A 57,671-nucleotide genomic window follows, 5' to 3' on the forward strand; every position below is an offset into this window, starting at 1 on the left:
TGATTCCTTTGGACATATCATGGGTGATAGGCTTCTTAAAAAAGTAGCAAAAATAATAAGCCTGGGATGTAGGGCTGATGATATTATTGCCAGGCTTGGAGGGGATGAGTTTGTTATTATATTACCTAGAACGGATGCTTTTGTAGCAGAAAATATTATAAAGCGAATAAAAAATTTGTCATTAGGTGAAAAGGTTGGTTTCATTGATATCTCCGTTTCTTTTGGGTATCAAACAAAGAATAGTAAAGAAGAAAAAACTGAAGAAATTTTAATAACTGCAGAAAATAATATGTACAATAATAAACTTTTTGAGGGCCCAATTATGAAAGTGAAAACAATTAAGTCGATAATAAATACATTATATGAGGAAAACAAAGAAGAAGAAAAACATTCTCACGAGGTTTCGAAGTTATGCGGAAAAATGGGAGAAGCCCTTGATTTCTCTAAATATGAGGTCAATGAGCTCAAGGAAGTTGGATTGCTCCATAATATAGGTAAAATTGCAATACATGAAAATCTACCTAATAAAACAGGCAAATTCACAAGCGATGAATGGAAGAAAATTAAGAGCCACTGTGAAATAGGTTATAGAATGCTTAATACAGTAAATGGTATGTCCAACATGGCGATATACATATTATATCACCATGAAAGATGGGATGGATTAGGATATCCAAAAGGATTAAAAGGAGCAGAGATACCAATTGCATCAAGAATTATAAATATAGCAGATGCATATGATTCAATGAGTAGAGATAGATGTTATCGAAGTGCATTATCAATGGAGAATATCATAAAAGAATTACAAAAAAACGCAGGTCATCAATTCGATCCTGAACTAGTGACTGTATTTATTAAAAAAATATTAGGAAAGTAAGTATTGGAAAGCATCTATGAAATCTTATCAGTATAAAGCAAAACTTTTGATAACCTATTACCGTTTTCATACGTGATTCTAAATACATTTACGTGGTTACCTGTCACTTTATTATAAATTTTATATTTTTTATTACTAAGACTTGCATTTGAGTACACATTAAATGTTAGATTTTCATTTTGGATACCAGATTCTATAAAAATAGGATAAGAATATGTATTCTTAAATTTATAATCAAGAAGTCCAAAAGAAACTGTAGCATCAAGACCTTTCCCTATATAGCTGCAAGGCAAACTATGATGATATCTTTCCACAGAGGCAATATTTGTTCTAAGTATTGCATTATAAAGTGTAGTTGAGACTTGGCACACTCCACCACCTAAGTCATCTACAACTTTGTCATTTACAATTCCTTTTGCTAGCTTATAGCCTTTTTTAGCAGATCTTTCACCCACTACATCATTAAAGCTAAAAAGATCACCAGGCATAACTATATGCCCGTTTATAGAATCAGAAGCTACTCGAATATTTTCTGACCGACTTTCATTTGAATTGCCAAAGTTAGTGGTAGAACTAGATATTAAAGTATTTATTCCTTCTAAATTGTTTTTTTTAATCTTAGGTTCAATATTTATTAATTTAGATTCTATTAGTAAATTTTGTTCTTGTTTTATATTTTCAACTTTGGTTTTTATTTCCTTTTTTAGACTGGCAGAATCTATACTACGACCATACTCTTCTTTAGTTACAATTAACTCTCCTAAATTATTTCTGACAATAGTGGCATCTACAGCCTTCTTATTATTATCTTTAATAATATCCTTAAGAACTGTATCTACAATATCATAGTTGTATGTATGATTAAGTGTAATATTTTTCTTGCCAGGAGAGGTTATAGCAAAATATTTTTTTAGTGAATTACCTTCTTTTCCAATATCATAAGCTTCATCAACTGCAAGAGTATAATCATATTTCATATCAAGTTTAGATAAAGCAATAGTATATTGTTTATTATTAATTTTTATTGTTATATTTTTTTTAGCAATGCTATTATTGTGTTTTTGAATGATAGCATTTTTAGCTTCCGTTTTAGTTTTTCCACCTATATTCGTATCTTCTATCCATACTTGTGGATATATTTTTAGTTTATATTTTGAAATAGCATTATGAATAAGAAGAATTTGTAGTACAAATAGAACTAGGACTACCCCCGCTATAATAGATACCCGTTTTGTTTCCTTTTTATTTTTATTTCTAGGGTTTTTAACAATATTTGAGATCATAGTAGTTGCTCCTTTTTTACAATTAATATTATATATTACATGTATAATATTAAAACTATTATGGAAATTTTACAATAGATGTAATGATTTATATTAAATTAATTATTTATTTAAATTAATATCAAAAGTACTTAGATCATTTTAAAAAAATTTACCATATATTCTAACTTATCTCTTATAGAGCATAGACTTAAATATGGTATTATTTTTAAAAATGGAGGATTGTATTGATGCTTACTAATTTTAATTTGCTTGTTCATATAAGTAATATAGGTTTTTTTACTGCATGGATTGGAACAATGATTGGAATACTACTTTGTTTTATTACTACAGATAATGGGAGAAGATTTAAAGGTACTGTTTTGGGATTTCTTGGAGGCCTTATGCTTGCTATAATTTGCTTCGATTTAATACCAGAAGCATTTGAAAATGGTAATGCATATATCGCAACAATTGGTATATTTATCGGACTTATTACTGCACTATTAATTGATAGTGGTGTTAGTTATCTTAATTTTGGAAATTCATATGGTGAAAAAAAGAGATATTTAAAAGTAGCTCTTTTTATGGCGATAGGTTCAGGCATACATAATATACCCGCTGGAATTGCATTAGGTTCACTCTTAAATATTTCATATACCAGAGGATTGCAGTTAGCAATTGCTCTACTGCTTCATGGAATACCCGAAGGACTAACTTTAGGCATGTATCTTAAGGAAGGGGAGGCTAAAATATATACAATAATATTTTTTTCGATTTTTACATCTATACCAATGGGGATAGGTGCTTTAATGGGAGGAATTTTAAATAGTGTATCACCTATAATTATTTGCATTAGCTTATCATTTGCTGCTGGCTTAATATTATATACTGTTTGCAAAGAGATAATACCTGAATCTATTGGACTTTGGCGGGGGAGATTATCTGCAAGTGGTACAGTGCTTGGAATAATAGTAGGTAAGATCTTTGTTTCAATAATGCACTAGTTACTTCTTGGTTGACATGCCTTTTATTATTATAAGAATATAAAAATATAATACAAAAAAATATAAAAACCGACAATCTTCATAATAAACACATAAGTTTTTGATATATTTATTTTGTATTTTATAAAGCATAAACAAATGAGGAGATGTAATAATGAAGACAGTCCTGAGAAGCCTTGCAGTTGTAATAATTTTTGTTTTAATTTCAAATGGAATAGTACTAGCAGCCCCAGCAAATGAGAAGTTACAACAGCAGAAAGATTCACTAACTATAATTAAGACCGAGAAAGAACAAGTTGAAATGAAAATAGAAGAGTTTGATAATGAAATTGAAAAGATTATGATTAAGACGGAAGACAATAAAAGAAAAATATCTGAAACTGAAAAGTCAATTGAAGTTGCCGCAGTGGAGGTTAAAAAGGTTGCAAAGGAGTCGCAGAAAGAACAGGGATTGTTTAATAGTAGAATGAGAGTTATGTACATAAATAGATCCGATGGATATTTGAGTATTATATTGGATTCAGAGAGTTTTGGAGATTTTATATCAAGAGTAGATAACATAAAAAGCGTTGTAGAGTTTGACAAAAAATTAATGGTTAATTTTGAAGTATCACAAAAAGAATTAAAAGAAAAACAACAAAGTTTGAATAAGACAAAGGAAGCATTACAGAGTTTACAAGTAGAAAACAAGCAGAAGATTGAAAAGATAATGGTTACCAAAGAGTCACAAAACAAATTAGTAATGCAATTAAAGAACAAGGAAATTGTTGCTAAAGAATTACAGAATAAATTGATTACTGAAAATAAAAGTAATAAGAATATTTCAGCGCAGATAATTGAACCTCAAGTGTCAGTAAATAAAAGTTTAACAAAAATAAGCAAATTAAAAAAATCAGTGCCTGCATATACGCCTTCAAGGGGTGGAGCAACAGTATCACAAGGGGCTATAGTAGCCTATGCTTCTAATTTTCTTGGAACGCCATATTTATGGGGTGGAACAACACCTTCAGGATTTGATTGCTCAGGATTCACACAATATGTATATGCACATTTTGGGATATCTGTAGGAAGAACTACATTTGATCAGATAAATGATGGTGTAGAGGTATCAAGGGATAATCTTCAGCCGGGAGATTTGGTGTTCTTTGGAAGTTTTGCTAATCCTCATCATATGGGTATGTATATTGGGGATAATAATTATATACATGCGCCTCATACAGGAGATGTAATTAAAATTTCAGCTTTGGGAAGAAATGATTATGTAACTGCTAGAAGGGTAAAATAAATTCTAAAGGTACAATTTTTTCATAAAATCAAATCTACATAAAGAAGTGGTAACATGTAATTCAGGAAAAAACATTATTAACTTAATATTTTGTGTGTGATGCCCCTCCGAATAGAGGAGGCATTATTTTTTGGTATTAAAAATAGCTATAATCTTATGTGTTAGATTCTTTAAAGAAGTTGACATATCTTTTTTTTAGTATTAATATGTAGTTATACCCCCCCACCTAGGGGGTAGGGTGTGAAAGAGGATAAATAATGAATAATGAACAAAAAGAAGCTATGAAAATTTTAAAAATATCAAAAGGACAAATTGAAGCAACTATCAAAATGATAGAAGATGAGAGGTATTGTGTAGATGTGTCAAATCAAATTATTGCTGCACAATCACTCCTAAAGAAAGCTAATTTATTGATTTTAAAACAGCACATGAATCACTGTGTTATGGAAGCCTTTGAGCATGACAAGGGCAGTGAGAAGATAGATGAAATTATAGGTCTCTTATCAAAAATAATTGGTAAATAGAATATATAGAATAAGGAGGTAAATTATATGGTAACTAAGTCATTGAAAGTAGAAGGAATGACCTGCGGGGCATGTGCGAAAGCAATTGAAAGAGTAACTAAAAAATTGCCAGGGATTTCTGAGTCAAGTGTGAATATTGCAACAGAAAAATTAAAGATAGTTTATGATGATTCTTTGATTAAATTATCTGATATACAAAATGTTGTTGATAAGGCGGGATATAAATTATTAGCCCAGACAACTAATAAAACATTAAAACTTGAGGGAATGAGTTGTGCATCTTGTGCAAAAAATATAGAAAGAATAACTAGAAAACTCAATGGAGTTATAGAATCAAATGTAAATTATGCTACTGAAAAACTAACGATTTCTTTTGAGCCATCCTTAGTTAAAACTTCAGATATAAAGAAGGCTATAGCAAAAGGCGGATACAAGGCTCTTGAGGAAGAAAATAATGTAGATCTTGATAAAGAGAAAAAAGAAAAGGATATAAAGGCATTATGGAATAGATTTTTAATATCTGCTATATTTGGAGTGCCATTATTACTAGTTGCAATGGTACCAATGATTGTTATGAAAATGGATATGATGCTACCAAGTGTTATTGATCCTATGATGCATCTTAAAGCGTATGCTGCTATACAATTAATACTTGTTATTCCCATAATGATAACAGGTAGAAGATATTTCATAGTGGGATTCAAGTCTTTAGCACGGTTAAGTCCTAATATGGATTCATTAATATCCATGGGAGCATCAGCTGCATTTTTATATAGTATATTTGCAGTTTATGAAATATTCATTGGGAATACTGGTTATGAGATGTATTTTGAATCGGCAGGTATAATATTAACTCTTATAACTCTAGGAAAGTATTTAGAGTCAGTAACAAAAGGAAAAACATCTGAGGCAATTAAAAAGCTTATGGGACTCCAACCAAAAACTGCAATTATAATTAGACTGGATAAAGAAGTTGAAATTCCAATTGATGAAGTAGAAGTTGGAGATATAGTTGTTGTAAAACCTGGAGAAAAAATGCCTGTGGATGGTGAAGTTGTTTTCGGAACTACATCTGTAGATGAGTCAATGCTTACAGGTGAGAGTATGCCGGTTGAGAAAAGCATTGGACACAAAATAATTGGAGCAAGCATAAATAAAAATGGTTCTATTAAATTTAAGGCAACTAAAGTTGGTAAAGATACAGCCCTTGCACAAATTATTACATTAGTTGAAAATGCTCAAGGATCAAAAGCACCAATAGCTAAAATGGCAGATATTATATCTGGTTATTTTGTTCCAGTGGTTATAGGACTTGCGTTAATATCGTCTTTATCTTGGCTAATAGCTGGTCAAACGGGAGTATTTTCACTAACAATATTTATTTCAGTGCTTGTAATTGCTTGTCCATGTGCACTTGGACTTGCAACACCAACGGCTATAATGGTTGGAACAGGAAAAGGCGCAGAATATGGGGTGCTTATAAAAAGTGGTACGGCCCTTGAAACAGCACATAAAATTCAAACTATTGTATTCGATAAAACTGGAACTTTAACTGAGGGGAAACCGAAAGTAACAGATATAGTTACTATAGCTGATGTTGATGAGGACTATTTATTAGTAATAGCGGCTACTGCAGAAAAAGGTTCAGAACATCCACTTGGTGAAGCAATAGTAAAAGAAGCAGAGGAAAGAAAACTAGATTTCAAAAGGACAGAGAAATTTAATGCTGTGCCAGGTAGGGGAATAGATGTAACTATAGATGGTAAAAAAATATTACTTGGAAACAAAAAACTTATGGATGAGAGCAATGTTTCTTTATTAGATTTAGAGGAAATATCGGATAAACTTGCGGTTGAAGGAAAGACGCCTATGTTTATTGCTATTGAAGGTAAATTAAGTGGCATAATTGCAGTAGCCGACACAGTTAAAGAAAACAGTAAAAAGGCTATAGAAAGGCTTCATAGTATGGGAATACAAGTTGCGATGATAACAGGTGATAATAAAAGAACAGCAGAATCAATCGCAAGGCAAGTTGGAATAGATACAATACTTGCTGAAGTATTACCAGAAGATAAGGCAAATGAAGTAAAAAAACTACAAGCAGAAGGAAAAAAGGTTGCTATGGTTGGTGATGGAATAAATGATGCACCAGCACTTGCACAAGCGGATATCGGTATTGCTATAGGATCTGGGACTGATGTTGCAATGGAGTCTGCAGATATCGTACTTATGAGAAGTGATTTAATGGACGTACCTACAGCTATTCAGTTAAGTAAGAAAACTATAACAAATATTAAGCAAAATCTATTTTGGGCTTTTGGATATAATATTCTAGGAATACCAGTTGCAATGGGAGTGTTACATTTATTTGGTGGCCCGCTTTTAAATCCAATTATCGCGGCCCTTGCAATGAGCTTTAGTTCAGTTTCAGTATTATCAAATGCATTACGCTTAAAGGGCTTTAAGCCATTAAGATAAATTTAAATTATAAAAGGTTCAAGTATTACACAAAATGTAATACTTGAACCTTTTTTATTAAATGCATTAAATTTTTAGTTATTTACAGCAAGGCATACCACTAGATGGGGTTGGAATAGAAGAATCAGGTTTTGAGGTATCAACGGTATTTATATTATCAACAACTTTAATTACCCCACGAATCATACCCATTCCACAACTGAAGCTTATATCATTATCTTTTGGTGTGAATTCAATTATATTATCGCCAGCTTGTAAATTCTTTTGAATGTTTAAGGAAGGTATAACAATTTGTCCATTACAGGAATTTAATGCTTTGCCATCAATTATCCATTTTACAGGCATATTCTTTTGGACGTATTGGCCATTTGGAGTATATCCATTATCGTCTGCTGTCATTCTAATTATTTGAACTCCATTTTCAATTACTGGTTTATTGGCCTTTGACGATGATGTTGCTGTTTTATTACCAGATAAGCTAGCGGTTAATGTAGTTGTTGAAGGAACGTTTATACCAGCGAGTGTTAGTCCACGAGTTCCCATTACAATACCTAAAACTACAACTAGTATTCCACTGAATCTTAAAAGAGTCTTTGTATATCCTTTAGTAATTAAACCTGATAATGCTCCAAAGGTCAACATTAAAGGCACTGTGCCGAGAGAAAATAGTAGCATAGACATGGCACCACTAAAAGCACTTCCAGTGCCTAGGGCATATAGTTGCATTGTTTGAAGTGGTCCACAGGGCATAAGCCCATTTAAAACACCAATTAAAAAAGGAGCCTTTGGTTTTTTCTTAATTGAACAAGTGGACCACGGCAATTTGAAGTTAAGTCTTCTAAATAAGCTAAAGCCACTCATATTAAGGCCCATTATTATCATAAACATACCTGCAAATATTTGAAGCCCAGCTTTTGCGGTTATGGATAGTGAAAGTACTGAACCTAGAGCACCAACTATCCCACCGATTATTGTATAGGATAGAACTCTTCCTGCATTGTATAGAAGGGCAGGTCTTACAGAATCAAATTTACTTTTGCTATCTTTAGTTATGCTTTGCGATAACATTATTCCACCACACATACCAACGCAATGTATTGAGGTAAGAACCCCAACAATGAATAGAACAAAATATGTAGCACCGTTTAGTTTAGATGTCATATCAAGTCCACTTGATGAATTGCCAATTAATATAATTGCCGCTACGATTATAAATATGCCTGCTATTTTAGAATGGCTCCCATCTTTTGTACTATAACCAGCTACATTTATAGCAGTTCTAATTTTTTCGAGATTGCAGAGATTAGTATCATATTCTACAGTTAGAGATTGAGTATTGAAACTCGCCATAGCATTTTTAACACCAGTGAGTTTTGTAACTGCTCTTTCCACTCTTGATTGACAGGATGTACATGTCATGCCGAAGACTTTTATTTTTTCTCTTTTAACACCCACATTTCCACCTCCTAAAATCTTTTAATATAATTTCGAGAATCTGAATCTATAATTAAAATTATACGAGATAGTTGTGTAGATTTTATAAAGATGTTATTGCTTTTAAAACAAAGATTATTCATATAATGGCTTAATGCCATAATGTAGTGATGCTATCCCAAGTGTTAGAGATTTAAACTCGGTATTGTCAAAATCGATGTGTTCAAATTCCTCTCTAAGTTGTACCTTAGGCATAAAGCCATTTACTGAATCCCTTAAATAGTAATAAGCAGCTTTATCTTGGGTACCTAAATAGCCAATAATAGGTAGCGCGAAGTTGAAATATAAATTATATATATTTCTAAAAATAGGCAGTTCAGGCTTAGATAATTCTAATTCTAAGCAAACCACTTTCCCACCTTATTGTGTTTAATCTATCATATTTAGTAGCAATTGATGAAAATACATCGTGTATATTTATAGCCGCTTGTTTCATGATTTAACCTCCTTACATCAAGGGGAATATTACGAAAATTGTTAAGTCCCAAATTGCATGGGATATAATTACTGGAAGTAAGCTTTTTTCTTTTTTATAAAGCCGTCCCCAAAATATTCCACATACTAATGCTGCTATTACAAGCATCACATTGCCTGTAATTATGTGAACACCAGCATATAAAAGAACTGAGATAAGATATCCCTTAGTCTCACCCATTTTTTTAGATAGAGTATTTTGTATAAAACCTCTCCAATATATTTCTTCTCCTGGGCCAATTATAAATAAAAGTAGTAAGCCTATCCAAATTAAATTTCCATTAGACCTATTACTGTAAACTGATAATACCTGCGAATCTTTAAAAGGAAATATGAAACCTGATATAATGTTTCCTAAATAAAATATTATATATAGTACTATAGCTGAGAAAATTCCAATTAGAATATGCCTTATATTTGGTTTACCAATTTTAAAAATATCTTTATTAAAAATAAATGACATTAACACTAATGCTGAAATTGACAGACTCATTTCTAACCAAAAATTCATTGATTTTATTACAAAAAGTAAATACCAAAGAATGATTGCTACAATTAATGTAAAAATAATATATTTAGAATTTTTTTTGTTCAAGTCTAGTCCTCCTTTTATCATAATAGAAAATTCAACAATATAGAGAATATTAGTAGAATCCCAAATTGAGCTTGAAGTTTTCCTGTAGACTTATCAAGGGTTATTAATCCGGAAACTGAGACATTTGAATTATATAATGTTTTTGAATTTGAAAATGCTATAGGTAATGTAATTAAACAAAGTAGACTAGGTAGTGGAAGGACTCCGAAGAAAATCATAATTATAAGGGATACATATGATAAAATAAGCATCCCATAATAAAGTTTCTTTGCATTATTTTTGCCAACCAACATTGATAAAGTTTTTATGCCTGCATTTTTGTCATGATGTATATCGCGAATGTCGTTTGCATGTAATATAGCTGTAGTTAAAAGGCCTACTGGAATTGAAATCAGAATGACAGCAGCACTAATACATTTCGTTTGAACATAATAAGAACCAATTACCATTAAAGGACCAAATAAGAGAAATACTAGTGGAGCTCCAAGCCCCTTATATTTTAGCATCAGAGGTTTTCCTGTATAGGAATAGCCGCCGAGGGCACCTATAAGTCCCAATATTAATATAAATACACCCTTTTCATAGGATAAAAATAATCCTATAAGACTTCCAAGTATTAAGCAAAGAATTCCACATCGAAAAATCTGTTTGGAAGATAATAAATTCTCCAGAATAACACCGCTTGAACCATAAGAATCTTTTGTATCAACTTTATTTTCATAATCATCATGATCGCTTAGTAAATTAACAGAGGTGTGTAATAACAAAATAGCAACAATAGAGAGTATAAAATACCCAAATTGAAAATTGTTATGTTTAATTGCGAGTATTGCGCCTATTGTAACTGGAATTACAGAACCAGTGAAGGAAAAAGGTCTTATAGCTCTTAACCATGTCTTGACATTGCCACTAATCATAAACATTCTCCTTTTACTATTTTAGTTGTTACATACGCATTGCCATTGGAATAGAAAATAATACTATGTTCGCTACTGCAAGCAATACCATTAGAACTGTATAAACTATAGATGTTCCTAAAAGTGTTTCTTTATTTTGACTGCTTTTTGCAATTCTATAAGCGGTGTATATTGAACCTATAGTACCAAGCACAATAATAATATATTGAAGAACTTGTATAGTTGGGCTAGAAAGTAGTGCAGTTGAAGCGCCATGGGAGGACACTTTGAAAAGCTCCATTGCAGTATAAACTACAGATTTGCCCTCTGCTAGTAAGTGAAATAGGTTATGAGCTATATGTCCTGCTAAGTCTAACGGTATAACAGCATATCCAAATCTTGAGAAATTTTCCATGACGGAAGCTTTGTTAAATTTTTTAGCAATAAGACCTGTTAAAAGTAGTAACACAACAGGAATTAACATAGCTATAAAAAAAGTTACAGTAAAAGTTATATAATAGTTAGTTGTTCCTAGTATATTTTCAAGAGAATGTAATAATTGAACCCATATGTTTAGCATGGTTATGTTTTGAACAAACACAATGCCCATAATTACGATGGCCAAAAATGCAACTTCTATTTTTGGTTTTTTAATATCCCATAATTCTTTAGTAGGTGTGCGAGGACTTATTCTAATAGAGTCGTTTGGACAATTTTTCACGCAGTTACCACATAGGTTACATTCTGCACTACTATCCATGGTTTTAGGAAACTCAAACATAGGACAGCCCGGAACTTCACTTGTTCCTTTGTAACAGGTTGATGTTTTGCAGTTTTTACATACTTCTGGGGTTCCGCGTAGTTCGATCATACCAGCCCTTGAATAATTACCAGATAACCCACCAAGAAAACATAAGTATCTGCACCAAGTCCTTCTCTCAAAGAGGGCACCGGAAAATATTACTGCGGTAGTTATCATTAAAAGCAATATTCCTGAACCACGAGGGTTCTCAACTACGCCCCAAACATGATCACTCCAGGTAATCATAAGAAAAGTTGCATCAATAATCCAAATTCCGTATTTTCGTAAAAATTTTGGTACAGGTTTGTTATTGCCTACAAATTTCTGAACAACATCATTTAGGAGTCCAAAAGGGCATACAATGCACCAAAATCTACCGAAAAGCAGTAGAAGGATTGGGAGTAGCGGCCACCATAGTACCCAAGTTCCTGCAGTACCAAAGTTATCGTGAGCGTCGGTTGGCCCAGCGATTAATTCGTATACCATAAAGGCAAAAACTAGAGCTACTGGCCACTGAAATATACCTGGGTACCATTTACTTCTGATAAATTTCTTAAAAGCTTTATTTTTTAAAAAGTCCTTTTGTTTTTTTATATCTGACATTAGTATCAGTCCTCATCTCTATGATTTAATAGATTTTTTCTTATTTATAGCAGCTATAACTAAAATAAGCACAACTACTCCTGAAAATACACCAATTATAAGAAAGTTAGGGCCTGATTTTTGAACATTAGCATTAAAATCAACGTTTTTTGCATTTTCTTGAAGTCCGAAAGTAGAGGTAACAATCCATTTGCCCGTACTTTTAAAGTCTATCATACCTGTATATTCGCCTTTTTTAGAACCTTCTTTTAAAGCAATTATCATGGGCGTATTTTCCGCTGTCATACCACTCATGCCCTTCATATCAGTAGAGTTGTCCATGGCTACAGTGATTTTTAAATTAGCGTTGGTTAAAGGTTTCTCGTTTTTATCAAGTAAGGAGAATGTAAATTCATTCTTTCCTAGTTTCAATTTTTCATTTTTAAAGGTTAAGGAAGCTTTTACACCATCAACCACTTTATCTGTTTGGGTACCAGTTGTAGATGCAAATGCCAAGGGTGAAACTGATAAGACTAATATTAATGTAAATACAAAGTTTTTTAATGTTTTTAATTTCATGTTTATTGAACCCCTTTCGTTCCAAAAATTATTTTATGATGAGATTAGATCAGAATTTGATTTTTTGTTAAAGACTTTTTTAATAATGGGTAATATAAAGTGGTCAAGCCCAATAGTATAGGCATTAACTCCAACAAATAAGAGTATGAATGCTGATGTATACATATTTGGATTTGTACTAGTAGTGCCAGCTAACATATAATTTAGGTTCATAAGTGCACCAGCGATAAGACCGACAACTGTAAGTGCACCTAGGATTAAGCTAATACCAACAAGAAGCTCACCGAATGCAACTAGATAACTAAATGTTACAGCATTTGGCAGTGCTATATTTTTTATAAAGTCCGCATACCATGACTGAACTGCGGGGTGAGCACCTGTTGCTTTAACTAACGCAGCTTTTAAAAATCCGGTTATACCAGCGCCTGCAGTGCTGCCAATCCATCCACCTCCAGTAACCTTTTCAAGGCCTGCAGAAATCCATTGGTAACCTAACCATATACGGAGTGCTGTCCATATGATGTTAAAGTATTTATGTTTAAGTAGTTTCATTTTAAAATCTCCTTCAATTTATATTTATTGTACTAGTTTAGAAAATTTAAAATTCTCATTATATTGGTTTCTCTTTTTAGTGAGAAAGATTAAGAATATAGTTCACAAGATTTATTAAACTTATTTTATAGGTCGAGTCCTCAAATATCTTAAGACACGATATTGCTTTATTTCCATACAATTTTGCATCTTTTGCGGAAATGTTTAGATTAGTATAAATATCTTTATCCATACAGTCATCCATCATCTGGTATGCCATTCCTAAATTTAATCCGTATTCTTCTAACCCAATTATTTGTTCTTTTGTTGCGCCAGAGAGTGATGCTGCAATTTTGCAACTAACAGACATAAATAATGCCGTTTTACCTTTAATAATATTCAAATAAATTTCACGAGTTGGTAACTCATTTTCTGCTTGAATCATTTCAGCTGCACACATGTTTTCAGTTAATTCGATTATAATTTGCTCATATTCTTTTGGTAGGGAATTAGCAATAGTAGAGAATGCTAAAGAATAAACAACATCACCTGCAAGTACTGCTATTTTATTACCATAAAGTTTATTTAGAGTTTTTTGACCACGCCTTAGAGTGTCGTTATCAAGGACATCATCATGTATTAAGCTAGCACTATGCATGAGCTCAAGGCCGGTAGCAAATTTAATTAACTGATTATTAGTATTTTGTGGTAGATTATTATCTATAAGACCTGACGAGAGTAAAGCTAGGATAGGACGAAGCCTTTTTCCAGGAATTTTAAAAAAATAACCTATAATTTCTGTTAAATAATTTGTACTTAGATTTTTACAGATTTTTTTTAGTTCTTCTTCAACAAGAATTAGATCTTTACCTACTGGATTATAAATATCATTAAACTGCAAATTTTTCATCACCCTCCTATATTTAGTAATTTATTAATATATCATTTTGAAGTGGCTGTTTTTTTAAAATTTTGTAAGTGCAATATGTAGTATATGAAAATGGTATGAAGATATTATGTAGAAAATATATTAAACTTGTTTTGTATAAAGCAAAAAGAGAAGCATTATGCTCCTCTTCTAACTTAATTATGGTTATAATTCAAGTGACTTTGATGTTTAAGATCCTTTGAATGTTTGGTTAATAATCACAAAACTCGATTAAAATATAAAATAAACACGCTGCCTTTTCCTTCTGCACTTTTTACTTCGATGTCTGCATTGTGGAGAGTCAATATATTTCGTACAATTGTAAGTCCTATCCCAGAGCCTTCTATTTCATGTCTACTTTTATCTCCTCGATAGAGTCTTTCAAATATATAAGGTAAATCCCCTTTTTTAATGCCAATACCTGTATCTTGAATTTTTAATATCACTTTTTTATCTGTTGTTTTTAAAGTAATGTTAATTTCGCCTTTAGAAGGTGTAAATTTAATCGCGTTTGAAAATAAATTAATAATTACTTGTTTTATTTTATCGGTGTCTCCCAAAATATTGCATTGGTTATTGATATTGCATTTTAATGTCATTTTGATATTTTTATTTTCTGATATTAGTTCGAATTCCTTTTCGACTAAAGTGAGGATATCTTTTAAAGAGATTATTTCCATATTTAAGGCTGCTTCTTCTCCTTCAATTTGTTTCAAGGTATTCAAATTGTCTATAAGCTTTCCAAATCTAATAACCTCATCGTTAAGATAGGTTAATCTTTCATTGTCTACTGGAAAAATACCATCAATCATAGCTTCAAAGTTGTTTTGAAGAATATTAAGGGGGGTTCTTACTTCATGAGATATATCTGATATTAATCTTTTTCTAATAGCGTCTTGATTTTGAAGGTTTTCTCCAAGTGTATTTATACTATTTCTTAAATTTTCAAGTTCTAAAATGCTACTTTTGTCATTGGACCGTGCACGATAGTTCCCATTTGAGAGATCAACTGAAATTTTAGAAACTTGCCTAAGAGGATTAGAAAATTGTTTTGAAATAAGCAAACTAATTAGTATTGTTATCAAAAGTGAGAGTATAATACTTAAAATAATACCCTTGTTTATTGATGTCTTGAAAGTGATATCATCACTGGTTAATAATACTGGACCATTTTGTCCTATGTCCACATACCCTATAATTTTATCTTTATATTTTATTTGGAGGGTTCTTAAAGTATATACGCCGTTACTTTTATGGGTCATAGTAGTATTAGTGTTATTAATTATGTCATTTGCATTCATTCCCCAAACAACTTTTTTATTTATATCCTTAAGAGTGAGGCAGTAATTATTCATATAGGCTTCATGCGCAATTTCTATTCCAGAAGTTTTTGACCACTTAGCATTCTTTTCATATACCGTTTCTAAATATTTTACTATTCCAGTGTCCCTCTTAGTTTGAATTTCAACTAAATACTTGTTAAAAGTTTTTGATATTGCTATATTTACAAAAAGTGTAGCTAAAAAGAGTGCTAATACGGATGTACATACTAGTATAATACTTAATCTTTTTCTTATGCTTTGCATAAATTAATCACCACCAAATTTATAACCGATTCTAGTAACTGTTATTATATATTTAGGATTTCTGCTATCCAATTCTATCTTTTTACGTAAATTTTTAATGTGTACATCTATGGTTCTATCAAAACCTTGAAAATCAATTCCCATAATTCTTTCAATGAGATGTTCTCTTGTAAATACTTTGCCACCGTTAGATGAAAGAATCTGTAATATGTCGAATTCATTTGGAGTAAGTGATATTTCTTCCCCTCGCACAAAAACTACCCTTTTGTCATAATTAATTTCTAAATCTCCATTGTCATAAACCATTGTTTCAGATTTATTTATATTAATCCTTCTAAATAAAGCATTTACTCTTGCGGTTAATTCTCTTGGACTAAACGGCTTAACCAAGTATTCATCTGCCCCAAGGTTTAATCCTTCTATCCTATCCTCTAAGGTGCTTTTGGCAGTGAGCATAAATATGTGTACCTCTGAAATATTTCTTAAAATGCTGCAGACCTCTTCTCCAGATATGTCTGGTAACATCAGGTCTAATATAACTAAATTAAATTCAATTCTCTCGAAAAGTTTTATTGCATCTAAACCCTTTGTAGTGGTATATATGCTATAGCCTTCTTTTTCAAGATATGCTTTTAGTATTTCTGAGATCTTTTCCTCGTCTTCAATAATCAATATATTATTCAAGTTTATACACTCCTTGTATAATGTAGTTGTAATAATTACTAATGCCATAATAACTATTAATATCATCAGGCTTAGTATTATAATTATCTTATTTATAATACATTAAACTCTTCAAGTCAATGCAATATGTTCGATATAAACTATATTTTATAATTAAATGGGTAAACTATATAATGCACGCTATGCATATAGTGTAGTTTTATATATGAAGGGAGAATATTTATGGGTGAAAAAGATTTAGAAAAAGCAGAAAAAAATAAAAATACTATTGAAATTACAATCCCTTTTAACGGTAATATTTCAGGCGCTAATGTAGGTTCAAACTCTTCAGATGATGATACTTCGAAAAAGAAACAAAAGAGTGATCAATCAGATGATGATAATCCCAAAGAAGGACAGATGAGTAGTAAGGCAGATTCAGGCGATTTTTCTAATGTGGATTCTTCACAAAAGGGAAAAAAGAGTAATAAATCAGAAGAAAGTAATATTTCTGTTGACGCTACTTCAAAAAAAGGACAAATGATAATTAATATATCAGAAAAGTAATAGTTTCAAAAGAATAATCATAGTTTATATTTCATGTAAAAAATGCATATGAGAAATCATATGTATTTTTTACATGTTATTTATTTTATTAATATAATAGTATTAATAAGAATGAGCATATATGAAATACTCATAAACATGGCTAAGACTAGGAAGATAGTGTATATTAGTAGTATATGGAATCTATTTTATTACTAGATTATCGTAAAAGGAAGGTGCTATTTTGAAGGATTTTAGAATTCTTTTAGTGGAAGATGAAAGGCTAATGTCAACATTTATTGAAATGGAATTGAGTCATGAAGGATATAAGGTTGATGTTGCTTATGATGGACAAGAAGGTTTAACTATATCTGAGGAAAATGAGTATAATTTAATACTTCTCGATGTTATGTTGCCAGGGCTTAATGGAATTGAGGTTTGTAGAAGAATAAGACAGGTGTCAATCGTACCTGTAATTATGCTTACTGCAAAGAGTGATATATCAGATAAGGTTTTAGGATTAGATGTAGGTGCAAATGATTATCTTACAAAACCATTTGCAATAGAAGAACTATTAGCAAGAATTAGGGTGTATCAAAGAGATACATCTATAGGGAATAAGAGCGATGAGATTAAAGTGAAAGATATAGTTATGGACAATAAAGCGCATAATGTTAAGAGGGGCAGCAAAGAAATTGAACTTACAAAAAAAGAGTTTGACCTTTTAGAAACGCTTTTAATAAACAAAAATGTTGTACTTACAAGAGTACAATTAATTGAGAAGGTATGGGGTTATGACTATATAGGGGATACTAATGTTGTAGATGTATTTATAAGATATTTACGATGTAAAATTGATGATGGCTTTGAGGATAAACTTATAACCACTGTAAGAGGGGTAGGATATGTTGTTAAAGGTGAGTAACCATGGATTTTAAAATTATGGGTTCTAAAATTATGAATTTGAAAATGATCAAAAGTGCAAAAATATCTTTGAAATTAACGGTGATTTATGCTGTAATGTTCTCATTAATATTACTTATTTTAAATGCTTCTATTCTATATGGTATAAAGTACTACTTGTACGGCCAGGCAAATAAACAAATAGAAGATGTCAAAACAAAAGTATTAAATAATATCGTATCTCGGAATGAACATGGAGATTTGTCAAATAAAGAACTTGTTTCAGATGTTACTTCAGAACAAAATATATCAATAAGAATACTAAGGCAAGATGGCAAAATACTAAATAAATCAAAAGAATTTAATTATAATATTATAAGCAAAGAACCTTTTGATAAAATAAGAAAAAGTAAAGAAGATGATAAACACCTAGTATATAAAATTTTAAAAATTGAAACCCAAAAATATGGAGTCATTTATATTCAAATAGTTAAGTGGATGTGTAATGAATATGACTTTATGCAAATTCTATTTATTTTAATGGCGATAGCTGATTTTATAGGGATGATTGCTTCAATTATATTAGGGTACATCATAAGTAAAAAGATGTTAGAACCTATTGATCAAATAACTAAAGCTGCTGATAATATTAGTATTAATAATTTATTGGGAAGAATAGAGGTTACAGGTCCTGATGATGAACTTAAAAGATTGGGTATAACTTTTAATAAAATGATAGATAGGCTTCAAGAATCTTTTAATAGGCAAATTCAGTTTGTGTCTGATGCATCGCATGAACTTAGAACTCCTATTGCAGTTATACAAGGGTATGCAAACCTAATCGATAGATGGGGTAAAGATGACAGAGAAGCCTTGGAAAAATCTATTCACGCTATAAAACTAGAAACTAGTAATATGGCAAATTTAGTTGAGAAATTATTGTTTATCGCTAAAGGGAGCAGCGGAAATCAAAGAATTGAGAAAGGAGATTTCTTGCTTAATGATCTTATTTGTGAAGTGATTAGGGAAACTAAACTTATAGATCATAGTCATATAATATCAAGTTACAAAAATGATTCTATTAGTATATTTGCAGATTATAAAATGATGAAGCAGATGCTTAGGATATTAATTGATAATAGTATTAAATTCACCCCAGAAAAAGGCACAATAGATATAAGTTCAGAAATCCATTGTGATACAGTAAAAATTACCGTTAGTGATAGTGGCATGGGAATACCAGAAGATGAAATACAAAATATATTTGAAAGATTTTATACTGTTGATAAATCTAGATCTAAAGAAAAAGGTGGTACTGGTCTTGGACTATCTATTGCAAAATTAATAGTGGATGTACATAAAGGAACTATAAGTGCAGAAAGCACGGAAGGTTTTGGAACAAAGATAATTGTAATATTAAACATTAATTATTAAGTTAAATCTAATATTGCACCTACGAAGGAGATAATTTAATGTGATTTTAATCTTGCAAATATACTATATAAGATATGGGGGACATTACGGAATCTCCTAGCAATCAAAGGAGGAAGGGTGATGAGATACTGAAAAATGTATTTAAACGTTTGCGACCATCGGACACTATGCCAACAATGAACCATTTAATAGCGAGGCCATTATCTTATTCATTTCCATCAGGGCACTCTATGTCGTCATTTGCAGTTGCGGGCGTGCTTGCGAAATATTTTAAAAAGTATGGTATTGAAATTATAAGTTTAGCATCTTTGATAGCTTTTTCTAGGGTATATTTATATGTACATTATCCTACAGATGTTTTAGTAGGTGCAATTTTAGGGCTTGTATGTAGTGCTTTAGTAATTTATATATTTAATAATATAAAGAATAATTCCAAGGCTAGTATATAAGAAGTTTGTGATTTTTAAAATGGGGGCGAAATTTTACATTCTGTAATATTATTATGATATTAGCTTAAAGGGTGATATTTTTTAATCAAATTTTAATCTTATAGATATATAATACTAGCATCAAGACATCTACATAAGTATTAATAACGAGGAGAGAAAATATGGATATTTTAATCAACTTTATAAACGTAATAATGCATATTGATAAGTATTTAACTTTAATGGTTCAACAGTATGGTATGTTAACATACGGAGTCCTTTTTTTAATTATATTTATTGAAACGGGTTTAGTAATTACACCATTTTTGCCAGGTGATTCAATGTTATTCGCGGCAGGAGCACTAGCAGGAATTGGATCAATGAATATATTTACCCTCCTAATAATAACATATCTTGCGGCTATACTTGGAGATACTGCTAATTATTTTATTGGCAAAAAGATTGGTAAAAAGATACTCGCAAAAGAAAAAGTAAGGTTTATAAATAAGGAGTATTTAATAAGGGCTCAGGAATTTTATGAAAAACATGGCTCAATGACAATAGTAATTGCAAGATTTATTCCTATAATTAGAACTTTCGCACCTTTTGTAGCTGGTATTGGCAAAATGAATTATTCTAAGTTTGTACCATATAATATTGTTGGCGGAGGACTTTGGGTAAGTTTATTTTTAGGTGGAGGGTATTTCTTTGGTAATCTATCATTTGTAAAAACTCATTTTTCTTATATGTTAGTAGCTATAATAATAATTTCATTATTGCCTGGAGTTATAGTGTTTATAAAAGAAAAGAGGAAAAAAAATGAAGACAATGAAGATGAGGTTCAGAGCACTGAAATTTAATAACATTAGTATTAAGAATAATATTATAGCTTACATGCATGAAAATAGTATTTGAAGCTTTATAGTGAATTATAATACATAGGCTCACATATAGAAGAAAGAGGCGTTAAGATGTATATGAAAATTGGCAACGAAATATAAAAAATTGATGATTATATTCTATTTTTTATTAAAAAGTATGGACAAAATAGATATTTAGATATTATAATGCCTATAGTTACATTTATGGGGAATATGGGGTTATTTGGTTTATAATATCTATTGCTTTAATATTAGATAAGCCATATAGGATAATTGGGAATTGAGTAATTCTAACATTAATTATAAGTACTATTGTTGGTGAAGGGATAATGAAACACATAGTACGACGAGTTAGGCCTTGCAATAAGCGGGATTATGTTAGGAATATTATGTTCGAAAATAATTTTTATTATTTTGCAACAAGGATATAACAGTTCAATTCAACAGATACTTATAAATGTAAAATAAAGTGTGACATTTTAGTTATTGTAATGGGCTGCTGCGGAGCATTACAAGTTATAAAGGGAATGTTTTTTTCGCAGGTAGGTAAGGCTAATAGAAAATAGTTGTTATATTTTTGGTTAGGCTTGTTTGATTATAGGTGAAGGTGGTTTATTATGTCTATTTTAGTTTTTTTAACAGTTATTTCTCCTTATACGACAATACTACCAATGATATATATGCTATATATGGTATTATTTAAAAAAGTAAGCATACACAAAAATCATTGGAATATAGGACTTTGTTTACTTTTTATTTGGTCTTTAATAGTAGGAGTTATAAATTATAGTTTTTCATCAATTGTTGTATCTTTTGCTCTTTTTATGTATTTATGTGTTAGCATTTTTTTACAAAATTATTGTAAAAATGAAAGTATAGTGGAAAAGATATATATGCATTTAGTATCATTTTCACTGATTTCAGTTATTTTTGGAATTATTGAGAAAGTTATATATGTTTATTTTAATATTAATATTTGGTCGAGATTTCTTCAAATTACATCTCAGCCAGTAGTTAATGATAGGATATACAGTACCTTTGGAAATCCCAATGTAGCCGGTAATTGGTTTGCCATAATGATTATTGTAGGTCTTCATTTTTGTAGTATTAAATCTAAAACAACAAAATTATTTTATAGAGTAGCAACACTCTTGTTTGTTATTGCATTGTATTTAACGGGATCGCGTGGTGCTTTTATTGGTCTATTATGCGGACTTTTTATTTTTTATCTACTTAAAGGCAGTAAAAAGGATATGTGGCTGTTTATAACAATATTCATAATTACAGCGGCAGTTACTTTTATGCCATCGGAGATTTCAAAAAACGTAACGGCACATGGGTTTGATGATTCATTTATTAGTCGTCTTGGAATATGGAAAGGATGTTTAAAAATGATAAGGATTAAGCCCTTTACGGGTTGGGGGCTTATGGGGATTACAGAGCATGGGGCAGACTTTATGAAAGGTTATTTTTATGCAACGTTATACCATGGTCATAATATCTGGATTACGATTATGACAACACTAGGAGGCGTTGGGCTTTTAATATATGCTTATTTGAAAATCAATTTATTTAGAAATTTGAAGATACTTTATGCACAAAAGTGTAGGATAGTTCCAATGCTAGCAGGCATTCAAGCGATAATAATCGGGCATGGATTGGTTGATTTCACAATGATTGCGCCTCAAACTGGGTTATTATTTATAGCTAGTTCAGCTATAATAAGTTCTCTTGTAAAGCAAAATAATAGTTCATCGCTTTATGATGATTCGAATGATTCTAATCATGAAAAATCATCGAAAATTAGTTAGGTATATTTACAAAAGCATCCAGATAACAGCTTAGTCTGTTATCTGGATGCTTTTTATTATAGGAAATTATATTAGTCTATATAAAAAATAACATGCATGTAACCTATAAAACAAATCATATAATATATAGAGTTATAGTTCCCTATTTCGAATCTTTGAAATTATAGAATAAGGTATTACATAAAAGGAAGGGGAGTATGAAAACAATAAATAAAAAAGAAAAAGGTAAAATGAGTAAAAGCAGATTAGTTCTATTATTTATTATATTTCAAATTGTTTTCACAATAATCACAGGGCCATTTATGATTTATTATGGCCCGTTTAAAAATGTAAGATCCACGGTTGTAGGTTCTGCAATGACTACTTATACCTTACAATGGCTAGTGACATCATTTTTATCTGATGATAAAATAAACAAAATTATGAGGCAGCAGAAGGTGGATATTATAATTCAAGATAATTCACATGGAATAGGAACAGGCGTAAAGGTAAAAAATAAAAATGATAAAAGTGTTACAAGGTATGAAATAGTGGGGACTAAATTTAAGGGATATCTGCTAGTAATTAATGATCCAACCAGAGTGAAAGTGGGATATAGTAGCATGATCGGCAAGGAAGGGGAATTAACTAGTGATATTGCAAGAAGTAATAATGCCATTGCAGCCATTAATGGTGGAGGGTTTACAGATAAAAGCGCGGGATCACTTTGGACAGGGACTGGGGCAAATCCAGCTGGAGTTATAATGTCTGGTGGGAAGATTATTTATAATGGTATAAATAATGACAATGAAAAAATAGAAATTATAGCGTTAACTAAATTGGGAAAGTTATTAGTTGGTACTTATACAATAAAAGAAATGATGAAATTTGGGGTGAGTGAGGCAGTGTCCTTTGGCCCTGCCATGATAGTTAATGGATTTAAGACAATAAACCATGGGAATGGTGGTTGGGGAATTGCACCTAGAACATGTATAGCACAAAGAAAGGATGGAGCAATATTATTTCTAGTTATTGACGGTAGACAGATACGTAGTTTAGGGGCTACTCTAAGAGAGGCACAAGACGTATTATATGATCATGGAGCTTATAATGCCGCTAATTTAGATGGAGGCTCATCCTCTACATTATTTTATGATGATGAAGTTATAAACAATCCTTGTGATAGTTTGGGAGAAAGATCTGTACCTTCAATTATATATGTAGAAAATAGGAAATAGGAAATATATAAGGCAATCTAAATAGAGGTTGCCTTATAAATATTATCTAGTGTTATCATTTACGTATTCTTCATCAACCTCGTAAAAAAGATCTTCATTTATAGTTCTGTATCTGTTATAGAGTTCGCTAGCTTCTATATTGTACATTGAGCCATGATTATCATTGTACTCATTATTTTGAGGAAGGGTGTAGTTATCGCTATGAACATCACTGTACTCATCATTAAAAGGAACATTTAACTCAGCATTGTAAAAAGCGTTGCAACGGGTGTTACATTCATCTTCATATGAAAACATTACAGGTGCTACTGGCACTAAATAGTAAGTAGGATAGTAAATTATCATATTCACCCCTCCTATTTGTAGTCTTCGCAATAGATTTTAAAGTAAGCTCTTGGAAACTTACATAGTGGACAAAAGGCAGGTGCTTCTTTTCCAATATGAATATATCCACAATTCATACATTGCCATTTTACATCAGTGTTTCTTTTAAATATCATGCCTGCTTCAAGATTTTCATATATTTTCATAAACCTCATCTCATGATTTCCTTCTACTTCTTGTAATTCCTTATAGAAATTTGCAATTTCAGTAAAACCTTCTGCACGGGCTTCTTTTTCAAATTGTTTATATAGGTTATTACTTTCATGAGCTTCTCCCTCGGCCGAATCTTTTAAATTATCTGCTGTATTTTTATTCATCTTAAGAAATCTATTAAAAACTTCTCTTGCATGAGCCTTTTCGTTGTTCGCAGTAGCTTCAAAAATAGAGGCTATATATTCATACCCTTCATTTTCTGCCTTTTCAGCATAAGATGTATATTTATTTCGTGCTCTTGACTCTCCGGCAAAAGTACTGAGAAGATTTCTTTCAGTCTTGCTACCATTTAATTGCATTAATATTCCTCCATTAAGTAATTTCTCTTCTTTATTATATTATTCGTTATGGGGTTAAAGGTTACCTTAAAAAAAGTAACACTAAAGAAAGAATTGCATTTGATCATAGAGAATAATTAGAAAAGTAAGTAAACGAGAGGTTTATGTATAAAAGAAAATATGATTACCGTTTACTAAGCTAAAATTTTAGATAGTTCGTTTTTGACCTCTAGCTAAAAAAATGTTATACCTATATAATAGGTTGTTATTTTTTGTAATAGAATAACAAATTAATGGTACACTTTATTTAGTATTTGTTATTTTTAAAACTATATAAACAATTAATAAAGGAGTGATATATTTTGATTACAGATAAATTATTTTATAAAACTTTATTAAAAAGCATGTTTTCAGATCCATTTGAAATTAGGTTTTGGGATGGTGATGAGGAAAAGTACGGTGAAGGTGAGAGCAAATTTAAAATCATTCTTAATGAGCCGATACCAAAAGGTGATATTATAAATAATCCTTCAATAGCTCTCGGAGAAGGGTATATGACTAAAAAATTAGAGGTAGTAGGTAGTGTACAGTCTGTGATTGAATCTTTATATAATAATAAGGAAAGTTTTTTAAAAAAGAGTGCGAAATATCAACATTTAATAAAAAAGATAAAAAATAGTATAAAAAGAAGTAAAGACAATATAGAATTTCATTATGATATCGGTAATGATTTTTATAAACTATGGTTGGATGATACTATGAGCTATTCTTGCGGATACTTTAAAAATGATACTGATTCCTTATATCAGGCTCAAATTAATAAAATAAATCATATTTTGAAAAAATTAAATTTAAAAGAAGGACAAACTCTACTTGATATAGGTTGTGGCTGGGGAGAACTAATAATAACAGCTGCGAAACAATATAAGGTGAAAGCTATTGGTATTACTTTAAGTGAAGAGCAGTTTGAAAAGGTAAATGAAAGAATAAAAGCAGAAGGACTAGAAGATTTAGTTGAAGTAAAACTTGAAGATTACAGGGAGTTAAAAAATTTAAAGTTTGATAGAATTGTCAGTATAGGAATGCTAGAGCATGTAGGACTAGATAACTTATCTGAATATTTTCACGTAGTGAATAGTTTATTGAATGATAAAGGTCTGTCTTTAGTCCATTGTATAACAGGAATAAATGAAGGTGGTACAAATACATGGATAGACAAATATATTTTTCCAGGTGGACATGTGCCAGCAATTAAAACTATTATTTCAGATATAGCAGAGCAAGAATTTGAATTAATTGATATAGAAAGTCTTAGAAGACATTATGGTAAGACACTCGAACATTGGGCTGAAAACTTTGAAAATGCTCTTCCTATAATATCGAAGAGTAAGGATGAAACATTTATAAGAATGTGGAGATTGTACTTGAATTCTTGCGCTGCATCATTTAATTGTGGTAATATTAATCTTCATCAGATATTATTCGCCAAAGGAGTAAATAATGATTTACCTTTGACAAGAGAATACTTATATAAATAAAAAAACATATAAATGAGTTATCGATTTTCGTGTATTACAATATTTCATAATGAGTAGGTGAAAGAATGAGGTATTTAAGACAATTAATGATTGTTTTAATTCCATATGTTTTAGGAACTGTATTACAACTAACATTAAAATTACCAATTCCAGGATCTGTTATTGGACTTATTTTATTGTTTTTAGGATTACAAATAGGAATAGTTAAAATTGAAATGATAGAAGAGCTTTGCGAGTTTCTTTTATCAAATATGTCATTTTTATTTATTCCTGCTGGGGTAGGGCTAATGACTGCATTTGGTGTATTAAAGGGTAAATGGATACCATTTATGGTTATAGTTATTTTTTCCACATGTGTAGTGTGGATTGTAACAGCACTCGTAGTTAAAATTTTAAGGAAAGGACGTTTACATGAATGATTTAATTACTTCACCAGTTTTTGGTGTAATAACATCTCTTATTGCTTATGAAATTGGACTTTATATAAAGAAAAAAGGCAGACTTTCAATTTTTAATCCACTTATGATAGCCGTTATTATATTAATATTATTTCTTACAAAGTTTCATATCAAATATGAGGATTATAACAAGGGAGGACAAATAATTTCGTTTTTTTTATTCCCCGCAACAGTTGCGTTAGCCTTGCCAATGTATAAAAAGTTTGTATTATTTAAAGAAAATGCTACACCAATACTTATAGGAATTTTTAGTGGAGCCGTTTCGGGTTTTATAAGTGTAGTATTACTTTCAAAATTATTTGGATTAACAGATGTACTTATTAAATCTTTAATGCCTAAATCTATAACAACACCTATAGGAATAGCTTTGTCAAAGCAGTTGGGTGGACTTCAATCAATTACAGTTGTAGCGATAATTATTACAGGTATTATAGGTTCAATTGGAGGACCATTCTTATATAAAATTTTCAAAATTAATGATAAAGTTGCCCTAGGAATTGCTATGGGGTCATCAGCTCATGCACTCGGAACAGCGAGAGCTATGGAAATAGGGGAAGTTGAGGGAGCGATGAGTGGGTTAACTATGGCTATTTCAGGAGTAGTGACTGTTCTATTGTACCCTATTTTATGGAATATATTTTTGAAGTTATTCTAAGAGTTTCGAAGAAGATAACTTGTAGCTTCGAAGAAGATAACTAGGAGGGATTATAGTTATGAAAAAGGTTGAAGAAAAAGGACCACTAAATAAATTATTTAATTCGATAGACAACTTATTATCAGATGAGAAAGAGCAAAACTTAAGAAGTAAGCTCGGAAAAGAAATACGAAAATGTATTTTTACTGATGACATAGTAGAGAAACTTAATGAGAATGATTTTTCAGGAATGGTTGAGGAAGAAGGAGAATCCATAGTACTTTTTTCTATGATATTCCCTATTTTCGTTGAGAAAAATGGTGTTATTTTTAGGTTGTATAAGCATAAAGTTGAAGTAGATTTATCAGATGAAATGAGTGATAGATATATTTATATATTCTCAGATGGAAGACTTACATCAGGTCTATTTCAATGTTTTAAACTTTATGACGACGAATATATGTATGGAGTGAAAAAAATAATAGATATTATTCCAAGTTTTAAGGATACCATAAAAGAGGCACTTGTAACTTTAAATAATAATGAAGTGTTCACTAAAGAGGAAATGGGAACATTTAAGGAAAGAGAAACAATTGCTAAAAATAATTTTAAAGAATTATTTGAGAGCTTAAATGAGTTTAAGTAAGTGTATGTATATTATGGAAATAACAAAGGAGGAGCCTAGGCTTCTCCTTTGTTATTTTTATTAAAAATTTAGCACATAACAATAATTTTATAGGGAATTGTTTGTGCTGGTATACTCCTTGTGGTAGCTCCATAAACAACAATTAGATTCCGGTTTGTTGGGCTTTTGGTAAATGATTGCCCGTTTTCTAGCACTATCTGCGTCCAAGGGGCAATGTTTAAATTTAAATTATTATCGCTACTTACAAGATTATTGTTAAAATAGTCTACTTTTACATTTTGATAAAGTGAATCCTTTGCAATAACGATTGCTCTAAATTGTGGCGGAAAAATGAGAACAATAGGTGCATTTGCATCATAAAAGCCAGTTACAATATCACCGAGTCTCACCATTACGTGGTCCACAAAGTAAGTTGCTGGTTCAACTACGAAATTCACTAAATTTCCATATCCATCTTCTACAGACATTAATTTATAACAACCTGCATTTTTTCCAGTTTCATCTATCCAGAAATCATTAATCATTGTAATTACTCCGTGAAAAGGTTGAAAGTTCTTCATACTAACTCCTCAATTCTTTAATTACTAATTTAAAAACATTGGAAACTACTAATTTCCCTAAGATCCATTCCAAAATATCTCCAAGTATTTCTATACCAGCGAAAACCAGATACAGATCTAGGACCAACAAATGTAAGCCATGCCCAGAATCCTCTGCCTCTTTTTGGCCATATATATACAAATCTACGAAGGCAAGGCCTAATTGCACCTTGATCTATAAGGGGAGTAGCACCAAATTGTTGAACCTTAGGTTCAGGCGGTGTAAAGTTTGGAGCTGAAGAGGGTGGTCTGCCTGAAGATGGACCTCCTTGGGGACCGCTTTGAGGACCTCCTTGGGGAAATGGTGGAAAGGGATTCATTTGCCTATAGGGACATGATAATGGAAAATATTGAGATTCTTGTTCATAAGTATTGTTTAAACTAAATGATTTGATAGCATCTTCATCGATATACATTAAATTAACTCCTTAAAGTATTTACAATACAATATATGGTTAAAGTGATGATTTTGTTATTTAAATTTTAAATTTTTTTAAGTATACAGTTTAGGATATATGTATATTTTTTAGACAGTCTTATGATATTGATTGTATAAAATTATAGGGATTAGATTTATATTATATATATGGCAAGCTAATAACTTGATATATGTAAATTTAAAGTAGTTTTATGGGAGAGTACATGATTTTAAAAATGGAGGGTGTTAAAATGAAATTCAATTTTGATCAAACTATTGATGTAGAAAAAACAAATGCTTATATGGTTGGTGCTGGACTTGCATCAATGGCAGCTGCGATATATTTAATCAGAGATGGACATGTTCCAGGAAAAAATATTCATATATATGAAGAATTAGACATAACAGGTGGAAGTATGGACGGAAATGGTAATGCAAAGGATGGTTATGTAATCCGTGGTGGAAGAATGTTTGATAGAGAAGCTTATGCTTGTACGTTTGGAATAATGGAAAGTATTCCTTCATTAACTGATCCTAAAGTTTCAATAATGGATGAATTTAATGCTTTTAATAAAGAGATTCATACTCATGCAAAAGCTAGGTTAATAGATAATGATGCTAATATATTAGATGTATCGACTTTAGGATTTAATCGCGAAGATAGAATGGCATTAATGGATATAATGATTAACTCTGAAGATTCTTTAGGAACAAAAACTATTAAAGAGTGTTTCCCAGAAGCATTCTTTAAGACAAATTTCTGGCTTCAGTGGACTACACTCTTTGCATTTGAGACTTGGCATAGTGCTGTAGAACTTAAGAGATATCTTCATAGATTTATTCAAGAATTACCACGACTTAAAGATTTATCTGGAATACGTCGTACACCATACAATCAATATGATTCAATGTTATTACCTATGACAAAATGGTTAAGATCACAAGGGGTTAATTTCGAATTAAACTGCAGAGTAACTGATTTAGAATTTAAACCATCGGATACTGAAACTACAGTTACGGCCTTTAAATGTCTTAAAAATGGAAAAGAAACTAGAATAGAGGTCGGCGCTTGCGATTTAGCATTTGTTACTATTGGTTCATTAACAGCGGGTACTAGCCTTGGATCAATGACTAAACCAGCAATAATTAATGACAAGCATGTAGGTGGAGCATGGGATCTTTGGGAGAAAATTGCAGATGGTCGTCCTGAGTTTGGTAATCCAAAGGTTTTTGATGAACGAGTTGAGGAATCAATGTGGGAGTCTTTCACAGTTACGCTTAAGGATCCAACAATGTATAAGAAAATAATAGAATTCTCAGGTAATCAGCCAGGAACTGGTGCCCATATGACATTTAGAGATTCTGCATGGCTCATGACAATAGTTTTGCATAATCAACCACATTTTATTGGTCAAGCTGATGAAATACAAATTATTTGGGGTTATTCTTTATTCCCATACGCAAAAGGTGATTTTATAAAGAAGAGAATGGTAGATTGTAGCGGCGAGGAAATATTAGCTGAGGTATTATATCACTTAAACTTTAAAGATGATATGAAGAAAATTATAGAAACATCTATTTGTATACCATGTATATTACCGTTTACAACAGCACAATTTTTAACTAGGGCAAAGGGTGATAGACCTCAAAATATTCCAGAAGGTTCAACTAATTTAGCATTGCTTGGACAATTTTGTGAAATAAAAGATGACGTAGTATTTACAATGGATTATTCAGTAAGAGGTGCACAAATTGCTGTTTATAAATTCTTAAATCTAAATAAGAGACTTACTCCTATTTATAAAGGACAACATGATGTACGTGTAATGCTTAATTCTGTACTTGAAATGATGAAAGATGATAATTTAAGTAAGGAATTACTTGCAATAAAATCTTTGTTAAAATAATTTAAATAATGGAAGGAAGTCATAAGCTCTTAATTTAAAAGCTTATGGCTTCCTTTTTATGTGTTTTATTTTGATGTGGGTATAAAAATGTAAGCTTAATGTTTATTTATTACAATTCAATAGCTTTTAAGTTGTATGTACTTATGTTTAATGGTAACATTGTATTTATAAAAAAGGGCAGTACTAAAGAAAGTGATAAAAGTAATTTATTCAAAATAATTATGAATATTGAATAGGAGTAATTTCATGAATGAGGGTTATATAAGGAGAGAAATTAAGGCACTTTTAGAAAAAGCTAATTCACTAAAAAATACTGATTCTCAGCGGGCGATAGAATTATCAAATGATGCATTACTCCTATCTGAAAAGATAGAATATACACTTGGTGTAAAAGTCGCCAAGTTATATATGGCTTATTCTTACTATAGCATTGGGAATGATGAAAAAGCATTAGAATTAATATTTGTTTCACTACATTATTTTATTGAAAAAGGATTTTGCGATCTCATATGGTGGGAATATAATTTATTAGGCATTATATTTAGTGAGTTAGGTGATATTGAAAAAAGTATGACTTTTTATGATAAAGCACAAATAGTCGCAATAGAAATTGATTTAGGTAAAAGATATGATAATAAGGCTACTTCGAAAAAATCGATAATGCTTACTTTAAATAATATTGCAGAAAATTATAAACTACTTAATGAATACAAAGAAGCATTAAGTTATAGTGAAAGAGCATATGACATAGATTCTTTATCGGATTATAGTTTATCTAGTGGAGTAACTATCCTTAGCTTAGGTGAGATTTATTACTTATTAGAGGATTATGAAAAGGCGAATATTCTCTCATACAAAGCTTTAAAGTACATGAAACGGTACAATTATACTATAGCGGATGCTGATATCTATAAATTATTAGCTCAGACTTCATGGAAAAAGAGAAACTACGCAAAGGCTGATGAATATTTTTATATTGCTATAAATTTGAATGAAAAACAAGCAATACCTAGTTATAAAATTGATTCATTACTTAGTTATTATGAATATATGATGGACCGAAAAAAAATAAAAAAAGCAATTGTTATATTAATAGATGCCTGTAATGTATCAATAAAATATAAACAACATGAAAAGGTATCTGAGATATCGATGATGTTATCAATATTATATGAAAAGTCAGGAGAATATGAATCCTCTTTTAGATATATGAAATTGCACTATAAGTACGAAAAAAAACATATAGAAGATTATAAAAAAAATATTATTCAAAGTTTAAATATGAAAAAGAAGATGTTAGAAATTGAGAAAGAGAATAATAGAATTATAGAGAAAAATGTAAACTTAAAAATAGAATCACAATCGCTACAAATGCTTGTTGAAAAAATATCTATTATTAGTGAACTAGGACAGAAAATAACTTCAACTTTAAATGAACATTCGATATTAGATATACTTTATTCAAGTATTAAGGATTTCATGGATTTGTCTTATTTTTGTATTGGTCTTTATGATGAGAATAACTCTATGATAAATTATTTAGATGCTATTATTAATGGTAAAAAGGAAAATATACCTGCTCTTTCACTTTTAAGTAAACCAAGTTTTACTGAAAAATGTATTGAGAGTGGTGAGTTGATTATAATTAATAATGTTAGTAAAGAGTTTCCAAGATATATTAACGAGGGCGCATTTAACAATCAACTAAAATTGAATTATAATTCAGAACTAAATTCACTTATGTTTTGTCCTCTTATAGTAAATGCGAAGATTATAGGAGTAATGTCAATACAAAGTAAAGGTAAAAATGCTTTTACACCATACCATATTGAAATGGTTAAAGCGCTATCATCTTATGCTGCTATAGCAATTAATAATTCAATAAAATCAATGGAACTAGAAATGGAAGTTATAAAAACAAAAGAAATTCAAATTGAATTAGAAAAAGTGAATGAAATATTATTATCTTTGTCTGAAAACGATAGTTTAACGGGGATTCCTAATAGGAGAAAGTTTGATATCTACATAAATGATGTTTGGGAGGGTAGTATAAGAGAAAGAAATAGTTTATCTCTACTAATCATTGATATAGATTATTTTAAAGAGTATAATGATAACTTTGGTCATTTAGAGGGGGATAATTGCTTAGCTAGGGTTGCTAGTATATTGGCAAACTTGAATAATGGACCATATTTTGTTGCAAGGTTTGGAGGTGATGAATTTGTGGTTTTATTGCCAGAAAGTTCAATTGATTACGCAATTAAATTTGGGGAAAATTTAAGAATTAAATTGAAGACGTTGAATATTAGACATAAATTCTCGGAAATTTCAGATAGAATTACTTTATCAATTGGAATATCTTCTGTTTTTCCTAATGAAAATATAACAATAAATGAATTTATAAGAAAAGTTGATAATGAACTTTATATTGCTAAGAGAAATGGAAGAAATAGAATATCAGCTGACGTATACTGAAAAAAAATATTTTTTTATAAAACGACAAATGCTTTATTCTACAACGTATTAACAGAAGAAAACATCACTTTAATGATTATTTATTACAATTTTGTCGCTTTTGATTGTATATAATTGTGCAATATGGTAATATTGTACTTGTGATAAAGGGGATGTTTAGCAAATGAATGAAAATGAGTTACATGAACAACATGCTGAAAGTAAAATATTTACTATTTTAGCAATAATATTTTTCGTAATAGGGGCAATAATATCAATAGTAGAGATTTTAGTTCAGAGGAGTGTTTATTTAAAAACAGCTAATATAAGTAGCCAACTGGGATATATAATTGGAAGAATAATCGCAGTTATTCTTATAGCATATATAGTTAGATTAATTTTTAAAAAGAAAAAAGGCTGTGCTCTAATGATTTTTTCAATAATTTTCATGCTTGCGTCAACTGTAACAACAGCTAATGCAATCAACAAAAGAACTGAGGAGATTAGTTTTAACAAGGTTGCTATGCACAAATTAATAAGTATGAGTAGTGATTATGCAGCTGGAAAAGAATTAAGTTCTGATAAATTAGAAAATTCTAAATATGGTAATATGGCACCTCTTTTAGATTTATGTAATCAATATTTTATTTCTTATCAAAAATTGAGTGCTAATATGAAAACAGATGTATCTAAAGCTCATGTTGAGACTTTATTATCAGCCGATACATTTAGTACTCCAGCTAAGACTAAAGATACTCAGGAAAGATTAAAAACCTTAACTAATGGATTTGCTCAATTTGAAACAGATGCTAATAAAATTACTAAAACAATGAATACAGATGTAAATAACGTAGATATTCCGAAAATCTATAAAGAAGATGTAGCGGCCGGGTTTGAAAAAGGACAACTTCAATCAAGCGCTATGATAAAGAAATATATAGCATTTGAAACAAGTTTTATTAAAAAGATAAATGATAGTGTAACCTTTATGGTAAGTGAAAAGGGAAATTATGAAGTAAAGAACAACATGGTATATTTTAAATCACCTGCTACATTAGCTAAATTTAATAAAAACATGAGTGATATACAAAAATTAGCAATTGAAGAAACTACTCTTATAAATGATATGAAGAAAACAGCAGAGAAACAACTTGATTATATGAAAACTTTAGATAAGTAATTGTATGGAATAAGATTGTAAAAAAGTAGAGGTAGTAGATAAATGTTTATCTGATATCTCTCTTTTTGAATTCCATTTTATTGCTCCATTTGCCACACCTATCTCCAAAGCAGCCTACAGTCTTTTCACCATCTTTTATTGCAATTACTTCACAATTATTACCACAACCATTGCACTCAATATTTCTAGGTACAAAATTATTAAAGGCTATTTCAAACCCTTTAAAATTTGTTTTACCTATCTTCATGGTTTTTTCCTTTGAAAGTATTGCAGCCCCTATAGCGCCCATTACATTATAATGAACTGGGACATAGACCTCAGTATTTAAGGCTTTCTCAAAAGCTGCTTTAATACCAATATTCGCTGCAACACCTCCTTGAAAAAATATTTTTGAACGGATTTGTTTACCTTTTCCCACATTGCTTAAATAATTTCTTACCATTGCTTCGCAAAGCCCACCTATTATGTCCTCTTCATTATATCCGAGCTGTTGCTTATGTATCATGTCAGATTCTGCAAAAACAGCACATCTTCCAGCTATTCTAACAGGTGATTTTGATTTTAATGCATAGTGTCCAAAATCTTCAATAGGTATCTCTAGCCTTTCTGCTTGCCTATCAAGAAAAGACCCTGTACCTGCTGCACATACTGTATTCATTGCAAAATCTGTTACAATACCATTTTCTAATAATATTATCTTTGAATCTTGACCTCCTATTTCCAATATGGTTTTTACTTCTTTGTCAATTTCAAGGGATGCAACTGCATGAGCAGTAATTTCATTTTTTACAATGTCTGCACCTATTAAAAAGGATGCCATTTGTCTTCCACTTCCAGTAGTTCCAACAGATTTTATTTGCTTAGTATCATATTTCTTGTTTAATACTTTTAATCCGTCTTGAATTGCTTTTATAGGTTTACCTTTTGTTCTTAAATATAATTTTTCTATAACATTTAATGAATTATCTAATAGTACAATGTTAGTACTTACAGATCCTACATCAACTCCCATATAGTACATTGTTTTTTCTCCTCTCTAACATATCTACAAATGCTTCTATCCTAGTAATATAGCCGGCTTCTCCAGTCATTTCGTCTACTATTAAAGTCATTATCGGAAAATTCTTATCACTTGAAATTTTAGTTAGAATTGCTTTTGATACAATTTCAGGCATACATCCCATAGGGAAAATTTGAATTGCCCCATCAAAACTTTCTTTTTCTGCAAGAAGTGCTTCTCCTACACATTCTCTAGCGTGGCCACCAATATAATATGGAAGATATTCTTTAGAGGCTTTTCTTATGTCAATTGAGTTTAGTTTAAATGGGCTAAGTAATGTATTTTTAATCCACCAAGTAGGGGTAAGTTTTCTTTTAGTGGATACTCCATAGTCCATAAGTTTATCTTCTATATATAGGTTAGCAAAGGGCTCAATTACAGTATAAATTTCACCAATAATTGCAATTTTAATTGGGGACTTATCTTTATTAATAGGAATATTATCTATTTTATTATTATATTCTTTTAAAATGCTCACCATCTGTGGGGGCGAAAGTGCCTTGGAGGCATTAGTGGTACATTCTTTTAAAAGGTTTTTAAATTGACCTTTGTTAACTTCAAGTCCCGTTAAATAATGTACTTTACTTTCAATTGTATCGATAAGTTCATTTACCTTGTAGGCTACTTTTAATGCTTTGATTTTTTGTAATTTACCTTCCTTACTATTATTTGATATCTTGGATAGGCGATTTAAAAATTCATTTTTGCCAATGTCAAAAGGACTATCAACTACAATAAAAGTTAAGTTGTGACCCATTTTTTTAAGAGCATTTATTTGTAATTCGCAATACTCACCAAATCTACAAGGACCACAGCTTCCGGGAAGGAGTATGGTATCGGCTCCAAGTTTTATACTCTGCAAATAATTACCCATCATAATTTTATAAGGTAAGCACATTTCTTCAGGAGAAAACGTGGAGCCTAGCTCCAACGCTTCACTACTACTAAATGGTGCAATTATACATTCTATACCGAGTCCATCAAATAATGCTTTAGCTGCAAGGTGTGTGTTGCCGAAATGTGGAAATGTTATCTTCATTTTTATTTTTCCTTTCAATCATATCGATAAAGGCCTCAATTCTTGTATCTATACCACCTTCACCAGTATGTTCATCAACTTTTAAGACTAAAAGAGGGAAATCACAAAGTTTATCTTTAATAAGTTCAATTACAACAGAGTCTATTCCGCAAGCAAAGGATGATATATATATAGCACCATCTATTTCTTTGTTTTTAGCTATACTAGTTGTAAAGCCATAAGAATTTGATGCAAAAGTCCAAAAGGGACGTTTAAAAAGAGTATTTACCTCTGATTTGATTTGTTCTTCACTCACGTATTCCTCTGTTATGACCCCGACCCCTAATTTGTTTAATTTCTTCACTATATCCATATTAATAAAGGTATCGTATAGATTGTATGGATGCCCAACTAGAGCGATAGTTATTTTATAGCCTTCATCTTTGATACCAAATTTAGTCTTTCTTTGTTCCTCTAGAGCATTGTTAAATGCAACTTTTGTTTTGTGTTTGTCTTTCGTAATCATGTTAGCTAAATTTTTACACCAAGCATATAATTCCTTCTCGCTTGTTGCATATATAGGTTCTGTCATTACTTTTGGCATATTAGGTATGCTACATAGGATCATTTCTGGAAGACCGCAAAACTTTGGGCATATAAATTCGCGCTGGCGTACCCTCATAAATCTTGGTATTATTAATAAATCACATTTATCTTTTATATTTAAGATATGTCCGTGGAATATCTTTATAGGCAGACAGGCCTCGTCTACGCAATATTTAATTCCTTCATTTAAAATGTTTTTATTCGTATCTGTAGATGTAATTATTTCTACACCTAGTTCACTTAAAAATCTTTTTATAAATGGATAGTATTTATAATATAATAAACCTTTAGGAATTCCAACTTTCATAACTTACTCCTTCCATGTGCATAGATCACTCTTTTTTATTCTGAACTATTTATAGGAAAAGTATTCTTATTTAGAATATAATTTTATAGAAGAGCATGCTATATATTTGTTATTGCATAAAAAAGTCTGCGCCCATAATATCATTAGAATATTATGGGCACAGACTTATGGTAAATATTTTGTTTGTTAGATATCAAATCATTTACAATTCAATAATATCTAAATCATCAGGAACAATAATATTTCCTGAGAAGAATTTCTTGCCTTCATCGGTATATAGTTTTCTTCTATTTAATATATTTTTGTCCTCAGTATGAAATAGAACTATATTTTTTACGTTTAGCTTAGATGCATTTTCACAAGCATCTTTTACAGTAGCATGATGTTTTTCATAAGGTTTAAAGATATCCTTTTGTGAATATAAACAAAAGGCCTCATGAAAAAGATAATCTACATTATTAGCATATTCAAATAACTCTTCATTGTAAGGCTCATCACCAAAAAAAGCCAAACTTTTTCCGTTTTTAAGTGTTGTATTAAAGCCAAACTGAAGCTCTTTAGTACTTCTAATATCAAAAAAATTTATACTTAAGTCTAGTATAGAAACCGTACATTTATCATAAATCTCATTAAATAGTATTCTAGTTCCAATAAACTTTGTAAATTTTTTATCTAAAAGCAAGCTGCTTATTGTGTTTATTATATCAATATTATTTTTGTGGCAATAAATTGTTAGATTGCCGTCATAATTTCCATTCATAATTTGCTGAGCTACAGCCCTAATTATCCAAACAATGCCGGAAATATGATCGTTATGTCTATGAGATATAAAAACATTGTGGATATTGCTTATATCTATGTTTAATTTTTCTAGGTTTGAGAGTATGGTATTTCCACCTCCTGTATCTACTAAAAAATGCTCTTTACCGCTAGAAATGGTAAAACAAGTGTTATAACATTTTGTAACCATAGCACTCCCTGTACCTAAAATATTAACTGATTCCATATATTTTCCCCCAATATTAGTTTGATTTAAATAGAAATTTTATTCTAATTTATATTTTAAATTACTTCTATTAATTATTACAGTAAAAAACATAATTATCAATAGATTATCCTATTAACATTGTTTATTTTTTTAAGATTAAAATTAAAATTAAGTATACTTTAAAAAAGACAATTTGTAGTTAGGATTATCTTTATAAATAACAATTAGTAGTATTGATAATCATCTTTAAAGCTAATTGTTGTTGTGCTTAATATATAAGTTTCTTCACGCCTCATAGCTAAAGCATAACTCCAAGCACTGCAGCATCTTCCATAGATTCTAAACTCGCAGTTACAATTTTGGTTACATTTTTCGGAAGTTTGTATTTCTTGTTTAGATATGTTATTGTCTGAGTGTTTTGTTTTATATTAGAAGTAGATGCACTTTCAGTTGCTGTTTTTTGTGAGTCTTTTTTTGAATTGTTAAAAACTATAAGGCCAACACAAATTACAATTACTAACCCAATTAAAAAAAATTTTTGCTTCATTTTTTTAACTCTCCTTTTTATACTACTTAAATAAAAGTAATATTTCTAAATAATTTTTCAACATATAATTATACATAAGTTGTGGATATTATATTCCTTAGCGGTAAAACTAGTAGGGTTACGCCAGATTATGATTATCATTTTTAATAGAAAATGATAATCAATGATAATACAAAGTATATAGTGGTTAATATATTTTTGCAAGGTAAAAATTGGATACATATTATGATATAGCGATTTTTTTATAAATTATAAAAAATCAGACATAAAAATATAAAATTGATTTATATAAATAAATAGTGGGTAACATAATAAAATCGAAATAGAAAAAGAGGCGAATTTGGGTGGGTGTTTTGCTTAAGAAGATTAACTTGATAATTAATAATAAAGAAATTATTTGTTTAAAAAAAGTGGAGTCTAAACCACGATATAATACAGTTATAATTCTTACTGGGGCAGCCACCTATGCATCAAATTATGCTATATTTGCAAAGCAGTTTAGGGAAACTGAAGTTATTATAATCAATACACCGGGACATGGATTTGGAAAATCATTAACTAAGGGAGAACCTTTAACCGATGGAAATGATTTGATTGATTTTCAAGTTAATGTTATAAAACATTTAATCAAAAAAAATTACTGCAGTGCGAAAGTTACATTGCTTGGTTATTCAATTGGTGGAATGACACTTCTAAATATTGTTAACAGAAAGCTATTAGAAAAGAATATAGAACTTTGCATTTTATTTGCTAGCGCTAGATTCACAAGGTACGATAAAACGGTTACTAAAGGATTATATAATAAAGAAACTAAAACATTTAATGCAAAGTCGCTAATTGAGAAGAGCTTCACAGGTAAGATGCCTTGGTATATTAAATATCTAAATCCTAATTTAATATGTACTTTGTCAGCTACTTGCCATGCAGATTTTCTGGAGTGTGATAATATGAATGAAATTTCTAAAAATGAATTAATGATAGATAATAACATGTCTGTTATTGCATTTTTAGGGAAAGATGATTGCTTTTTTAGTGAAGAAGAGTTACTTAAAACAATAAAAAGGTTTAAATACAGTACTTTTATATCACTAAAGGAATATGGACATTTATTTATATTAGAAAGGCCTATTAAGGCAGGAAAACTTGTATTTAAGGCTATAAAAGAAGCTACTTTAAAAGGGTAGTTATTTTATAGCCTTAATTTGTTTAGTGGAGTTTTAGAATTGTGCTTACTTGGATTAAACTAAAAGAGTATACTATAATTATAATTATAAAAAAATAAGTAGTTATTTACGGATGCATATCCGTAAATTATTTATTTTAAGATTAAATGGAGGGAATACATATGGAAGAGAAAAAATTAAAAACAAAAGTTATAAGACCTAAATTTGATACAGATTTAGACATTATAGAGTTATCTAAGGAGAATATTGAGGATGAGAGTATATTCTCTTTTGGAACAGTTAGTGATTGCTGCTTAGAAAACCATGAAGCTGATAGAGTAAATTTTAAACAAGTAATATTTACAAAAGTTATCTTTAATAAAATAACTTTTAGACGAATAGAGATGACAGATGTGAGGTTTGAAAATTGTGATTTATCAAATGTAGATTTTAACGAGGCGTCATTACATAGAGTTGAATTTGTGAATTGTAAAATTATTGGCATTAATTTAAGTGAGACAACTTTTAGAGATGTAATTTTTGAAAATTGTAATGGCGAATTTGCTTTCTTTAATTATTCTGATTGTAAGCAAGTTGCGTTTCTTGAGTGTCAATTACGCTCTTCAGATTTTCAAAATTCAAAGCTTTTAAAAGTTGAATTTAGGGAGTCTAATTTGCTTGGGGCTCAAATGAACTACACAAGTCTTAAAGGAATAGACTTTACTAGTTGTAACATTGAAGGTATGGGAGTAAATATTGTTGATGTTAAAGGGGCAAGAGTTACAACAACTCAAGCAATCTCATTATCGAGCATACTTGGTCTTATTATTAAATAATTTGTATGGTTTTAAGAAAAAATAATGAATGTAACTTTATAAAGTTACATTCAAAATGGTTGGTAATAGGATTATTTTTTACCATTTAATTGTTCTGCAATGATTCTTGATAAATACATTCCAGTATTCTTTACTTCGGTAATAGTATTATTATTATTTCCGACCTCAATTAACATAGCGTTATTACTTCTGTCTTGGCTATAGAAATCTATGCCCCTATTATAAAGATAAACTTGCCTGTAGTCCATAAGACCTGGATATAATTTATCTGATATTCCTATCATGGAACTTACTAATTTTTTCTGTGCTGCATACCTAGGGTTTCCTTTTGTCATTACAAACATAACCTTAGCAACATTTACTCCATTTATTTTAGTTTTTTCGTTTTTATGATTTAACGGAACACCATCTCTATGTAAATCAATAATTATATCAAAATCTCCATATTCCTTTAAATATTTATCTAAAGTAATTCTAGACTTTTTGTAGGATGCTTGATAATCTACTACATTATGAATAGTATCATCATTTATAGCAGCAATTCCATAATTTTTTTCTAAATCCTTGGCTATTACATCTCCTACTTCACAGACTCCTTGTGCTAGGTTCGTATTAAAAGTATTTGTAGATGTATCATCGTCAGAGGCAAGATAAGATTCGGTGGTATGAGAATGGTAAATAAGCACTCGTGGGTTAGCCTTGTTTAGGATTTGTTTCAATTTGGGATTATATATGCCTGCAATTGAATTAGAGGTGTCAACTTTACCTTTAAATTTACTTACCTGATTATCATCTAAGTTAAAGGGGTTAAGAACAAGTGTCTCTCTTTTTTCTACACCATTGCTCTCATTATCTGAACCCTCATTGTTTTGAAAATATGAAATTTCTTTTGATACTATTGATATAGGATTGGAAATATCTATTCCTAAAAATGATAAAACTGAATGTTTAATTTCACTGTTGGTATTTTGTTCCCCATTGCTTGGAGAATTAAATAAAGCTACTGTATTAGTAATTGCCTTAATAAAAAAGTAATTTTGAGATTTATCTTCATTAGTCGCATTAGCACTCTTAGGCAAAACTAAACATAATAAAAAAATAAAAAGTAATGTTAAAACACTTAAAAGTATTTTGCTCTTATTATTTTTTTTAATAGCATTGCGCCCCATATTAATCCTCCCCACATTTCCGTTTAATAAGTTGATTTAGTATATCTTTTAAGTCTTTTATATCTAATTTAGATAACTCGTCTGATTGGGCGAAGGTCAAAAGCATGGATTTAATAGAACCATTAAATACTCTATTAACAAAGGAAAAACTTTCTAATTTTATACAATCATCTTCTGAGACTAAAGGATAATATAAATATTCATAACCTAATTTATTAAATCCAATAATATTTTTATTTAATAATCTATTAATCAAACTTTTAACTGTAGCTGGTTTCCACTCAGATTTATCCTTTAATTCTTTTATAATGTTGATTGATGAAATTTCAGAATTATTCCATATTATTTTCATTATCTCCCATTCAGCATTAGATATTTTGGACATTTTATACATTAATATATCACCCCATTTAAATTACAACTGTAATTATAAGCTTTAGTTTACAATTGTAATTTGTGTTATTTATAATATATTCTATGAAATATTAATTATTACATTTATTAAAATAAAGCTGAATGGTAGATTGATGTTTTACGGAGTGAATTTATGCTATGCAATATGGATTCATTGATAAACAGTGAATCTATATTGTAAAAAGAAAATTAATGTGATAATATTATTTTAAAGTTTATATAAGCATATATGAGTATATATGAATTATGGAGGAAATTTTTATGAAGTATTATGGAAAAACTTCTTTATCATCTTTATTAAAATTAATGTTAGATGTTTTAATCATCACAGGTTTTATTGTATATTTATTTATACTGAGAAAGGCCTTGATAATTGATCAAACAAATTTATTTAATCCTAAAAATATTGTTACATGTACTCTATTTGTTCTAGGTGGTTTTGCATTGCTTTGTATAATGTATTATCTTAGATGTATTATTAATTCATTGGTTAAAATGACGCCTTTCGTATGGAAAAATGTTAAAAGTTTGAGAAATGTTGCTATATCGTGTTTTACAGTTTCAGGCTGTTATGTGGTCAATTTTTTTATTAACAATCAATTTTTAAATTTTAAGTTAATAGAAATAGATGCTAGTGGGATACACACAGATATTGAGTTTATAATTTTTTTCTTTGCAGGTTGTTTTACATTAATTCTTTCTAAGGTTTTTAAGCAGGCGATTGAAGTTAAAGAAGAAAATGACTTAACTATATAGATATTTACGATATATAAATAAATTGAGGTGAAATACATGGCAATAATAGTGAATCTAGATGTAATGATGGCAAAAAGGAAGATTAATTTATCGGATCTTGCAATTAGAGTAGGAATTACAAATTCAAATTTATCAATATTAAAAACCAATAAGGCAAAGGCAATAAGATTCTCAACCCTTGAGGCTATATGTAGCGAGCTTAAGTGTCAGCCAGGGGATATTTTAGAATTCAAAGGCGATGAGCTGATTCCAAATAAATAAAGTACCCAGTAGAGTTTTACACTTCTTTTAAAAGTGTCTATTCTATAGGTACTAAGATATTAATATCTGTCTGCTAATATTTCCTTACTTACTGTGCGTAGTCTTCCTTTAATTGGTGTATCTTGTAGAGCTGTAAACACTAATTCACCTTTATTATTTAATATTTCTACAAAAGTAGATATATCAATTATATTGATGATTCCTATATCATCTTTAGTCATTCCTTCGATACTGCAAAGGGTACCTACGATATCCATTGCTCTCATCTTAGTCTTTTTACCTGCATTAATATGTAATTTCATAATTTCTTTGCTGAGTTCTGCTCCTTTTGATTCTTTAAGAATAGGTCTTGTATCCATTTTATTAATAAATTCCTCTTTGGCATTATTTACGACTTCAGATTCAGGTCTTTCCTTCAAAGGAATTTCTTTACCAATATACTGCTCTATATCATACAAAAACCTATTATCACGATTTGTTACAAAAGTCATAGCACGGCCCATCTTACCTATACGACCAGTTCTTCCTATCCTATGAACATAACTTTCTTTGTCCTCTGGAATATCATAATTAATTACAAGTGTAATGTTATCTATGTCTATACCACGAGCTGCAACATCGGTAGCTACAAGGTATCTAAAATAACCCTTCTTAAAATCATTCATTACCCTTAATCTATCACTTTGTTCCATTCCACCATGTATTTTCTTGCAAGTATACTCGAGGTCTATTAGGTCGTTAAAAACTGAATCTACCTTAACTTTTGTATTGCAAAATATTATGCAACTATCTGGATTTTCAACAATGGTTAAATCTCTTAAAAGATCTATTTTATCAAATTCATGTACATTATATTGTTCTTGAAGTATATTATCAGATGCTTTATTTTCATCCTCTATTTCAATATATATAGGATCTTTCATATATCTGTTACATAAACTATGTATGTCTTTTGGCATTGTAGCTGACAATAACATTGTTACACGGTCTTTTGATAAGCCACTTAAGATTGATTCTATTTGATCTACGAATCCCATATTAAGCATTTCGTCTGCTTCATCTATTACAAGATATTTTATATTTGATGTATCAAATGTACCTTTTTCTATATGATCCATAATGCGACCAGGGGTTCCAACCACTACATGTGTTTTTTGCTTAAGTTCTTTTTTTTGATCGGTGAAAGGAGACTTTCCATAAATAGCAGATACTTTAAGTCTTTTAAACCTACCTATATTAAAAATATCTTCTTTTACTTGGATTGCAAGTTCTCTTGTTGGTGTAATTATTAATGCCTGAGGTTTATTTTCCTCCCAATCAACTAATTGACAAATAGGAATGCCATATGCTGCTGTTTTTCCACTTCCAGTTTTGGATTTTACTACTACATCCTTTTGTGCTAGAACTGCAGGTATAACCTGTTTTTGAACCTTTGTAAAATCCTTAAAATTTAACAAACTAATTGCTTTTAATAACTCACTACTTAAATTATAATCGTTAATGTTTTCTTTTATCATTAAATCATCTCCTAATATATATACTAACCTTTTTATTATATCATACACATGAAATTAACATAAATAAACCTAAGTCTAGAGTCATTCAAATTAAGAAAAGAGAAAACACAGATTTTATTTATCTGCATTTTCTCTTTTATTAATAGTGGTATTTGTGCTATTATTTCATTGTAAATAGCCGAGGTTCTTGTAAGTAATCTTGAACGATTCTAAGAGATTCACCAAATCTTTGATAATGAACAATTTCTCTTTCACGTAGAAACTTTAAAGGTTCTAATACATCAGGATCGTCAGCCATATTTATTAGATATTCATAAGTTGCTCTAGCTTTTTGCTCAGCAGCTAAGTTTTCAGTAAGATCTACAATTGGGTCACCTTTTGATTGAAGATATGCAGCAGTAAAGGGAACTCCAGAAGCACTTACGGGATATACTCCTCTGCCATGGTCTACATAATAACCAGCCATGCCACCTTTTTCAATTTCTTCAAGACTGGCACCTTTCATTAGTTGCCTAACCATAGCACCAACCATTTCTAAATGAGCCAATTCCTCAGTTCCAATATCATTACATGTTGATATTGCTTGAGGAGTAATCATAGAGAATCGCTGACTTAGATATCTTAATGAGGCACCTAATTCACCATCTGGTCCACCATATTGAGTAATAATTATTTTTGCCATTTCAGGATTTGGAGTTTTAATTTTAACTGGATATTGTAAGAACTTATCGTATGTCCACATAAATTATTTATCATCCTTTCCAAGACTAAAATTTGCTTCAGGCTCCCAAGGCCATGGATTACTTGACCATCGCCATGGGTAAGGGCTGAGAGAGTCATGTTCAGATAACATTCCATAATTCATCTCATAGTGATCTTTTAATCCTTTTGTCTCCACCACATAAAAATTATATTTTGCAAGAGCCTCTTGATCCATTGGATGAGTATTAAGGTACAAAGCTAGGTCTTCTTTCATAAATTCGCCGGCAACTATTTGTTTTAAAAGTTCCATTTTACTCTCCATAAATTCTCTCCTTGTTACTTGATTTTAAATTAGAAGACATTTTATCTTCTCCATCGTATGGACTATAAAGCTCTGGAAAAGCAGTTCCTCTTTTAAGTGCTTCTAATGGCGAAAAAAGTGTGCAAAGTTTCTGGTAAGGAACATAAGCTGCAGCTAATCTAACATGTTTTATTATAGTTTCTTGTGGTACACAATTATTTGATGCTGAAGATTTAGTTAGTTTATTTCTATTTTGATACTCCATTTTTATCCTCCATATAACATAGTACATAATACTATATTCAATAATATTTGATTAGGTTCTAAAGAAATAGTAATAAATTAAGTAGATTTACTAATAATTTATGGTGAATACAGTGCTAAGGTGCATTATGATTGATGTTGACATTATAAAAGTATAGTGCTAACATACTAGCTATACAAACTAAAGTAATTTAAAATAAAGGAAAATTTATTATGAAAATTGAACTATTAGAGAAAAAATCTTATGAGACTATAAAAAATTATACTTATCGAGTACTAAGAAGTAATATTATTGATCTTAATCTTAAACCGGGAGAAAGTATTTCTGAAAATGAAATTGCAAATAATCTTAATGTGAGCAGAACGCCAGTTAGGGAAGCTTTTTCATTATTAGTTTCTGAGCAATTGTTAGAAATTTATCCTCAGAAGGGTACTCAAGTTTCTTATATTGATTTAAAACGTGTTGAAGATGCTCGATTTATGAGGTTAAAACTTGAACAAGCAGTTATTGAATTGGCTTGTAAGGATTTTCAAGAGAGTTATTTGTTTGATTTAGAATCTAATATTAATCAACAGCAATTTTGTGTACTTAAAAAGAACTATACCGCTGCATTTAATTTAGACAATTCATTTCATGAACTTATTTTTAAAGGATGTAAGAAGGAACGGATTTTCAATGCCATTCATTTTATGAATGGCGATTTTGATCGTATAAGGGCACTTAATTTAATATCTAGTATGAACATGGATCTTGTTGTTGCACAACATAAAGGCATTATTGATGCAATAAAGGCTAAAGATAGTGAGCTAGGTATAAGAATAGTTGGTGAGCACTTATCAAAAGTAAATGACGACAAAATGATATTGCTAAGAGAATATCCTGAGTACTTTAAAGAGTAATAGAAAATAAACAGCCCCCTGTCCATTTTAAATAAAATGGACAGGAGGCTGTTTTTTGTTTTTTTTAAAACTAAATATTTTTATTCTTAGCATAAAATTCAGAGTAGCTTTTAAGTTCTCTTTTTAAAAGATTTGGAGTATCAAGCTTATAAGGACAGTGGTTTTTACAGTGTCCACAGTTTATGCAATTATTTATAAGTTCCATCTTTTCTTTAAAGCTATCATCTAAGAAGCCTTGATATGGAGCTCTTTTAAGAAGAAGTGATATTCGAGCAGAAGTAGGAATTTCAATTCCAGCTGGGCATGGAAGACAATAACCACAACCACGACAGAAATCGCCTGAAAGCTCACTGCGATCCTTGTTAATAATTGACCACATGATATCATCTAATAATGGTGGATTTTTCTCAAGGGTTATAAATTCATCTAATTCAGTTTCTCTTTGTATTCCCCATATTGGTACAACATTGTCAAATTGCCTTAGAAAAGCAAAGGCTGAGGATGCATCAGTTATTAGACCTCCTGAGAGAGCCTTCATTGCAATTAGTCCTATATTTCTTTTTTTACATTCTTTTATTAATAATAAATCATCATCTGAAGATAAAGAGCATAAAGGAAATTGTATAGTGTCATATAGTCCTGAAGCTGCTGCTTCCATTGCATTTTTCAATTTATGATTTGTAATTCCTATAAAACGAATAAGTCCCTTTTTCTTAGCCTCCAAAAGTCCCGCATAAAGACCTTCTGGGTCTTTTGGATCAGGAAGTACATCAGGGTTATGTAATTGATATATATCTATATAATCTGTTTTTAAATTTATTAGACTTGTCTGCAAATGTTCAAGTAAAGTTTTTCTATCCTTAGCGTGGGTTTTAGTTGCAATTATAATGTTTTCTCTAACATCTGATAGGGAATAACCTATTTTTTCTTCACTATCAGAATATGCTCTTGCTGTATCAAAGAAGTTTATTCCATTATCATATGCTTTTCGTAGAATATTCTTTGCTTCATCAAAAGACACCCGCTGAACTGGTAATGCTCCAAAACCACTTCTAGTAACCATTAAATTTGTTCTTCCGAGTTTTATTTTATCCATTTATACACCTCCATAAATTCGTACATAAAAACTTTTATATATAAGTATTCAATATTATTCTATTAAATCCTTTTTAAATTAATATACTTAATATAAAGTGTTTTTTATAAATGTAATCTAAAAAAGTCACACACTAGTGGTATAATACCACAGTATATGACTTTTGCAAAAAAGCAAAAAGACCAGTAAATAGTTTCCTATTTACTGGTCTAATATTACTACTAAAGAACAGTAATATTTTCTGCTTGTGGGCCTTTAGGTCCTTTAACTATGTCAAAAGAAACTTTTTGACCTTCATCAAGTGATTTGTAACCATCTGAATTTATTTGAGAGAAATGTGCGAAAACATCTACTCCGTCTTCTCCTGTAATAAAACCAAATCCTTTTTCACCATTAAACCATTTAACTGTACCATTCATATAATGTATACCTCCGAAATTTTATTTCTTAAACTACTTGAAATAACAAACCAATAAAATTTTGATAACAAAATACTATATTTTAAAAATTATATTTGAAATATATCTGCGCTTCATTATTCACTATTCATTTAAGTACTCCTTAATACTACCACAGGTTATTACAAAAAGCAAGTTATATTGCATATTAATCTAATTAAGTCCGTAAAGCATATATAATAAGCATTACTATTAGTAGATTAGAAGCTTATAAATTTAATTTATTTTTTAAAATAACTATTTGTTTGCTAATATTTGTTCTATACGTTCTAATTCATCTGCACTAAAATCTAAATTATTTAATGCGCCTACGTTATCTTCGATTTGACTTACCTTACTTGCACCTATTAGTGCAGAGGTAACATGTCCACCCCTTAATACCCAGGCTAAGGCTAGTTGGGGTAAAGTTTGCGAACGTTCCATTGCCAAAACATTTAATTTAGAAACTTTTTCTAATTGCTCTTTTGTAATATCTCCAGAATGTAAGAAAGCTGAGTTGCCAGCAGCTCTTGAATCTTTAGGAATTCCTTTTAAATATTTGGTAGTCAGTAAACCTTGTTGTAGGGGTTTAAAGGCTATAGAACCGATGCCTTCCTGATCTAGAACATCTTGAAGACCATCCTCTATCCATCTGTTAAACATTGAATAAGAGGGCTGGTGAATTAAACAAGGTGTGCCTAATTGTTTTAGTATAGCCGAAGCCCTTTTGGTTTCAGCTGGTTTATAGTTGGATAAACCCACATAAAGAGCTTTACCTTGTTTTACTATTAAATCTAAAGCAGACATAGTTTCTTCTAAAGGGGTATTAGGATCAGGTCTATGATGATAAAAAATATCAACATAATCGAGTCCAGTTCGTTTTAGACTTTGGTCAATACTTGAGACTAAATATTTTTTTGAACCCCAATCACCATAAGGACCGGGCCACATTGTATAACCTGCCTTCGTAGAGATAACAAGTTCATCTCTATAACCAGAAAGATCCTGTTTTAAAATTTTGCCGAAGGTCTCTTCTGCAGAGCCAGGAGGAGGACCGTAGTTATTTGCAAGGTCGAAATGTGTAATTCCAAGGTCGAAAGCCTTATGAATTAGAGCTCTTGAGTTTTCAAAGGAATCTGAATAACCAAAATTATGCCATAAACCAAGAGATATTGCAGAGAGTTTTAAGCCACTATTACCGCATTTATTATATTTCATTGTTAAGTATTTGTTACTATTAGATACATATGACATTTTATCACCTTCTTATATTAATATTATCATATATGATAGATATGTAAACCATTTAACTCAAATAAAGTATGATCTCATGTACTTATAAAATTAATACTATAACGTATATTATCTATAAAGTTTACAAAAATTAGAAAGTAAATTATATTAACATACCATCTTTATATTATTATGGTATAATATGACGATATTCCAAATAAAATAGCGAAAATTTGATTTTGGAGTAAAACTGTATAAATTTATATGCCGATACCATAATTAGCAAATTGAACTGGAAGGCATTAGGAGGACACTTAAAATGAATAAATTTAAAAATATTAAATCTATTTTCTTAGCATCAGCATTAACAATTGGTTTTGCAACAAGTACATCACAAAATGTACTTGCAACTTCACTAACAACTAAAACATATATTGTGAAAAGTGGGGATTGTTTATCTGTAATAGCGAAAAAATGTGGACAATCATTAAATGACTTAAGGAAAACTAATAATAAATGGAATGATACTATTTTCCCAGGACAAATTATTAAGGTTCCAGTAACAACTAGTTCTGCTACATCGCAAGTTAAATTAAAAGCTCAAGATAAAACGGTAGCGAAAGTAGACAAGATAGCAATAAAATATACAGAAAGTGATTTGAACTTATTATCAAGACTAATAACTGCAGAGGCACAAGGAGAATCTTATAGTGCTCAAGTTGCTGTAGGCGCAGTTGTTGTAAATAGAGTTAAGAGTGGATATTTTCCAAATTCAATTAGTGATGTTATAAATGAACGCACAAAAGGAGGTTATCAATTTACACCAGTATTAAATGGTAATATCAATAGACCAGCACAGGCAAGCGCGCTTAAGGCTGCGAGTGAAGCTCTTAGCGGGTCCGATCCAACAAATAATGCATTGTTTTTTTATGATGGCGGTGTTCCTAAAGGACTAACTGAACCACAACCAATATCTAAAGTAATAGGTAATTTGACATTTGTTTACTTAATAAAATAATGGTTATATCAAAAAATTAAAATTAAGGGCTAGAACATAATTGTTCAGCCCTTAATTTTTAGTTCCTAATTTTTGAATTTCTTATATATAGTCTAAAAATAAGCTCTTCTAGAAAGTTGAACACACTTGTGGTGATTAAGTATATTCCAACTGCGATTGGAGCTGCTTTAGCAACAAATAGACCAACTACTGCCATTATTATTATATTACTCTTGCTAAGTGTTGACTGACCTTCAATTTTAAGTAAGGTTACATATGAAAGCAGACTTGGTGTTAGCGATATAAGCACATATATTAGTGGAACTATAAAATAACTGTCTGAGACCTTAATACTAGACACCCATGGTATAAGAAATGTACTAGCGCTCACAGGAAGCTTATTAAATACACTCCACAGGGTCATTATTATAGGCAGTTGTAACAACGTTACTAAGCAACCTAGCATACTTTTGGCACTCTCTGCAGATTGTTTTTTAACTTCGACGTCAAGTCTGTCTTTGTTATCTTTATATTTTTCCTTTATTTCTTGCATTTTTATACCGAATTTTTGCTGCTGGTGCATGGATTTTTTTTGTTTGAAAGACATTGGAGAAAGTACTAATCTTACACTTATGGTAAGAAAAACTATTGCGAGGCCCCAGTCCCCGGTAAAATTAAAAATTGAATCTAATAAACTACTTAAAAAATTAAAAATGATGTTCATATTTATCCTCCCTCGAATAATTTTGGCTAAAACATCATTTCAATTTTTAATCGTTCTACATATATCCATATAACATATTTTTCATAAATAATATAATCTTCCGCAAGTACTTTTTTTATAAATCCAAGCCACTGAATTAAAACACTTCTTGTTATATTTTCTTTGGTTTTATGTTTGAAACTTTTATAGGTATATAAAGTATATGATAGTATGCCAGTAAAACATATCACTAAAAACATTAATTGTATTAAATTTATTAAGTCATAATTCAACTGCATACCTCCTCATATATTAGTTTTGAATATTATAAGATATATTATCAATATTGTTGAATTCTAAAAATAAAGATAGATATCATCGATGTTTATTATACATTCTTTTATAAATTTCAATAAATCCAATTATTAAAAGTATTAGTAGTATATATGGAATAGATGAATGTAGAGTTATTGTATAACTAAAGACGTTAGTAGAAAGAGTCTCTCCAAGAATAAATCTTATTAATAAAATAGCAAATATCACAAATATAAAACCATTAAATCCAGATTCAGTAATTCCGCTATTTATTGCGTAATATTTTTTATTCCAAAAGTTTAATGAGGGACTTTCTTGACTACTTTTTCTTGTTGCTGGAATTAAAATAAATGAAATAGCACTTAGTGTTATAAGCATATCTACAGTTATTCCTAGGGTAAATGAAGAATTTTTTAATCCAATCACTATCCACAAAAAAACTGAACTTGTTATCGAGTAAAATAGACCCTTTTGTATATAATCTAATAATCTGTAGTTTTTGCTTTTGTCACTACTATATTCTTCAATAATCGACTTGCAAAATTCCTGATAGTCATTCCCGATAATTAATTCCATTGGCTTTTTTTCTATTTGTGCTTGCAACATCATATCTATGACTTGTTGAAGAATTTCTTCCTTTTCAATTCCTCTCAATTCGCTGTGCTGTATATATGAAGTTATGCTTCTATATAAATATAAGTTACTCCCATTTAAATTTTTTTGCTCTTTAAATCTAAGCTTTTTAAGTCTCCATTCGAGCAGCATTAACTATCCCTCCAATACATTATCAATGTTCTTTTTAATTTTATCCCAAGATGATATGAAATCTTCTAATTCAGTATTTCCTTCTTTAGTTAGATAATAATATTTTCTCATTGGTCCGAAAGGGGACTTAATCATATTAGAGTAAAGTAGCTTTTTCTTTTCCAGTCTTATAAGAATGGGATAGACACTACCTTCAGAAACTTCTTGAAATCCATACACTGTTAGTTGTTCACATATTTCATAACCATAAGTTTCATGAGTACTTACAATTTTTAAAATACATCCTTCCAGTAAACCTTTCAATATTTGAGTTGAATTAGCCAAATAATCACCTACTTTGTATTACTTAATAGCATAGATAAAATATACACCCACTACTCTATAATGTCAAGTAGGTGTATGAGATGGATTTTTTAATAAATCACATTTATAACAAGCAAAGCCAACCTAGGTATAAATCTAGATTGGCTTTGTTTATTATTGGGGAATTACAATCATTCGCCTACTGTTTCAACTTTTAGTATATTGGTTGTTCCAACTTTTCCTACTGGTCCACCGGCAGTTATTACAATAATATCTCCATTTTTAACTAACTTAATATCTAAAGCTGTTTTAACACCAATTTCAAACATTTCTTCAACGTTTGTTGCAGCTTTAACTAGTAATGGAGTCACTCCCCAAGAAATAGCTAACTGTCTTTGAACTCTTGGATTCCATGTAGTTGCTATTATTGGACAAGATGCCCTAAATCTAGAAATCATTCTAGCAGTTTGTCCAGATTGGGTTGCACAAATTATTGATACTGCATTTAACTGTAGGGCAATTGTGCAAGTTGCATAACTTATAGCATTTGTGATATTTTCCATTGTATCAAATTTCATTGCAGCTAGTTTACTGCCATAATCTATAGACTCGTCTGCCATTTGAGCTATTCTTACCATAGTTTTTACACTTTCAATTGGGTATTTACCCATGGCACTTTCGCCAGAAAGCATAATTGCACTAGTTCCATCATAAACGGCATTTGCAACATCACTAGATTCTGCTCTAGTTGGTCTTGGATTTACAATCATTGAATCTAGCATTTGAGTTGCAGTTATTACTGGTTTACCATAGTTATAGCATTTCTTAATTATCATTTTTTGAACAAGAGGAACTTCTTCTGTAGGTATCTCTACGCCTAGATCGCCTCTAGCTACCATAATTCCATCAGAAACCTTTAATATTTCATCGAAATTATTTACGCCTTCTCTATTTTCAATTTTTGAAATTATCCTTATATCTTGTCCACCATATTTCTTTAATATTTTTCTAACTTCATTTACGTCTGTTGCTTTTCGTACAAAAGAACAAGCAATAAAATCAAACTCATTTTCTATAGCAAATTTTATATCTTCAATGTCCTGATTTGTTATTGCAGGTAAATGGGTATCTGTTTCGGGAATATTGACTCCTTTGTTATTACTTATGTCACCGCCATTTAGTATTATGCAATGTATGTCCTTGTCTACAACCTTTTGTACTTCTATGGCTACTAGTCCATCATTTATTAATATTTTAGTTCCGACTTTAACATCTTTATATAACTCTTTGTGGGAGATAGTTGATTTTTCCTCTGTTCCTAAAATATCTTCATTTACAAGTATGAAGATATTATTCTCTTTTAATGTTACTTTGCCCATTTGAAATTTACCTAATCTAATTTCAGGTCCTTTGGTATCAAGCAATAACGGAACTGGAATATTTAATTTTTCTCTAACTCTTTTTACTCTATCAACTCTAACCTTTTGCTCGGCGTGAGTACCATGAGAAAAATTTAATCTTGCTACATCCATACCTCCGAGTATTAATTCTTTTAATAAAACATCATTATCTACAGCAGGTCCTAAAGTACATATTATTTTTGTCATTCTCATTGTTTATTATCTCCTCTCATTTGTGTTTAAGTATGTATCCATTAAGATAAGTTATATGTTTGTTTTTAATAATATTACAGCTAAAGCCAACTTCGGTAAAGAACTTAAACCGTTTTATAATGAATATTTTAGGAGGGGTTAATTGCTATTAAGTGATATAAGTGGAATTATTAAATCATCAACAATATGTTCCACATATTTCATTTCAATTGGTTTTCCTGTGGTTATAAGCTTATAACATAATAATGCTGGTCCTACATCAGCGAGAAGTTTCAACTGGTGTTCATCTATTTTTTTATTTATGTTACATGTTATGGCCTCGCGAAATATATATGTTTGGTTTGTTATGCAATCTAGATGAATAGCTTCAGATAATGATTTATCTCTGCTTATGGCTGTTGAGATGGAGAGCATTACCTTTTGCCTAACCTCGTCGTCTACCCCGAAATATGTGCTTAGTAATTCACATAAATAATTTCTAAAGTTTTCGCCGCAACGCGCAGGATCAACCTTTTGCACGCGAGGCATGATAAATCTTATAGCTTCTGCAATGAGATATGGTTTAGACTTCCATCTGCGGTATAAGGTAGCTTTTCCTGCATGGGCACGCAGGGCTATGGCATCCATGGTCACAGAATCGTATCCTTGCTCTGCTACGAGCTCTAAGGCTGCTGTAAGAATAGCGAGATCACGTAGCTTATCAATAGGTCTTCCAAGTTTTACTGGAATTTTTTTTTTGATATTTTCAACAAAATCGGATTTGTTTATTATATCCATACTTTTGCCACCCCGTTCTCGATTTTCTATAAATATAACACAATGAAAATTTTATTTCAACATAACTGAACAAAGTAGTTTTGAAACTGTTGTGTTTTGATAATAGCTATGATATACTCTCATTTATAAACATAGTATATGGGGGTGGAAAGGTTAAAATAATGGGATAAATAAAAAAAAATTAAAAAAATTAAACTTTATTTTGAACTTATGGCAATTAAGGATATAATGTATAAGGTACTATGAAATCAATAGAATTTTTTTATATGGTTAAGTATACAATAAGTTAAGAACTAAAAACATAAGAGGTTAAGTAATATATTGAGAAAGAGAGGTGTTCTCTGATGAAAAAAAGATCAGGTATTGCTGTATGGACTATAGTTTTCGTTATGGTCGCAGTATTTATGTTTTCTAAAACAGATCAGAAATCAACTATTATTAATTTTAATCAATTTCAAAGCAATTGGACAAATAATACTATAAAAAGTTTTGTGGTTGAAACAGATCAAATGTCGGTTTCGGGAACATTAAAAAATGGATCTACATATAAAACAATTGTTCCATCTGCCAGACTATTTCAATTTATTAAAGATCACCCAAAGAGTGCAAGTGTTGAGGAAACATATGTAAAACCACCAACTATACCAATGTGGTTACAGTACTTGCCTAATGTATTATTGATTTTAATGCTTGTAGGTTTTGGATTTATATTTATGAAACAGTCAAAAGGCGCCGGCGGAAGCGGTGGTGTGATGAAATTTGGTAAAAGTAAAGCAAAACTTGCTGATCCTAATAAGAAAAAAGTAAGTTTTGATGATGTTGCAGGAGCGGATGAAGAGAAAGCTGAACTTGCGGAGATAGTTGATTTCTTAAAGCAACCTAAAAGATATATGGAAATGGGAGCTCGTATACCAAAGGGAGTCTTATTAATAGGACCTCCAGGAACTGGTAAAACACTCCTTGCAAGAGCAATATCTGGAGAGGCTGGAGTACCATTTTTTAGCATCTCAGGTTCTGACTTTGTAGAAATGTTCGTAGGTGTTGGAGCTTCTAGAGTAAGAGATTTATTTGAACAGGCAAAAAAGAATTCACCTTGTATAATTTTTATAGATGAAATTGATGCGGTAGGAAGACAAAGAGGTGCAGGTGTTGGTGGTGGAAACGATGAAAGAGAACAGACATTAAACCAACTTCTAGTTGAGATGGATGGGTTTGGAGAAAATGAAGGAATAATAATGATTGCAGCTACCAATAGAGCGGATGTACTTGATCCAGCACTTCTAAGACCAGGTAGATTTGATAGACAAATTCTTGTTGGGGTACCTGATAGAAAAGGTAGAGAGGCAATACTCGCAGTTCATTCTAAAAATAAGCATCTTGAAGCTGAAGTTAAGCTTAGCGTACTTGCTAAAAGAACGCCTGGATTTACAGGTGCAGATATTGAAAACTTAATGAATGAATCAGCACTGTTAACTGTGCGAAGAGATAAAAAACTAATTGGAATGGAAGAACTCGAAGAAGCGGCTACAAGAATAATGGCTGGACCTGAAAAGAAAAGTAGAGTTATTAGTGAAGTTGATAGAAAACTTACAGCATACCATGAAGCAGGCCATGCAATTGTAATGAATTTACTTCCAAATTCTGATCCTGTTCATCAGATAAGTATAGTTCCAAGAGGAAGGGCTGGTGGATATACTATGCGTCTTCCAGAAGAAGATAGATCATATATGTCTAGGTCAAGACTTGAAGAAGAAATTGTGGGGTTACTCGGTGGTAGAGTTGCAGAAAAACTAGTTATTGGTGATATAAGTACTGGGGCTAGTAATGATATCGAAAGAGCCACAGGAATCGCGAGACAAATGGTAATGGACTATGGAATGAGTGACACCCTTGGAACAATAGCATTTGGTTCAGGTAGTGATGAGGTATTCCTTGGAAGAGATATGGGTAAAGATAGAAAATACAGCGAAGAAACAGCATATAAAATAGATATAGAAATAAAGAAACTTATAGATGTAGCATATACAAAAGCGTTGACGCTTTTAACTGATAATAGAAGCAAACTTAACGCAGTTGCAGAAGAACTTCTAATAAAAGAGAAGCTTGAAGGTGTTGAATTTCAAGAGATATT

General features: G+C 30.5%; 61 protein-coding genes and 1 pseudogene (2 of these 62 cut by a window edge). 27 read left to right on the forward strand and 35 right to left on the reverse strand.

Going from position 1 to position 57,671, the window contains the following annotated elements; genetic code table 11:
• Positions 1-877, forward strand: partial view of an HD domain-containing phosphohydrolase gene (locus A7L45_RS02500; protein WP_071611307.1) — the 3' portion only. It extends 560 nt beyond the left edge of the window; 877 of the gene's 1,437 nt are visible here — the last part of the coding sequence; its start codon lies off the left edge, out of view; its stop codon occupies positions 875-877.
• Between the two features lie 14 nt (positions 878-891).
• Here the strand turns inward: A7L45_RS02500 and A7L45_RS02505 are convergent, their stop codons facing one another.
• A complete protein-coding gene (locus tag A7L45_RS02505; protein ID WP_071611308.1) occupies positions 892-2,160 on the reverse strand; it encodes a VanW family protein in 1,269 nt (422 codons plus the stop codon).
• Positions 2,161-2,390: 230 nt separating this feature from the next.
• Here A7L45_RS02505 and A7L45_RS02510 point away from each other — a divergent pair, with 230 nt between their 5' ends.
• The 4 genes from A7L45_RS02510 to A7L45_RS02525 all read left to right on the forward strand — a co-directional run bounded on the left by A7L45_RS02510 (position 2,391) and on the right by A7L45_RS02525 (position 7,433).
• On the forward strand, positions 2,391-3,146 hold the full coding sequence (locus A7L45_RS02510) for a ZIP family metal transporter (RefSeq protein WP_071611309.1): 756 nt from the start codon (positions 2,391-2,393) through the stop codon (positions 3,144-3,146).
• A gap of 154 nt (positions 3,147-3,300) precedes the next feature.
• A complete protein-coding gene (locus A7L45_RS02515; protein ID WP_071611310.1) occupies positions 3,301-4,431 on the forward strand; it encodes a C40 family peptidase in 1,131 nt (376 codons plus the stop codon).
• A 257-nt stretch (positions 4,432-4,688) separates the two neighbouring features.
• Positions 4,689-4,955 (forward strand): metal-sensing transcriptional repressor, encoded by a 267-nt coding sequence (locus A7L45_RS02520; RefSeq protein ID WP_071611311.1) that lies wholly within the window; start codon positions 4,689-4,691, stop codon positions 4,953-4,955.
• A gap of 27 nt (positions 4,956-4,982) precedes the next feature.
• A complete protein-coding gene (locus A7L45_RS02525; RefSeq protein WP_071611312.1) occupies positions 4,983-7,433 on the forward strand; it encodes a heavy metal translocating P-type ATPase in 2,451 nt (816 codons plus the stop codon).
• Positions 7,434-7,517: 84 nt separating this feature from the next.
• Here A7L45_RS02525 and A7L45_RS02530 read toward each other — a convergent pair.
• From A7L45_RS02530 to A7L45_RS02575, 10 genes and pseudogenes are all read right to left on the reverse strand, one after another.
• Positions 7,518-8,888, reverse strand: a pseudogene (locus tag A7L45_RS02530) (urease accessory protein UreH domain-containing protein); the annotation flags it as partial.
• Positions 8,889-9,002: 114 nt separating this feature from the next.
• A complete protein-coding gene (locus A7L45_RS02535) occupies positions 9,003-9,278 on the reverse strand; it encodes a class I SAM-dependent methyltransferase (protein WP_071611314.1) in 276 nt (91 codons plus the stop codon).
• 97 nt (positions 9,279-9,375) lie between these two features.
• A complete protein-coding gene (locus A7L45_RS02540) occupies positions 9,376-9,996 on the reverse strand; it encodes a CPBP family intramembrane glutamic endopeptidase (RefSeq protein WP_224616798.1) in 621 nt (206 codons plus the stop codon).
• 17 nt (positions 9,997-10,013) lie between these two features.
• Positions 10,014-10,913 carry a 1,4-dihydroxy-2-naphthoate octaprenyltransferase gene (menA, locus tag A7L45_RS02545; RefSeq protein ID WP_071611316.1) on the reverse strand — a complete coding sequence of 300 codons (900 nt, stop codon included), beginning with the start codon at positions 10,911-10,913 and terminating at the stop codon, positions 10,014-10,016.
• A 28-nt stretch (positions 10,914-10,941) separates the two neighbouring features.
• The gene (locus A7L45_RS02550; RefSeq protein ID WP_071611317.1) at positions 10,942-12,297 is read right to left on the reverse strand and encodes a 4Fe-4S binding protein; all 1,356 of its coding nucleotides are present in this window, start codon (positions 12,295-12,297) and stop codon (positions 10,942-10,944) included.
• Between the two features lie 18 nt (positions 12,298-12,315).
• Positions 12,316-12,855 (reverse strand): FixH family protein, encoded by a 540-nt coding sequence (locus A7L45_RS02555; RefSeq protein ID WP_071611318.1) that lies wholly within the window; start codon positions 12,853-12,855, stop codon positions 12,316-12,318.
• 33 nt (positions 12,856-12,888) lie between these two features.
• Positions 12,889-13,407: a DoxX family membrane protein gene (locus A7L45_RS02560; RefSeq protein ID WP_071611319.1), complete on the reverse strand. Its 519-nt coding sequence runs from the start codon at positions 13,405-13,407 to the stop codon at positions 12,889-12,891.
• Between the two features lie 76 nt (positions 13,408-13,483).
• On the reverse strand, positions 13,484-14,296 hold the full coding sequence (locus tag A7L45_RS02565; protein ID WP_071611320.1) for a polyprenyl synthetase family protein: 813 nt from the start codon (positions 14,294-14,296) through the stop codon (positions 13,484-13,486).
• Positions 14,297-14,532: 236 nt separating this feature from the next.
• Positions 14,533-15,900, reverse strand: coding sequence for a sensor histidine kinase (locus tag A7L45_RS02570; protein ID WP_071611321.1), 1,368 nt, complete (start codon positions 15,898-15,900; stop codon positions 14,533-14,535).
• Positions 15,901-15,903: 3 nt separating this feature from the next.
• A complete protein-coding gene (locus A7L45_RS02575) occupies positions 15,904-16,584 on the reverse strand; it encodes a response regulator transcription factor (protein ID WP_071611322.1) in 681 nt (226 codons plus the stop codon).
• Positions 16,585-16,806: 222 nt separating this feature from the next.
• Between A7L45_RS02575 and A7L45_RS02580 the strand changes: the two genes are divergently transcribed.
• The 7 genes from A7L45_RS02580 to A7L45_RS02610 all read left to right on the forward strand — a co-directional run bounded on the left by A7L45_RS02580 (position 16,807) and on the right by A7L45_RS02610 (position 23,783).
• Entirely contained in the window at positions 16,807-17,130 is a 324-nt protein-coding gene (locus A7L45_RS02580) for a hypothetical protein (protein ID WP_071611323.1), read from the forward strand.
• Positions 17,131-17,353: 223 nt separating this feature from the next.
• The gene (locus tag A7L45_RS02585) at positions 17,354-18,034 is read left to right on the forward strand and encodes a response regulator transcription factor (RefSeq protein WP_071611324.1); all 681 of its coding nucleotides are present in this window, start codon (positions 17,354-17,356) and stop codon (positions 18,032-18,034) included.
• A gap of 2 nt (positions 18,035-18,036) precedes the next feature.
• A complete protein-coding gene (locus A7L45_RS02590) occupies positions 18,037-19,446 on the forward strand; it encodes a sensor histidine kinase (protein WP_224616796.1) in 1,410 nt (469 codons plus the stop codon).
• 74 nt (positions 19,447-19,520) lie between these two features.
• Complete coding sequence (locus A7L45_RS02595; protein WP_071611325.1) at positions 19,521-19,895, forward strand: phosphatase PAP2 family protein; 375 nt, start codon at positions 19,521-19,523, stop codon at positions 19,893-19,895.
• Between the two features lie 161 nt (positions 19,896-20,056).
• Entirely contained in the window at positions 20,057-20,734 is a 678-nt protein-coding gene (locus A7L45_RS02600) for a DedA family protein (protein WP_071611326.1), read from the forward strand.
• 638 nt (positions 20,735-21,372) lie between these two features.
• A complete protein-coding gene (locus A7L45_RS02605) occupies positions 21,373-22,566 on the forward strand; it encodes an O-antigen ligase family protein (RefSeq protein ID WP_071611327.1) in 1,194 nt (397 codons plus the stop codon).
• 197 nt (positions 22,567-22,763) lie between these two features.
• Entirely contained in the window at positions 22,764-23,783 is a 1,020-nt protein-coding gene (locus A7L45_RS02610) for a phosphodiester glycosidase family protein (RefSeq protein ID WP_071611328.1), read from the forward strand.
• Between the two features lie 42 nt (positions 23,784-23,825).
• Here the strand turns inward: A7L45_RS02610 and A7L45_RS02615 are convergent, their stop codons facing one another.
• Together A7L45_RS02615 and rbr are read right to left on the reverse strand one after the other, a co-directional pair.
• The gene (locus tag A7L45_RS02615; protein WP_071611329.1) at positions 23,826-24,128 is read right to left on the reverse strand and encodes a hypothetical protein; all 303 of its coding nucleotides are present in this window, start codon (positions 24,126-24,128) and stop codon (positions 23,826-23,828) included.
• A gap of 11 nt (positions 24,129-24,139) precedes the next feature.
• Positions 24,140-24,679 (reverse strand): rubrerythrin, encoded by a 540-nt coding sequence (rbr, locus tag A7L45_RS02620; RefSeq protein ID WP_071611330.1) that lies wholly within the window; start codon positions 24,677-24,679, stop codon positions 24,140-24,142.
• Positions 24,680-25,020: 341 nt separating this feature from the next.
• Here rbr and A7L45_RS02625 point away from each other — a divergent pair, with 341 nt between their 5' ends.
• The 4 genes from A7L45_RS02625 (at position 25,021) to A7L45_RS02640 (ending at position 27,934) form a co-directional block, all read left to right on the forward strand.
• The gene (locus A7L45_RS02625) at positions 25,021-26,196 is read left to right on the forward strand and encodes an SAM-dependent methyltransferase (protein WP_071611331.1); all 1,176 of its coding nucleotides are present in this window, start codon (positions 25,021-25,023) and stop codon (positions 26,194-26,196) included.
• Positions 26,197-26,261: 65 nt separating this feature from the next.
• The gene (locus tag A7L45_RS02630; RefSeq protein ID WP_071611332.1) at positions 26,262-26,615 is read left to right on the forward strand and encodes a CidA/LrgA family protein; all 354 of its coding nucleotides are present in this window, start codon (positions 26,262-26,264) and stop codon (positions 26,613-26,615) included.
• Complete coding sequence (locus A7L45_RS02635; protein WP_071611333.1) at positions 26,608-27,309, forward strand: LrgB family protein; 702 nt, start codon at positions 26,608-26,610, stop codon at positions 27,307-27,309. Before A7L45_RS02630 ends, A7L45_RS02635 begins: the two co-directional genes overlap by 8 nt.
• Positions 27,310-27,367: 58 nt before the next feature.
• Positions 27,368-27,934 (forward strand): hypothetical protein, encoded by a 567-nt coding sequence (locus A7L45_RS02640; RefSeq protein ID WP_071611334.1) that lies wholly within the window; start codon positions 27,368-27,370, stop codon positions 27,932-27,934.
• Between the two features lie 68 nt (positions 27,935-28,002).
• On the opposite strand, the gene A7L45_RS02645 is transcribed toward A7L45_RS02640, so the two are convergent.
• Complete coding sequence (locus A7L45_RS02645; protein WP_071611335.1) at positions 28,003-28,494, reverse strand: hypothetical protein; 492 nt, start codon at positions 28,492-28,494, stop codon at positions 28,003-28,005.
• A 29-nt stretch (positions 28,495-28,523) separates the two neighbouring features.
• The gene (locus A7L45_RS23660) at positions 28,524-28,949 is read right to left on the reverse strand and encodes a hypothetical protein (RefSeq protein WP_071611336.1); all 426 of its coding nucleotides are present in this window, start codon (positions 28,947-28,949) and stop codon (positions 28,524-28,526) included.
• Positions 28,950-29,202: 253 nt separating this feature from the next.
• On the opposite strand from A7L45_RS23660, the gene A7L45_RS02655 reads away from it, so the two are divergent.
• The 4 genes from A7L45_RS02655 (at position 29,203) to A7L45_RS02665 (ending at position 34,492) form a co-directional block, all read left to right on the forward strand.
• The gene (locus A7L45_RS02655; protein ID WP_071614830.1) at positions 29,203-30,858 is read left to right on the forward strand and encodes an oleate hydratase; all 1,656 of its coding nucleotides are present in this window, start codon (positions 29,203-29,205) and stop codon (positions 30,856-30,858) included.
• Positions 30,859-30,956: 98 nt separating this feature from the next.
• Positions 30,957-31,094, forward strand: a complete 138-nt coding sequence (locus A7L45_RS23430) for a hypothetical protein (protein WP_207647754.1) — start codon at positions 30,957-30,959, stop codon at positions 31,092-31,094.
• Positions 31,095-31,104: 10 nt separating this feature from the next.
• Positions 31,105-33,333, forward strand: a complete 2,229-nt coding sequence (locus tag A7L45_RS02660) for a sensor domain-containing diguanylate cyclase (RefSeq protein ID WP_071611337.1) — start codon at positions 31,105-31,107, stop codon at positions 33,331-33,333.
• Between the two features lie 163 nt (positions 33,334-33,496).
• Positions 33,497-34,492, forward strand: coding sequence for a FeoB-associated Cys-rich membrane protein (locus A7L45_RS02665; protein WP_071611338.1), 996 nt, complete (start codon positions 33,497-33,499; stop codon positions 34,490-34,492).
• Positions 34,493-34,538: 46 nt separating this feature from the next.
• Here A7L45_RS02665 and A7L45_RS02670 read toward each other — a convergent pair whose 3' ends face one another.
• From A7L45_RS02670 to A7L45_RS02690, 5 genes are all read right to left on the reverse strand, one after another.
• A complete protein-coding gene (locus tag A7L45_RS02670; RefSeq protein ID WP_071611339.1) occupies positions 34,539-35,513 on the reverse strand; it encodes an acyl-CoA dehydratase activase in 975 nt (324 codons plus the stop codon).
• Positions 35,494-36,591 (reverse strand): acyl-CoA dehydratase activase-related protein, encoded by a 1,098-nt coding sequence (locus A7L45_RS02675; protein ID WP_071611340.1) that lies wholly within the window; start codon positions 36,589-36,591, stop codon positions 35,494-35,496. The genes A7L45_RS02670 and A7L45_RS02675 overlap by 20 nt, the downstream gene beginning before the upstream one ends.
• Positions 36,545-37,483, reverse strand: a complete 939-nt coding sequence (locus A7L45_RS02680) for an acyl-CoA dehydratase activase-related protein (RefSeq protein WP_071611341.1) — start codon at positions 37,481-37,483, stop codon at positions 36,545-36,547. The genes A7L45_RS02675 and A7L45_RS02680 overlap by 47 nt, the downstream gene beginning before the upstream one ends.
• Positions 37,484-37,685: 202 nt before the next feature.
• Positions 37,686-38,489: an MBL fold metallo-hydrolase gene (locus A7L45_RS02685; RefSeq protein ID WP_071611342.1), complete on the reverse strand. Its 804-nt coding sequence runs from the start codon at positions 38,487-38,489 to the stop codon at positions 37,686-37,688.
• Positions 38,490-38,769: 280 nt separating this feature from the next.
• Positions 38,770-39,018, reverse strand: a complete 249-nt coding sequence (locus A7L45_RS02690) for a hypothetical protein (protein WP_071611343.1) — start codon at positions 39,016-39,018, stop codon at positions 38,770-38,772.
• 353 nt (positions 39,019-39,371) lie between these two features.
• On the opposite strand from A7L45_RS02690, the gene A7L45_RS02695 reads away from it, so the two are divergent.
• Positions 39,372-40,202 carry a serine aminopeptidase domain-containing protein gene (locus A7L45_RS02695; protein ID WP_169829552.1) on the forward strand — a complete coding sequence of 277 codons (831 nt, stop codon included), beginning with the start codon at positions 39,372-39,374 and terminating at the stop codon, positions 40,200-40,202.
• A gap of 161 nt (positions 40,203-40,363) precedes the next feature.
• Entirely contained in the window at positions 40,364-41,017 is a 654-nt protein-coding gene (locus A7L45_RS02700; protein WP_071611345.1) for a pentapeptide repeat-containing protein, read from the forward strand.
• A 71-nt stretch (positions 41,018-41,088) separates the two neighbouring features.
• Here the strand turns inward: A7L45_RS02700 and A7L45_RS02705 are convergent, their stop codons facing one another.
• Both A7L45_RS02705 and A7L45_RS02710 read right to left on the reverse strand, forming a co-directional pair.
• A complete protein-coding gene (locus tag A7L45_RS02705; RefSeq protein ID WP_071611346.1) occupies positions 41,089-42,186 on the reverse strand; it encodes a stage II sporulation protein P in 1,098 nt (365 codons plus the stop codon).
• A 1-nt stretch (position 42,187) separates the two neighbouring features.
• Positions 42,188-42,580 carry a BlaI/MecI/CopY family transcriptional regulator gene (locus A7L45_RS02710; protein ID WP_071611347.1) on the reverse strand — a complete coding sequence of 131 codons (393 nt, stop codon included), beginning with the start codon at positions 42,578-42,580 and terminating at the stop codon, positions 42,188-42,190.
• A 281-nt stretch (positions 42,581-42,861) separates the two neighbouring features.
• Between A7L45_RS02710 and A7L45_RS02715 the strand changes: the two genes are divergently transcribed.
• Together A7L45_RS02715 and A7L45_RS02720 are read left to right on the forward strand one after the other, a co-directional pair.
• Positions 42,862-43,356 carry a DUF2975 domain-containing protein gene (locus A7L45_RS02715; RefSeq protein WP_071611348.1) on the forward strand — a complete coding sequence of 165 codons (495 nt, stop codon included), beginning with the start codon at positions 42,862-42,864 and terminating at the stop codon, positions 43,354-43,356.
• A gap of 36 nt (positions 43,357-43,392) precedes the next feature.
• Positions 43,393-43,617, forward strand: coding sequence for a helix-turn-helix domain-containing protein (locus A7L45_RS02720; protein ID WP_071611349.1), 225 nt, complete (start codon positions 43,393-43,395; stop codon positions 43,615-43,617).
• A gap of 59 nt (positions 43,618-43,676) precedes the next feature.
• On the opposite strand, the gene A7L45_RS02725 is transcribed toward A7L45_RS02720, so the two are convergent.
• The 4 genes from A7L45_RS02725 to A7L45_RS02740 all read right to left on the reverse strand — a co-directional run bounded on the left by A7L45_RS02725 (position 43,677) and on the right by A7L45_RS02740 (position 46,402).
• Complete coding sequence (locus A7L45_RS02725) at positions 43,677-45,134, reverse strand: DEAD/DEAH box helicase (protein WP_071611350.1); 1,458 nt, start codon at positions 45,132-45,134, stop codon at positions 43,677-43,679.
• A gap of 160 nt (positions 45,135-45,294) precedes the next feature.
• Complete coding sequence (locus tag A7L45_RS02730; RefSeq protein WP_071611351.1) at positions 45,295-45,876, reverse strand: manganese catalase family protein; 582 nt, start codon at positions 45,874-45,876, stop codon at positions 45,295-45,297.
• Positions 45,877-45,879: 3 nt separating this feature from the next.
• On the reverse strand, positions 45,880-46,158 hold the full coding sequence (locus A7L45_RS02735; RefSeq protein WP_071611352.1) for a spore coat protein CotJB: 279 nt from the start codon (positions 46,156-46,158) through the stop codon (positions 45,880-45,882).
• The gene (locus tag A7L45_RS02740; RefSeq protein ID WP_084647325.1) at positions 46,148-46,402 is read right to left on the reverse strand and encodes a spore coat associated protein CotJA; all 255 of its coding nucleotides are present in this window, start codon (positions 46,400-46,402) and stop codon (positions 46,148-46,150) included. The genes A7L45_RS02735 and A7L45_RS02740 overlap by 11 nt, the downstream gene beginning before the upstream one ends.
• Positions 46,403-46,614: 212 nt before the next feature.
• Here A7L45_RS02740 and A7L45_RS02745 point away from each other — a divergent pair, with 212 nt between their 5' ends.
• On the forward strand, positions 46,615-47,301 hold the full coding sequence (locus A7L45_RS02745) for a GntR family transcriptional regulator (protein ID WP_071611353.1): 687 nt from the start codon (positions 46,615-46,617) through the stop codon (positions 47,299-47,301).
• Between the two features lie 70 nt (positions 47,302-47,371).
• On the opposite strand, the gene A7L45_RS02750 is transcribed toward A7L45_RS02745, so the two are convergent.
• The 3 genes from A7L45_RS02750 to mgrA form a co-directional block, all read right to left on the reverse strand.
• A complete protein-coding gene (locus A7L45_RS02750) occupies positions 47,372-48,397 on the reverse strand; it encodes an aldo/keto reductase (RefSeq protein ID WP_071611354.1) in 1,026 nt (341 codons plus the stop codon).
• Positions 48,398-48,618: 221 nt separating this feature from the next.
• A complete protein-coding gene (locus tag A7L45_RS02755; protein WP_071611355.1) occupies positions 48,619-48,816 on the reverse strand; it encodes a cold shock domain-containing protein in 198 nt (65 codons plus the stop codon).
• Positions 48,817-49,092: 276 nt separating this feature from the next.
• Positions 49,093-50,088: an L-glyceraldehyde 3-phosphate reductase gene (mgrA, locus tag A7L45_RS02760; protein WP_071611356.1), complete on the reverse strand. Its 996-nt coding sequence runs from the start codon at positions 50,086-50,088 to the stop codon at positions 49,093-49,095.
• 298 nt (positions 50,089-50,386) lie between these two features.
• Between mgrA and A7L45_RS02765 the strand changes: the two genes are divergently transcribed.
• Positions 50,387-51,085 (forward strand): cell wall hydrolase, encoded by a 699-nt coding sequence (locus tag A7L45_RS02765; protein WP_071611357.1) that lies wholly within the window; start codon positions 50,387-50,389, stop codon positions 51,083-51,085.
• 58 nt (positions 51,086-51,143) lie between these two features.
• Here A7L45_RS02765 and A7L45_RS02770 read toward each other — a convergent pair whose 3' ends face one another.
• The 6 genes from A7L45_RS02770 to A7L45_RS02795 form a co-directional block, all read right to left on the reverse strand.
• A complete protein-coding gene (locus tag A7L45_RS02770) occupies positions 51,144-51,788 on the reverse strand; it encodes a YidC/Oxa1 family membrane protein insertase (RefSeq protein WP_071611358.1) in 645 nt (214 codons plus the stop codon).
• A gap of 26 nt (positions 51,789-51,814) precedes the next feature.
• On the reverse strand, positions 51,815-52,060 hold the full coding sequence (locus A7L45_RS02775) for a hypothetical protein (protein WP_071611359.1): 246 nt from the start codon (positions 52,058-52,060) through the stop codon (positions 51,815-51,817).
• A gap of 82 nt (positions 52,061-52,142) precedes the next feature.
• Positions 52,143-52,847 (reverse strand): DUF1048 domain-containing protein, encoded by a 705-nt coding sequence (locus A7L45_RS02780; protein ID WP_071611360.1) that lies wholly within the window; start codon positions 52,845-52,847, stop codon positions 52,143-52,145.
• 3 nt (positions 52,848-52,850) lie between these two features.
• Positions 52,851-53,171 (reverse strand): PadR family transcriptional regulator, encoded by a 321-nt coding sequence (locus A7L45_RS02785; RefSeq protein WP_071611361.1) that lies wholly within the window; start codon positions 53,169-53,171, stop codon positions 52,851-52,853.
• Positions 53,172-53,341: 170 nt separating this feature from the next.
• Positions 53,342-54,763 carry a pyruvate kinase gene (gene pyk, locus A7L45_RS02790; RefSeq protein ID WP_071611362.1) on the reverse strand — a complete coding sequence of 474 codons (1,422 nt, stop codon included), beginning with the start codon at positions 54,761-54,763 and terminating at the stop codon, positions 53,342-53,344.
• 138 nt (positions 54,764-54,901) lie between these two features.
• Positions 54,902-55,540, reverse strand: coding sequence for a TetR/AcrR family transcriptional regulator (locus A7L45_RS02795; RefSeq protein ID WP_071611363.1), 639 nt, complete (start codon positions 55,538-55,540; stop codon positions 54,902-54,904).
• A gap of 344 nt (positions 55,541-55,884) precedes the next feature.
• Here A7L45_RS02795 and ftsH point away from each other — a divergent pair, with 344 nt between their 5' ends.
• Positions 55,885-57,671 carry the 5' portion of an ATP-dependent zinc metalloprotease FtsH gene (ftsH, locus tag A7L45_RS02800; protein ID WP_071611364.1) on the forward strand. The gene runs 13 nt beyond the window's last position, so 1,787 of the gene's 1,800 nt are visible here — the first part of the coding sequence; the start codon lies at positions 55,885-55,887; the stop codon falls past the right edge of the window.

Origin of the sequence: Clostridium estertheticum subsp. estertheticum (assembly GCF_001877035.1) — a bacterium.
Lineage (GTDB): Bacteria > Bacillota > Clostridia > Clostridiales > Clostridiaceae > Clostridium_AD > Clostridium_AD estertheticum.

Bases quoted from the DNA above. Each gene is read 5' to 3' on its own strand.
- A7L45_RS02505 (WP_071611308.1), bottom strand. From the start codon at position 2,160: ATGATCTCAAATATTGTTAAAAACCCTAGAAATAAAAATAAAAAGGAA.
- A7L45_RS02510 (WP_071611309.1), top strand. From the start codon at position 2,391: ATGCTTACTAATTTTAATTTGCTTGTTCATATAAGTAATATAGGTTTT.
- A7L45_RS02515 (WP_071611310.1), top strand. From the start codon at position 3,301: ATGAAGACAGTCCTGAGAAGCCTTGCAGTTGTAATAATTTTTGTTTTA.
- A7L45_RS02520 (WP_071611311.1), top strand. From the start codon at position 4,689: ATGAATAATGAACAAAAAGAAGCTATGAAAATTTTAAAAATATCAAAA.
- A7L45_RS02525 (WP_071611312.1), top strand. From the start codon at position 4,983: ATGGTAACTAAGTCATTGAAAGTAGAAGGAATGACCTGCGGGGCATGT.
- menA (WP_071611316.1), bottom strand. From the start codon at position 10,913: ATGATTAGTGGCAATGTCAAGACATGGTTAAGAGCTATAAGACCTTTT.
- A7L45_RS02550 (WP_071611317.1), bottom strand. From the start codon at position 12,297: ATGTCAGATATAAAAAAACAAAAGGACTTTTTAAAAAATAAAGCTTTT.
- A7L45_RS02555 (WP_071611318.1), bottom strand. From the start codon at position 12,855: ATGAAATTAAAAACATTAAAAAACTTTGTATTTACATTAATATTAGTC.
- A7L45_RS02560 (WP_071611319.1), bottom strand. From the start codon at position 13,407: ATGAAACTACTTAAACATAAATACTTTAACATCATATGGACAGCACTC.
- A7L45_RS02565 (WP_071611320.1), bottom strand. From the start codon at position 14,296: ATGAAAAATTTGCAGTTTAATGATATTTATAATCCAGTAGGTAAAGAT.
- A7L45_RS02570 (WP_071611321.1), bottom strand. From the start codon at position 15,900: ATGCAAAGCATAAGAAAAAGATTAAGTATTATACTAGTATGTACATCC.
- A7L45_RS02580 (WP_071611323.1), top strand. From the start codon at position 16,807: ATGGGTGAAAAAGATTTAGAAAAAGCAGAAAAAAATAAAAATACTATT.
- A7L45_RS02590 (WP_224616796.1), top strand. From the start codon at position 18,037: ATGGATTTTAAAATTATGGGTTCTAAAATTATGAATTTGAAAATGATC.
- A7L45_RS02595 (WP_071611325.1), top strand. From the start codon at position 19,521: ATGGGGGACATTACGGAATCTCCTAGCAATCAAAGGAGGAAGGGTGAT.
- A7L45_RS02600 (WP_071611326.1), top strand. From the start codon at position 20,057: ATGGATATTTTAATCAACTTTATAAACGTAATAATGCATATTGATAAG.
- A7L45_RS02605 (WP_071611327.1), top strand. From the start codon at position 21,373: ATGTCTATTTTAGTTTTTTTAACAGTTATTTCTCCTTATACGACAATA.
- A7L45_RS02610 (WP_071611328.1), top strand. From the start codon at position 22,764: ATGAAAACAATAAATAAAAAAGAAAAAGGTAAAATGAGTAAAAGCAGA.
- A7L45_RS02615 (WP_071611329.1), bottom strand. From the start codon at position 24,128: ATGATAATTTACTATCCTACTTACTATTTAGTGCCAGTAGCACCTGTA.
- rbr (WP_071611330.1), bottom strand. From the start codon at position 24,679: ATGCAATTAAATGGTAGCAAGACTGAAAGAAATCTTCTCAGTACTTTT.
- A7L45_RS02630 (WP_071611332.1), top strand. From the start codon at position 26,262: ATGAGGTATTTAAGACAATTAATGATTGTTTTAATTCCATATGTTTTA.
- A7L45_RS02635 (WP_071611333.1), top strand. From the start codon at position 26,608: ATGAATGATTTAATTACTTCACCAGTTTTTGGTGTAATAACATCTCTT.
- A7L45_RS02640 (WP_071611334.1), top strand. From the start codon at position 27,368: ATGAAAAAGGTTGAAGAAAAAGGACCACTAAATAAATTATTTAATTCG.
- A7L45_RS02645 (WP_071611335.1), bottom strand. From the start codon at position 28,494: ATGAAGAACTTTCAACCTTTTCACGGAGTAATTACAATGATTAATGAT.
- A7L45_RS23660 (WP_071611336.1), bottom strand. From the start codon at position 28,949: ATGTATATCGATGAAGATGCTATCAAATCATTTAGTTTAAACAATACT.
- A7L45_RS02655 (WP_071614830.1), top strand. From the start codon at position 29,203: ATGAAATTCAATTTTGATCAAACTATTGATGTAGAAAAAACAAATGCT.
- A7L45_RS23430 (WP_207647754.1), top strand. From the start codon at position 30,957: ATGTTTATTTATTACAATTCAATAGCTTTTAAGTTGTATGTACTTATG.
- A7L45_RS02660 (WP_071611337.1), top strand. From the start codon at position 31,105: ATGAATGAGGGTTATATAAGGAGAGAAATTAAGGCACTTTTAGAAAAA.
- A7L45_RS02665 (WP_071611338.1), top strand. From the start codon at position 33,497: ATGAATGAAAATGAGTTACATGAACAACATGCTGAAAGTAAAATATTT.
- A7L45_RS02670 (WP_071611339.1), bottom strand. From the start codon at position 35,513: ATGTACTATATGGGAGTTGATGTAGGATCTGTAAGTACTAACATTGTA.
- A7L45_RS02675 (WP_071611340.1), bottom strand. From the start codon at position 36,591: ATGAAGATAACATTTCCACATTTCGGCAACACACACCTTGCAGCTAAA.
- A7L45_RS02680 (WP_071611341.1), bottom strand. From the start codon at position 37,483: ATGAAAGTTGGAATTCCTAAAGGTTTATTATATTATAAATACTATCCA.
- A7L45_RS02685 (WP_071611342.1), bottom strand. From the start codon at position 38,489: ATGGAATCAGTTAATATTTTAGGTACAGGGAGTGCTATGGTTACAAAA.
- A7L45_RS02690 (WP_071611343.1), bottom strand. From the start codon at position 39,018: ATGAAGCAAAAATTTTTTTTAATTGGGTTAGTAATTGTAATTTGTGTT.
- A7L45_RS02700 (WP_071611345.1), top strand. From the start codon at position 40,364: ATGGAAGAGAAAAAATTAAAAACAAAAGTTATAAGACCTAAATTTGAT.
- A7L45_RS02705 (WP_071611346.1), bottom strand. From the start codon at position 42,186: ATGGGGCGCAATGCTATTAAAAAAAATAATAAGAGCAAAATACTTTTA.
- A7L45_RS02710 (WP_071611347.1), bottom strand. From the start codon at position 42,580: ATGTATAAAATGTCCAAAATATCTAATGCTGAATGGGAGATAATGAAA.
- A7L45_RS02715 (WP_071611348.1), top strand. From the start codon at position 42,862: ATGAAGTATTATGGAAAAACTTCTTTATCATCTTTATTAAAATTAATG.
- A7L45_RS02720 (WP_071611349.1), top strand. From the start codon at position 43,393: ATGGCAATAATAGTGAATCTAGATGTAATGATGGCAAAAAGGAAGATT.
- A7L45_RS02725 (WP_071611350.1), bottom strand. From the start codon at position 45,134: ATGATAAAAGAAAACATTAACGATTATAATTTAAGTAGTGAGTTATTA.
- A7L45_RS02730 (WP_071611351.1), bottom strand. From the start codon at position 45,876: ATGTGGACATACGATAAGTTCTTACAATATCCAGTTAAAATTAAAACT.
- A7L45_RS02735 (WP_071611352.1), bottom strand. From the start codon at position 46,158: ATGGAGAGTAAAATGGAACTTTTAAAACAAATAGTTGCCGGCGAATTT.
- A7L45_RS02740 (WP_084647325.1), bottom strand. From the start codon at position 46,402: ATGGAGTATCAAAATAGAAATAAACTAACTAAATCTTCAGCATCAAAT.
- A7L45_RS02745 (WP_071611353.1), top strand. From the start codon at position 46,615: ATGAAAATTGAACTATTAGAGAAAAAATCTTATGAGACTATAAAAAAT.
- A7L45_RS02750 (WP_071611354.1), bottom strand. From the start codon at position 48,397: ATGGATAAAATAAAACTCGGAAGAACAAATTTAATGGTTACTAGAAGT.
- A7L45_RS02755 (WP_071611355.1), bottom strand. From the start codon at position 48,816: ATGAATGGTACAGTTAAATGGTTTAATGGTGAAAAAGGATTTGGTTTT.
- mgrA (WP_071611356.1), bottom strand. From the start codon at position 50,088: ATGTCATATGTATCTAATAGTAACAAATACTTAACAATGAAATATAAT.
- A7L45_RS02765 (WP_071611357.1), top strand. From the start codon at position 50,387: ATGAATAAATTTAAAAATATTAAATCTATTTTCTTAGCATCAGCATTA.
- A7L45_RS02770 (WP_071611358.1), bottom strand. From the start codon at position 51,788: ATGAACATCATTTTTAATTTTTTAAGTAGTTTATTAGATTCAATTTTT.
- A7L45_RS02780 (WP_071611360.1), bottom strand. From the start codon at position 52,847: ATGCTGCTCGAATGGAGACTTAAAAAGCTTAGATTTAAAGAGCAAAAA.
- pyk (WP_071611362.1), bottom strand. From the start codon at position 54,763: ATGAGAATGACAAAAATAATATGTACTTTAGGACCTGCTGTAGATAAT.
- A7L45_RS02795 (WP_071611363.1), bottom strand. From the start codon at position 55,540: ATGGATATAATAAACAAATCCGATTTTGTTGAAAATATCAAAAAAAAA.